Annotated in this window: 54 protein-coding genes, 4 tRNA genes and 1 pseudogene (1 of these 59 running past the window's edge); 31 read left to right on the plus strand and 28 right to left on the minus strand. The window is 60.5% G+C overall.

Translation table 11 applies throughout. The features are described 5' to 3' along the window. The 6 genes from msrQ to M5B44_RS21350 form a co-directional block, all read right to left on the minus strand. A partial coding sequence (msrQ, locus tag M5B44_RS21325; protein ID WP_248740415.1) for a protein-methionine-sulfoxide reductase heme-binding subunit MsrQ occupies positions 1-617 on the minus strand: 617 nt, incomplete at its 3' end. After that, the gene (msrP, locus tag M5B44_RS21330) at positions 617-1,630 is read right to left on the minus strand and encodes a protein-methionine-sulfoxide reductase catalytic subunit MsrP (protein ID WP_248740416.1); all 1,014 of its coding nucleotides are present in this window, start codon (positions 1,628-1,630) and stop codon (positions 617-619) included. The genes msrQ and msrP, both read right to left, overlap by 1 nt. 63 nt (positions 1,631-1,693) lie before the next feature. Then, positions 1,694-2,551 (minus strand): CDP-diacylglycerol--serine O-phosphatidyltransferase, encoded by an 858-nt coding sequence (gene pssA, locus M5B44_RS21335; protein WP_085712132.1) that lies wholly within the window; start codon positions 2,549-2,551, stop codon positions 1,694-1,696. A 147-nt stretch (positions 2,552-2,698) separates the two neighbouring features. Further along, on the minus strand, positions 2,699-3,715 hold the full coding sequence (gene ilvC, locus M5B44_RS21340) for a ketol-acid reductoisomerase (RefSeq protein ID WP_007959661.1): 1,017 nt from the start codon (positions 3,713-3,715) through the stop codon (positions 2,699-2,701). A gap of 48 nt (positions 3,716-3,763) precedes the next feature. Next, positions 3,764-4,255, minus strand: coding sequence for an acetolactate synthase small subunit (gene ilvN, locus M5B44_RS21345; protein WP_003205610.1), 492 nt, complete (start codon positions 4,253-4,255; stop codon positions 3,764-3,766). Positions 4,256-4,257: 2 nt separating this feature from the next. Next, a complete protein-coding gene (locus M5B44_RS21350; protein ID WP_085712358.1) occupies positions 4,258-5,982 on the minus strand; it encodes an acetolactate synthase 3 large subunit in 1,725 nt (574 codons plus the stop codon). 401 nt (positions 5,983-6,383) lie between these two features. On the opposite strand from M5B44_RS21350, the gene M5B44_RS21355 reads away from it, so the two are divergent. Continuing rightward, on the plus strand, positions 6,384-6,800 hold the full coding sequence (locus M5B44_RS21355; protein WP_134828123.1) for a DUF4124 domain-containing protein: 417 nt from the start codon (positions 6,384-6,386) through the stop codon (positions 6,798-6,800). An 18-nt stretch (positions 6,801-6,818) separates the two neighbouring features. On the opposite strand, the gene M5B44_RS21360 is transcribed toward M5B44_RS21355, so the two are convergent. From M5B44_RS21360 to mrcB, 3 genes are read right to left on the minus strand one after another with little or no spacing between them, the layout of a single operon-like run. Further along, the gene (locus tag M5B44_RS21360; protein ID WP_096820921.1) at positions 6,819-7,154 is read right to left on the minus strand and encodes a YqcC family protein; all 336 of its coding nucleotides are present in this window, start codon (positions 7,152-7,154) and stop codon (positions 6,819-6,821) included. Beyond that, positions 7,154-7,906 (minus strand): tetratricopeptide repeat protein, encoded by a 753-nt coding sequence (locus M5B44_RS21365; RefSeq protein WP_085712135.1) that lies wholly within the window; start codon positions 7,904-7,906, stop codon positions 7,154-7,156. The genes M5B44_RS21360 and M5B44_RS21365 overlap by 1 nt, the downstream gene beginning before the upstream one ends. 16 nt (positions 7,907-7,922) lie before the next feature. After that, positions 7,923-10,247, minus strand: coding sequence for a penicillin-binding protein 1B (gene mrcB, locus M5B44_RS21370; RefSeq protein WP_248740417.1), 2,325 nt, complete (start codon positions 10,245-10,247; stop codon positions 7,923-7,925). Positions 10,248-10,364: 117 nt separating this feature from the next. Between mrcB and M5B44_RS21375 the strand changes: the two genes are divergently transcribed. The 4 genes from M5B44_RS21375 to M5B44_RS21390 all read left to right on the plus strand — a co-directional run bounded on the left by M5B44_RS21375 (position 10,365) and on the right by M5B44_RS21390 (position 13,656). After that, complete coding sequence (locus tag M5B44_RS21375; protein ID WP_248740418.1) at positions 10,365-11,921, plus strand: AAA family ATPase; 1,557 nt, start codon at positions 10,365-10,367, stop codon at positions 11,919-11,921. A 91-nt stretch (positions 11,922-12,012) separates the two neighbouring features. Continuing rightward, positions 12,013-12,357 (plus strand): pentapeptide repeat-containing protein, encoded by a 345-nt coding sequence (locus M5B44_RS21380; protein WP_085712138.1) that lies wholly within the window; start codon positions 12,013-12,015, stop codon positions 12,355-12,357. A gap of 219 nt (positions 12,358-12,576) precedes the next feature. Next, complete coding sequence (locus M5B44_RS21385) at positions 12,577-12,849, plus strand: TfoX/Sxy family protein (RefSeq protein ID WP_003228231.1); 273 nt, start codon at positions 12,577-12,579, stop codon at positions 12,847-12,849. A gap of 15 nt (positions 12,850-12,864) precedes the next feature. Next, the gene (locus M5B44_RS21390) at positions 12,865-13,656 is read left to right on the plus strand and encodes a Crp/Fnr family transcriptional regulator (protein ID WP_248740419.1); all 792 of its coding nucleotides are present in this window, start codon (positions 12,865-12,867) and stop codon (positions 13,654-13,656) included. Positions 13,657-13,882: 226 nt separating this feature from the next. On the opposite strand, the gene M5B44_RS21395 is transcribed toward M5B44_RS21390, so the two are convergent. From M5B44_RS21395 to M5B44_RS21410, 4 genes are read right to left on the minus strand one after another with little or no spacing between them, the layout of a single operon-like run. Beyond that, on the minus strand, positions 13,883-14,731 hold the full coding sequence (locus M5B44_RS21395) for a ChaN family lipoprotein (protein WP_248740420.1): 849 nt from the start codon (positions 14,729-14,731) through the stop codon (positions 13,883-13,885). 21 nt (positions 14,732-14,752) lie between these two features. Beyond that, positions 14,753-15,520, minus strand: a complete 768-nt coding sequence (locus M5B44_RS21400) for a heme ABC transporter ATP-binding protein (RefSeq protein ID WP_248740421.1) — start codon at positions 15,518-15,520, stop codon at positions 14,753-14,755. Then, positions 15,520-16,503 carry a FecCD family ABC transporter permease gene (locus M5B44_RS21405; RefSeq protein ID WP_248740558.1) on the minus strand — a complete coding sequence of 328 codons (984 nt, stop codon included), beginning with the start codon at positions 16,501-16,503 and terminating at the stop codon, positions 15,520-15,522. Before M5B44_RS21405 ends, M5B44_RS21400 begins: the two co-directional genes overlap by 1 nt. A gap of 50 nt (positions 16,504-16,553) precedes the next feature. Next, the gene (locus tag M5B44_RS21410; protein WP_248740422.1) at positions 16,554-17,426 is read right to left on the minus strand and encodes a heme/hemin ABC transporter substrate-binding protein; all 873 of its coding nucleotides are present in this window, start codon (positions 17,424-17,426) and stop codon (positions 16,554-16,556) included. A 163-nt stretch (positions 17,427-17,589) separates the two neighbouring features. Here M5B44_RS21410 and M5B44_RS21415 point away from each other — a divergent pair, with 163 nt between their 5' ends. Next, a complete protein-coding gene (locus M5B44_RS21415) occupies positions 17,590-17,907 on the plus strand; it encodes a Rieske (2Fe-2S) protein (protein ID WP_248740423.1) in 318 nt (105 codons plus the stop codon). Here the strand turns inward: M5B44_RS21415 and sfsA are convergent. Continuing rightward, positions 17,904-18,617 carry a DNA/RNA nuclease SfsA gene (gene sfsA, locus M5B44_RS21420; RefSeq protein ID WP_248740424.1) on the minus strand — a complete coding sequence of 238 codons (714 nt, stop codon included), beginning with the start codon at positions 18,615-18,617 and terminating at the stop codon, positions 17,904-17,906. The genes M5B44_RS21415 and sfsA overlap by 4 nt on opposite strands. After that, complete coding sequence (locus tag M5B44_RS21425; protein ID WP_085712146.1) at positions 18,617-19,789, minus strand: pyridoxal phosphate-dependent aminotransferase; 1,173 nt, start codon at positions 19,787-19,789, stop codon at positions 18,617-18,619. The genes sfsA and M5B44_RS21425 overlap by 1 nt, the downstream gene beginning before the upstream one ends. Positions 19,790-20,122: 333 nt before the next feature. On the opposite strand from M5B44_RS21425, the gene dksA reads away from it, so the two are divergent. From dksA to M5B44_RS21500, 15 genes are all read left to right on the plus strand, one after another. Continuing rightward, entirely contained in the window at positions 20,123-20,566 is a 444-nt protein-coding gene (dksA, locus tag M5B44_RS21430) for an RNA polymerase-binding protein DksA (RefSeq protein ID WP_085712147.1), read from the plus strand. A gap of 83 nt (positions 20,567-20,649) precedes the next feature. Continuing rightward, entirely contained in the window at positions 20,650-21,546 is an 897-nt protein-coding gene (gluQRS, locus tag M5B44_RS21435; protein ID WP_248740425.1) for a tRNA glutamyl-Q(34) synthetase GluQRS, read from the plus strand. Between the two features lie 77 nt (positions 21,547-21,623). After that, a complete protein-coding gene (locus M5B44_RS21440) occupies positions 21,624-21,800 on the plus strand; it encodes a hypothetical protein (RefSeq protein WP_003176118.1) in 177 nt (58 codons plus the stop codon). Further along, positions 21,784-24,738, plus strand: a complete 2,955-nt coding sequence (locus tag M5B44_RS21445; protein WP_248740426.1) for a sensor histidine kinase — start codon at positions 21,784-21,786, stop codon at positions 24,736-24,738. Before M5B44_RS21440 ends, M5B44_RS21445 begins: the two co-directional genes overlap by 17 nt. 22 nt (positions 24,739-24,760) lie before the next feature. Beyond that, the gene (locus M5B44_RS21450; protein ID WP_248740427.1) at positions 24,761-26,197 is read left to right on the plus strand and encodes a sigma-54-dependent transcriptional regulator; all 1,437 of its coding nucleotides are present in this window, start codon (positions 24,761-24,763) and stop codon (positions 26,195-26,197) included. 734 nt (positions 26,198-26,931) lie between these two features. Further along, positions 26,932-28,332 (plus strand): polynucleotide adenylyltransferase PcnB, encoded by a 1,401-nt coding sequence (locus tag M5B44_RS21455; protein ID WP_248740428.1) that lies wholly within the window; start codon positions 26,932-26,934, stop codon positions 28,330-28,332. A gap of 3 nt (positions 28,333-28,335) precedes the next feature. Next, entirely contained in the window at positions 28,336-28,821 is a 486-nt protein-coding gene (gene folK, locus M5B44_RS21460; protein WP_248740429.1) for a 2-amino-4-hydroxy-6-hydroxymethyldihydropteridine diphosphokinase, read from the plus strand. A 320-nt stretch (positions 28,822-29,141) separates the two neighbouring features. After that, entirely contained in the window at positions 29,142-29,942 is an 801-nt protein-coding gene (panB, locus tag M5B44_RS21465) for a 3-methyl-2-oxobutanoate hydroxymethyltransferase (protein ID WP_085712154.1), read from the plus strand. Continuing rightward, complete coding sequence (panC, locus tag M5B44_RS21470) at positions 29,939-30,799, plus strand: pantoate--beta-alanine ligase (protein ID WP_248740430.1); 861 nt, start codon at positions 29,939-29,941, stop codon at positions 30,797-30,799. The genes panB and panC overlap by 4 nt, the downstream gene beginning before the upstream one ends. Before the next feature lie 358 nt (positions 30,800-31,157). Next, positions 31,158-32,822 carry a glucose-6-phosphate isomerase gene (gene pgi, locus M5B44_RS21475; protein WP_085712156.1) on the plus strand — a complete coding sequence of 555 codons (1,665 nt, stop codon included), beginning with the start codon at positions 31,158-31,160 and terminating at the stop codon, positions 32,820-32,822. A gap of 114 nt (positions 32,823-32,936) precedes the next feature. Then, positions 32,937-34,874, plus strand: a complete 1,938-nt coding sequence (gene acs / locus M5B44_RS21480; protein WP_248740431.1) for an acetate--CoA ligase — start codon at positions 32,937-32,939, stop codon at positions 34,872-34,874. A gap of 50 nt (positions 34,875-34,924) precedes the next feature. Next, positions 34,925-35,794, plus strand: a complete 870-nt coding sequence (locus tag M5B44_RS21485; protein ID WP_248740432.1) for an oxygenase MpaB family protein — start codon at positions 34,925-34,927, stop codon at positions 35,792-35,794. Positions 35,795-35,848: 54 nt separating this feature from the next. Then, complete coding sequence (locus tag M5B44_RS21490) at positions 35,849-36,865, plus strand: class I SAM-dependent rRNA methyltransferase (protein WP_248740433.1); 1,017 nt, start codon at positions 35,849-35,851, stop codon at positions 36,863-36,865. 133 nt (positions 36,866-36,998) lie between these two features. Then, positions 36,999-39,950, plus strand: a complete 2,952-nt coding sequence (locus tag M5B44_RS21495) for a DUF748 domain-containing protein (protein WP_248740434.1) — start codon at positions 36,999-37,001, stop codon at positions 39,948-39,950. Continuing rightward, a complete protein-coding gene (locus M5B44_RS21500) occupies positions 39,950-40,246 on the plus strand; it encodes a DUF2845 domain-containing protein (protein ID WP_248740435.1) in 297 nt (98 codons plus the stop codon). Before M5B44_RS21495 ends, M5B44_RS21500 begins: the two co-directional genes overlap by 1 nt. Positions 40,247-40,414: 168 nt before the next feature. Here the strand turns inward: M5B44_RS21500 and M5B44_RS21505 are convergent, their stop codons facing one another. After that, on the minus strand, positions 40,415-40,771 hold the full coding sequence (locus M5B44_RS21505; protein WP_065261581.1) for a BON domain-containing protein: 357 nt from the start codon (positions 40,769-40,771) through the stop codon (positions 40,415-40,417). A gap of 299 nt (positions 40,772-41,070) precedes the next feature. Continuing rightward, positions 41,071-41,514, minus strand: a complete 444-nt coding sequence (locus M5B44_RS21510; RefSeq protein ID WP_114885593.1) for a pilin — start codon at positions 41,512-41,514, stop codon at positions 41,071-41,073. A gap of 226 nt (positions 41,515-41,740) precedes the next feature. Here M5B44_RS21510 and pilB point away from each other — a divergent pair, with 226 nt between their 5' ends. The 5 genes from pilB to yacG are packed head-to-tail and all read left to right on the plus strand — an operon-like array spanning position 41,741 to position 46,352. Beyond that, entirely contained in the window at positions 41,741-43,441 is a 1,701-nt protein-coding gene (gene pilB / locus M5B44_RS21515; RefSeq protein ID WP_248740436.1) for a type IV-A pilus assembly ATPase PilB, read from the plus strand. A 2-nt stretch (positions 43,442-43,443) separates the two neighbouring features. Then, positions 43,444-44,661, plus strand: a complete 1,218-nt coding sequence (locus M5B44_RS21520; RefSeq protein WP_248740437.1) for a type II secretion system F family protein — start codon at positions 43,444-43,446, stop codon at positions 44,659-44,661. A gap of 1 nt (position 44,662) precedes the next feature. Then, positions 44,663-45,535 carry a prepilin peptidase gene (locus M5B44_RS21525; RefSeq protein ID WP_248740438.1) on the plus strand — a complete coding sequence of 291 codons (873 nt, stop codon included), beginning with the start codon at positions 44,663-44,665 and terminating at the stop codon, positions 45,533-45,535. After that, entirely contained in the window at positions 45,532-46,155 is a 624-nt protein-coding gene (coaE, locus tag M5B44_RS21530; protein WP_248740439.1) for a dephospho-CoA kinase, read from the plus strand. Before M5B44_RS21525 ends, coaE begins: the two co-directional genes overlap by 4 nt. After that, a complete protein-coding gene (gene yacG / locus M5B44_RS21535; RefSeq protein ID WP_085712167.1) occupies positions 46,152-46,352 on the plus strand; it encodes a DNA gyrase inhibitor YacG in 201 nt (66 codons plus the stop codon). Before coaE ends, yacG begins: the two co-directional genes overlap by 4 nt. Before the next feature lie 5 nt (positions 46,353-46,357). Here the strand turns inward: yacG and M5B44_RS21540 are convergent, their stop codons facing one another. Beyond that, a complete protein-coding gene (locus M5B44_RS21540) occupies positions 46,358-46,573 on the minus strand; it encodes a hypothetical protein (protein WP_007959584.1) in 216 nt (71 codons plus the stop codon). Between the two features lie 65 nt (positions 46,574-46,638). After that, complete coding sequence (locus M5B44_RS21545) at positions 46,639-47,328, minus strand: energy-coupling factor ABC transporter permease (RefSeq protein WP_248740440.1); 690 nt, start codon at positions 47,326-47,328, stop codon at positions 46,639-46,641. 133 nt (positions 47,329-47,461) lie between these two features. Between M5B44_RS21545 and M5B44_RS21550 the strand changes: the two genes are divergently transcribed. The 5 genes from M5B44_RS21550 (at position 47,462) to M5B44_RS21570 (ending at position 50,820) form a co-directional block, all read left to right on the plus strand. Beyond that, the gene (locus M5B44_RS21550) at positions 47,462-48,088 is read left to right on the plus strand and encodes a DUF1780 domain-containing protein (protein WP_003228301.1); all 627 of its coding nucleotides are present in this window, start codon (positions 47,462-47,464) and stop codon (positions 48,086-48,088) included. Next, entirely contained in the window at positions 48,085-48,612 is a 528-nt protein-coding gene (locus M5B44_RS21555) for an MOSC domain-containing protein (RefSeq protein WP_102686306.1), read from the plus strand. The genes M5B44_RS21550 and M5B44_RS21555 overlap by 4 nt, the downstream gene beginning before the upstream one ends. Positions 48,613-48,663: 51 nt before the next feature. Then, positions 48,664-48,837, plus strand: coding sequence for a DUF3094 domain-containing protein (locus M5B44_RS21560; RefSeq protein WP_096820886.1), 174 nt, complete (start codon positions 48,664-48,666; stop codon positions 48,835-48,837). Positions 48,838-48,903: 66 nt separating this feature from the next. After that, positions 48,904-50,202: an NAD(P)/FAD-dependent oxidoreductase gene (locus tag M5B44_RS21565; RefSeq protein WP_248740441.1), complete on the plus strand. Its 1,299-nt coding sequence runs from the start codon at positions 48,904-48,906 to the stop codon at positions 50,200-50,202. Between the two features lie 210 nt (positions 50,203-50,412). Further along, positions 50,413-50,820, plus strand: coding sequence for an EF-hand domain-containing protein (locus M5B44_RS21570; RefSeq protein WP_114885602.1), 408 nt, complete (start codon positions 50,413-50,415; stop codon positions 50,818-50,820). A 76-nt stretch (positions 50,821-50,896) separates the two neighbouring features. On the opposite strand, the gene M5B44_RS29100 is transcribed toward M5B44_RS21570, so the two are convergent. The 9 genes and pseudogenes from M5B44_RS29100 to rluD all read right to left on the minus strand — a co-directional run. Continuing rightward, complete coding sequence (locus tag M5B44_RS29100) at positions 50,897-51,760, minus strand: methyl-accepting chemotaxis protein (RefSeq protein ID WP_412546978.1); 864 nt, start codon at positions 51,758-51,760, stop codon at positions 50,897-50,899. Next, positions 51,752-52,522 (minus strand): annotated as a pseudogene (locus M5B44_RS29105) (MCP four helix bundle domain-containing protein); the annotation flags it as partial. The pseudogene M5B44_RS29105 and the gene M5B44_RS29100, both read right to left, overlap by 9 nt. A 148-nt stretch (positions 52,523-52,670) precedes the next feature. Beyond that, positions 52,671-52,747 (minus strand) — tRNA-Pro (locus M5B44_RS21580). Between the two features lie 97 nt (positions 52,748-52,844). After that, positions 52,845-52,920: transfer RNA gene (locus M5B44_RS21585), tRNA-Lys, on the minus strand. Between the two features lie 5 nt (positions 52,921-52,925). Next, positions 52,926-53,002: transfer RNA gene (locus M5B44_RS21590), tRNA-Pro, on the minus strand. Positions 53,003-53,011: 9 nt separating this feature from the next. Beyond that, positions 53,012-53,087, minus strand: a tRNA-Asn gene (locus M5B44_RS21595). A gap of 298 nt (positions 53,088-53,385) precedes the next feature. Beyond that, positions 53,386-55,950, minus strand: coding sequence for an ATP-dependent chaperone ClpB (gene clpB, locus M5B44_RS21600; RefSeq protein ID WP_114885605.1), 2,565 nt, complete (start codon positions 55,948-55,950; stop codon positions 53,386-53,388). Positions 55,951-56,080: 130 nt separating this feature from the next. Further along, positions 56,081-56,803, minus strand: coding sequence for a peptidoglycan editing factor PgeF (gene pgeF, locus M5B44_RS21605; RefSeq protein WP_248740443.1), 723 nt, complete (start codon positions 56,801-56,803; stop codon positions 56,081-56,083). After that, positions 56,800-57,671, minus strand: partial view of a 23S rRNA pseudouridine(1911/1915/1917) synthase RluD gene (rluD, locus tag M5B44_RS21610; protein WP_085712174.1) — the 3' portion only. It continues 91 nt past the right edge of the window; 872 of the gene's 963 nt are visible here — the last part of the coding sequence; its start codon lies off the right edge, out of view; its stop codon occupies positions 56,800-56,802. Before rluD ends, pgeF begins: the two co-directional genes overlap by 4 nt.

The following is a 57,671-nucleotide window of genomic DNA, read 5'->3' on the forward strand; positions in this document are numbered from 1 at the left end:
CGTTTTTCTTGCAGAACCTGTCGTTTACCCAGCAAACGCGGGATACGACGAGCCACCAAAGGCACACGCAGTATTAAAAGCGCTACACCTATAAAGGCATAAACCGCCCACTCCTTAAGATCGGCACGCACAATCCACAGCATATGCAGCAATCCAAACCCAAGTATCACATACGCCAGGCGATGCAATTTCTTCCAGCGCCCACCCAATCGACGCTGACTATAACGATTGGACGTCACCGCCAATGCCAGCAACCCCAGAAACCCCAGCGTGCCGACAATAATGTACGGACGTTTGCGTAACTCAACGCCCAGTTGCGACCAGTCGAAACCCAAGATGAATGCCATATAGCTGCATAAATGCAGAACCACATACGCAAAACACCAGAGCCCCAACTGCCGGCGCACAGCGATCCACCCTGCCCACCCCGTAAGCTTCTGCAGGGGCGTCATGCTCAAAGTAATCAACAGCAATACCAGCGTGCCAAGCCCAAGCCGATCGACCAGCACTTTTCCGGGATCCGGCCCAAGCAGATCCTCAAAGGCCTGATAGAACCACCACAACGGCCAGATAGCCGCCGCAATAAAAACGCTCACACGCCAGAACGGATATCGCATCAGTAATTCTTCCGCAGATCGAGCCCTGTATATAAAGAAGCGACTTCGTCCGAGTAGCCGTTGAACATCTGCGTATCACGCACATTCGGCTTGAACAGACTATTGGGAAGACGCCGCTCCCGAGCCTGAGTCCAGCGAGGATGATCAACCGTCGGGTTCACGTTCGCATAGAAGCCGTATTCATCCGCCGCAATGCTCTGCCAGGTCGTCTTCGGCTGTTCACTGACCAGACTGATACGCACGATGGATTTGACACTCTTGAAGCCATACTTCCACGGCACCACCAGACGCAACGGCGCGCCGTTCTGATTCGGCAATTCCCGGCCGTACATCCCGACGGCCAGGATCGCCAACGGATTCATTGCCTCATCCAGACGCAGGCCTTCTACATAAGGCCAGTCGATCAGGGCAAATCCTGAACGCTGTCCCGGCATGCTCTTGGGATCCTGCAATGTTTCAAAACGGATGTATTTGGCGTTGGACGTTGGCTCGACCTGCTTGAGCAGCGCCGAAACGGGAAAGCCGATCCAGGGAATGACCATCGACCACGCTTCAACGCAACGCAGGCGATAGATGCGCTCCTCCAACTGGTAAGGTTTCATGAAGTCTTCCAGTGCATAGCGCCCCGGCTTACCCACCTCCCCGTCCACCACCACACTCCACGGTTCGGTCTTCAGCGATCCGGCATTTGCCGCCGGGTCACCCTTGTCGGTACCGAACTCATAGAAGTTGTTGTAGTGGGTCGCGTCCTTATAGGGCGTGATCGCCTCATCCTTGACGTTCACGGCCCCCCATTTAATAGAAGTATGCTTCTCGGCAAACCAGGCGGGCGCATTTCCGGGCTCGACATCGGCATAACGAGCGGCCTCTTCGGCACTAGCCCAACGCGGCAGACTGCTCATGGCCAGACCGGCCGCCGTAGCACCGAGCAATTGCCGGCGAGAGAGATAAATGGATTCAGGCGTGACGTCCGACTCGTGGCAGTCGGACGCTTTGGGGATTTTGATCAGCATGACAACTCCGCAGTTTTGGAGGACAGATGCACCCATAGACTGCGGAGTATGAGGGAAATTACATCACTCGACGTTTTTGTGGCGACGAAGATGCAACAGGTACTGCACCGGGCCCGAAGCCGCATAGGCGAGGAACACCAGCAGCAGGATACGTGGAGGATCACTGAACACCACGGCGAACACCAGCACCACCGCCAGGATCGCAACAAATGGCACGCGCCCCTTCAGATCCAGCTCCTTGAAGCTGTTGTACTTGATGTTGCTGACCATCAGCATGCCGGCAGCCGCCACCATCAGCGCAACCAGGAACGACATCTTCGAACCCTGGATTCCGTAGTCGCTGAATGCCCAGACAATCCCCGCCACCACACCGGCAGCAGCCGGGCTGGCCAGGCCGATGAAGTAGCGCTTGTCGGCAGTGCCGACCTGAGTGTTGAAGCGCGCCAGACGCAACGCCGCACCCGCCACATAGATGAAGGCGACCATCCAGCCGACCTTGCCCATGTCACCCAGGGCCCAACCGAATGCCAGCAATGCCGGCGCGACGCCAAAGGCAACCATGTCCGACAGCGAGTCGTACTCGGCACCGAATGCACTTTGCGTGTTGGTCATGCGTGCCACGCGGCCGTCGAGACCATCGAGCACCATGGCGACGAAGATCGCGATGGCCGCGAAGGCGAAGTACTTGCTCGCATTCGCCGAGTCACCGGCGCTCAAGGCAGCCTGGGCACTCATCGAATTGATGATGGAATAGAACCCCGCGAACAGGTTCGCAGTGGTGAACAGATTCGGCAGCAGATAGATACCACGATGCCGGACTTTACGACCTTCTGCGTCATGCCCTTCTTCGACATGTTCATCGATGGGCAGCAGGCTTTCGGCGTCTGAAGCCTGGTTCGGCTCTTCGGGACGTTCGCTCATGGACATTACCTTGCAACGGATTGGACATTTTCGACAGGTGTCTGGGACGACGGTTCGGCCACAAACGATGCAGCTTTATACCAGAACCGCCCGCCCATACGAAAAAACGCGGCCGAGGCCGCGTTTTTTCTTACAAGAGTCGAAGACTTAGTTTTTGGCTTTGTCGACGATCTTGTTGGCACCGATCCACGGCATCATGGAGCGCAGTTGCTCGCCGATGATTTCGATACCGTGAGCGGCGTTGTTACGACGCTTGGCGGTCATCGAAGGGTAGCCGGTTGCGCCTTCGCTGATGAACATTTTGGCGTATTCGCCGTCCTGAATACGTTTCAGGGCGTTGCGCATGGCCTGACGGGATTCGGCGTTGATCACTTCCGGACCGGTCACGTACTCGCCGTATTCAGCGTTGTTGGAGATCGAGTAGTTCATGTTGGCGATACCGCCTTCGTACATGAGGTCAACGATCAGTTTCAGTTCGTGCAGGCACTCGAAGTAGGCCATTTCCGGCGCGTAGCCAGCTTCAACCAGAGTTTCGAAACCGGCTTTTACCAGTTCAACGGTACCGCCGCACAGAACGGCTTGTTCGCCGAACAGGTCGGTTTCGGTCTCGTCCTTGAAGGTGGTTTCGATGATGCCGGTACGACCGCCACCCACGCCGGCGGCGTAGGACAGCGCAACGTTCTTGGCGTTGCCCGAAGCGTCCTGATAGATCGCGATCAGGTCAGGGATACCGCCGCCTTTCACGAATTCGGAACGTACGGTGTGGCCCGGTGCTTTCGGCGCGATCATGATCACGTCGAGGTCGGCACGCGGAACAACCTGGTTGTAGTGGATCGCGAAGCCGTGGGAGAAGGCCAGAGTGGCGCCTTTCTTGATGTTCGGCTCGATTTCGTTCTTGTACAGCTGGGACTGGAACTCGTCCGGGGTCAGGATCATGACCAGGTCGGCGCCGGCAACAGCGGCAGCCACGTCGGTCACTTTCAGGCCGTGGGCTTCTGCCTTGGCAACGGTGGCCGAACCTTTACGCAGACCAACGGTAACGTCGACACCGGAGTCTTTCAGGTTGCACGCTTGAGCGTGGCCCTGGGAGCCGTAACCGATGATGGCAACTTTCTTGCCCTGGATGATCGACAGGTCGCAGTCTTTATCGTAGAAAACTTTCATGAATTTCCCCTTTATATCCAGGCCGTTCAGGCCAATCGCTAATTTGGTTTAGATGCTGAGTACTTTGTCGCCGCGGGCAATACCGGTGACGCCACTACGGACGGTTTCCAGAATCGATGCGGTGCCGATGGACTGAATGAAGCTGTCGAGCTTGTCGCTGGTACCGGTCAGTTGAACGGTATACACGCTGGCGCTGACGTCGACGATCTGTCCACGGTAGATATCGGTGGTGCGTTTGATCTCGGCGCGCTGGGCACCAGTGGCCTTGACCTTGACCAGCATCAGTTCGCGCTCGATGTGAGCACTTTCCGACAGGTCCACCAGCTTGACCACTTCGATCAGCTTGTTCAGGTTTTTGGTGATCTGCTCGATGATTTCATCGTGGCCGACAGTGGTCAGCGTCAGACGCGACAGGGTCGGGTCTTCGGTTGGCGCCACGGTCAGGCTTTCGATGTTGTAGTTGCGCTGCGAGAACAGGCCGACTACGCGAGACAAAGCACCGGGTTCGTTTTCCAGAAGCAAGGAAATAATGTGCCGCATGATTAGGTACGCTCCGTCTTGCTCAGCCACATATCGCGCATCGAGCCGTCTTTGATCTGCATCGGGTAGACGTGCTCGCTGGTGTCGACCGAAATATCGATCACGACCAGGCGATCCTTCAGGGCGAACGCTTCTTCCATCTTCGACTTCAAATCTTTCGATTCGGTGATGCGCACGCCGACGTGGCCATAGGCCTCGGCCAGCTTGACGAAATCAGGCAGCGATTCCATGTACGAATGCGAGTGACGGCTGCCGTAGCTCATGTCCTGCCACTGACGAACCATGCCCAATACACCGTTGTTCAAGATCACGATCTTGACCGGCAAACCGTATTGCAGGCAGGTCGACAGCTCCTGGATGTTCATCTGGATGCTGCCTTCACCGGTGACGCACGCAACGTCCGACTCAGGGAAGCTCAAGGCGATACCCATCGCGGCCGGCAGACCAAAGCCCATCGTGCCCAGGCCACCGGAGTTGATCCAGCGGTTCGGCTTGTTGAACTTGTAGTACTGCGCAGCAAACATCTGGTGCTGGCCCACGTCGGAGGTCACAAAGGCGTCGCCCTTGGTCACTTCACACAGGGTTTCGATTACGGTCTGTGGCTTGATCTTGCTGCCATCGCCCTTGTCATAAGGGAACAGACCGCGATCACCGCGCCATTCATCAACCTGCTTCCACCAGCTGGTGACCGCTTCCTTGTTCGGGGTTTCGCCGATTTCCTTGAGGATCGCGACCATTTCGGTCAGGACGCTTTCCACCGGACCAACGATTGGCACGTCGGCCTTGATGGTCTTGGAAATCGACGCCGGGTCGATGTCGATGTGGATGATCTTGGCGTTCGGGCAGAACTTCGGCGCGCCGTTGATCACACGATCGTCGAAACGCGCACCGACCGCCAGGATCACGTCGGCATGGTGCATCGCCAGGTTGGCGGTGTAGCTGCCGTGCATGCCGAGCATGCCGATGAACTGACGATCAGTGCCAGGGTAGCCACCCAGGCCCATCAAGGTGTTGGTAACCGGCAGGTTGAGCATTTGCGCCAGTTCGGTCAGCGGCGCGGAGCCGTTGCCGAGGATCACGCCACCGCCGGAGTACAGCACGGGACGCTTGGCCGCCAGGAGCATTTCTGCCGCCTTGCGGATTTGCCCGGAATGACCGCGAACGGCCGGGCTGTAGGAACGCAGTTTGGCTTTCTTCGGGAAGATGTATTCGAACTTCTCGGCCGGGTTGGTCATGTCTTTCGGGATATCGACCACGACCGGGCCCGGACGACCGGATTGCGCCAGGTAGAAGGCCTTCTTCATGACTTCCGGGATTTCCGAAGCGTGCTTGATCATGAAGCTGTGCTTCACGATCGGCCGGGAGATACCGATCATGTCGGTTTCCTGGAACGCGTCGGTGCCGACCATGGTGCTTGGCACCTGACCGGAAATGATCACCATTGGAATCGAGTCCATGTAGGCTGTGGCAATACCGGTGATGGCGTTTGTGGCGCCTGGACCGGAAGTCACCAATACCACGCCGGCTTTACCGGTGGCACGGGCGTAGCCGTCAGCCATATGGGTAGCCGCTTGTTCGTGACGAACCAGGATGTGGGTCACTTCCGGTTCTTTGAACAGGGCATCGTAAACATGAAGGAGAGCACCACCCGGGTACCCGTAGATATATTTGACGCCTTCGTCACGCAAGAAGCGGACGAGCATCTCACCGCCAGATAAAAGCTCCACGTTGTTCACCTCTAAAACGCCAGAATACCGTCCACAAAAAAGGCGAACGGGTCTTAATAGGTTTACTTCTCGGCAGAGCATGAGCGACGGTGGTCGCCGACTACGTCAGCACTGACTGAGCAAGTATTGGGATCGTCCCAAGTGTTGCGGGCCTTTCCCACCCAGCGCGAGGTAACGCGTTGCGGGTGTAACAGGTCGACGCGGATATGCGCCTCATGATCTGCCGAGAGGGTCTGCTTCTGGCAGTCCCTGTACAGCGGACTTTGGATTCTTCTGTTTCGCCCTCTCCAAGTCAAGCCGTCAATGTGCTTAATTGTGGGTAAGCACATGAGAACGCAAGAAAAAACCTGAAAAGCGCTACTCTGTTAGCGTCAATTGCGCAATTTTGCCAAGGAATCAGCATGCGAACGCTCCTCGTCATACTGCTGATCGGCCTCAGCCCCTGGTGCATGGCCGGTCAGATCTACAAATGGGTCGATGCCCAAGGCGTCACACACTTCGATGCGCAGCCGCCGCAGGGGCAATCGGCGACCACCCTGCAAACGCCGCCCTCGCCCTCTCCGCGCCCGACTGCGATGCCCGGCAGCGGCGCGCTGGGCGATCAGAAAGCCATCGACGACAAGGTCAGGAAACAGGTCGCCGAGCAACAGGCTCAGCTCAAGACCTTCTGTGAACAGGCACGCACGAACCTGGCGCAGCTGCAGAACAATCCGCGCCTGAGGGAAGAGACCGAGGGGGAGTTGCGTCGACTGAGCGATACGCAACGTCAGGAGCGTATCGCAGAGACGCAGAAACAGATTGCCGAAAACTGCCAGTGATCACTGGCAGTCGGCTGTTCAGCGCGAAGCAGTGATCAGCAGGTCGAACTCTTTGAGCAACACCTGCAACTGCCGGTCCTTGCCCTGCAGGTTGCGCTGGGCGAAGACCATTTCGGCCATTTCCTGAATGCCCGAGGCGTTGGGCAATGGCAGGTTCTGTTCGAGGATCATCTTCATCCGCGGCAGGAAGATCCATTGCAGCCACTGTTCGAAATCGAGGGTGTCGACCGAAAAAGGCTCGACACTGCTCAAGGCTTCAGCCGAAGGCTGGACATCATCCCACCATCCCTGGGCACGCAGTTCGCGCTCGATCAACAACAGTTGATCGGCGACTTTCGAGAAGCGCGCGTCCATCACAGCGAAACCTTGGCCTTCTGACGGGCCAGTGCGGCGCCGGCGGAATCACCTTGTTTCTCACGCGCCTGAGCGATCAGTTCCCACAGGCTTGCCTGCAAGTCCGGACGACCATTGGCCATGGTCAACGCGCGGCGGGCGGTTTGCTCGGCTTGCGGGGCATCGCCCTGGGCCATGCGCACTTGTGCCAGACGGTAAAGCACTTGCGGCTCACGCGGAGCTACGCGTTGAGCACGCTCAAGGCTGGAGGACGCGCCGTTGAGGTCGCCGCCGGCCTGCTGTTGCTGCGCCGTGCTCAGCAAGGCGAGCACCGGCCCGTCCAGTTGCTCGTCGGCAGACAGACCACCGCCGCTGCTGGCCGAAGGAATGCCGCTCGGCGTCGAAGGCATGCTGTAGCTGCCGGAGCTGATCGGTGCCGATTCGACCGGCGAAGGGTTGTACGGCCCTGCGGTGATACCGCCGGACGCCGGGCCCGGCACGATCGGTGAGCTGCTGATCGGTGTCGAAGCCGCAGCGCCACCAGGAACCATGACCACTACACCGGTATCGCCTTGCGGGATGGCCTGCGATTGCGCCTGACCCTGCACAGGTCGTTTCACCGTCGTCTTGCGGAAGCCGCCGTTGGCCGAAAGACGCTCGCTGTTGGACACGGTGGTGCCGGAATCCACAACCGGAATCGAACCACGCTGTACGGTGGAGCAGCCGCTGAGCAAAGCCACGGCGGTCACCGCTGGAATCAACCACTTGTTCACTTGAAACCCTCTTCGCTTAATTCATCCAGCCCTTGACCCAATCCATCACCGACTCGCTCGAGGCCGGGCTTTCGCCCGCGCAGGAGGCGCCGGGTGGCGGTTCGCTGCCGCGAATATACGGCATCTGCACGGCGCCCGGACAGTTGGCATCAGAGCCCTGGCCGGTACGCGAATCAACCCACGCCTGTACCACGTTGTCCGGCTGCGGCATTTCCAGTGGCAGCGGGTCGGCCTTGCGCATAAAGCTGGTCCAGACCTGCAACGCACCGGTTGCACCGGTGAACGGCGTCTTGCCGTTATCGTCGCGTCCGAGCCAGACCACGGCCAGCAGATCCTGGCTGAAACCGGCGAACCAGCTGTCGCGCGAATCGTTACTGGTACCGGTCTTGCCGGCCAGTGTCAGGGTCTTGGGCAATACGTTGTAAACCGAGCTGCCGGTACCTTCACGCATGACGCGCTGCATGGCGTTCTGGATCAGGTAGATCGAGGCCGGATCAAAACGTTGCTCGATCTGGAACGGATAACGCTTGAGCGGCTCGCCCTCGGCGGTCAGCACGCTGCGAATCCCGCGCATCGGCGTATTGAAGCCACCGTTGGCGAGGGTCTGGTACATGGTCGCGACTTCGATCGGCGTCATGCCACCGGCACCCAGCAACATCGACGGGAACGCCGGGAATTCACGGGTCACACCCAGGCGCCCGATGGTCTTGAGGACATTCGGAACACCCACCGCCAGCCCGAGACGCGAGGTCGACAGGTTGTAGGAATGCGCCAGCCCTTGATAGAGGAACACCGTACCGTGGGAGCGACGATCATAGTTCTGCGGTTTCCAGACCTGACCGTCCGCGCCCTTGATGGAAAGCGGATCATCCGACAGCCAACTGGTCAGCGTGTACTGGCTCGGTTTTTCCAGTGCGGTCAGATAAACCGCAGGCTTGACCAGAGAACCAATCGGTCGCACCGCATCCAGTGCCCGGTTGAACCCGGCGTAACTGGCCTGACGGCTGCCGATCATCGCCTGGACTTCACCGGTTTCCGGATTGGTCACGACCATCGCCGCTTCCACATCGTCGGCACCTTTGCGCCCGGACAGACGCTTGAAGGTGTCATTGACCGAAGCTTCGGCTTTCATCTGCAGGATCGGGTCGAAACTGGTGAAGATCCGCAGGCCTTCTTCAGTCAAGTCTTCGTCGCGGTAGTCTTCTCGTAACTGGCGTTTGACCAGATCGATGAAGCCCGGGAACGAACTGTCGGCCAGCTTGCCGCGCGAGGTCACGCCCAGCGGCATTTTCTTCGCGGCTTCGACCTGCTCGGCGGTGGCGACACCCTGTTGCTCAAGCACGTCGAGCACCAGGTTACGTCGCTCCAGCGCCCGCTCCGGGTTGCGTCGCGGATTGTAATAGGAAGGCCCTTTGACCATGCCGACCAATAGCGCGACCTGATGCAGTTTCAGCTCGGACAATGGCTGGCCGAAGAAGAACTGGCTGGCCAGACCGAAACCGTGCACCGCACGCTGGCCATCCTGACCGACGAAGACTTCATTGAGGTAAGCCTCAAGAATTTCCTTCTTGTCGTAATGCAGCTCAAGCAGCATCGCCATCATCGCTTCGGTGAGCTTGCGGGTCAGGCTGCGTTCGTTGGTGAGGTAGAAGTTCTTGACCAGTTGCTGGGTCAGCGTACTGCCGCCCTGGGTCATCTTGCCGCCGGATGTGTTGACCCAGATCGCCCGGGCAATCGACTTCGGCGACACGCCCCAGTGACTGTAGTAATCGCGGTCTTCCACGGCGACCAGGGTTTCCAGCAGGTACGGCGGCACCTGATCGAGCTTGATCAGAATCCGGTCTTCAAGGTTTTTCGGGTAGATCCCGCCGATCAGCAGCGGCTCCAGACGCACCACCGACAGCTTCGAACCGTTCGTCGCCGAGAGCTCGGCCACGTAGTCGCCAGAGAAGCGCACGCGCACCGGCTGCGGTTTCTCCAGGCCTTCATAGAACTGGAAACCACGGGTGTTCAGATCGACGGTATTGCCGTTGACGGCTGCAGCGCCGGGGCCGTTGCTCACGGCTTCGCGGCGATAACCCAGGGCATCGAGTTCGGTAAGGAAATCGTCCTTGCTCAGCTTCTGTCCGACGAACAGCTCGAGCGGCCGCGCGTATACCTTGGCCGGGATGGTCCAGCGCTTGCCGGAGAACTTCTCCTGCACCACGGCATCGAGGTAAACGGCGAATCCGGCCAGCACCACAAGGCCGACCAGACTGAGTTTCAGGGCCCAGCCCAACCATGGGCGCAGGCCCCGGGAAGGTGGTTTTTTAGGAGTGCGGGGGGATCGAGTACGAGTCATGGCGGCGGATTATACGCACTTTATTCATACTCAACAGGAGCGCTCCGAGGTTTGCGTCGGGCTGGCGAGCGGCCATAATGGCGGCCTCGAATTTCCCCAGTCTCTGAAGGATCGCCTGTGAGCCAGTCCCTGATCGCCGCCCTGCAAAACCCTGCCCTGTTTGCGCACCCTGTCGAAGGGTTTCAGGTCATCGAAACCCATATCTCGTGGGTCCTGCTCACCGGCCCTTACGCTTATAAAGTGAAGAAGCCGGTGAACTTCGGCTTTCTCGACTTCACCAGCCTCGAATCCCGCGAGCACTTCTGTGGTGAAGAGCTGCGCCTCAACCAGCGCCTGACCGAAGATTTGTATCTGGAAGTGATTCCGGTCACCGGCACTGTCGAAGCCCCGCAACTGGGTGGCGAAGGCCCGGCCATCGAATACGTGCTGAAAATGCGTCAGTTCCCGCAGACCGGTCTGCTGAGCACCCTGCAGGCCAACGGAGAGCTGACCACTACGCACATCGACGAAATGGCCGAGCAGATTGCCCGTTTCCACCTCAGCGCGCCGAAAGTCCCGGCCGAGCACGATGCCGGTACTCCGGAAAGCGTGATGGCGCCGGTTCGCCAGAACTTCGAACAGATCCTGCCGTTCCTCAGCGACAAAGCCGACCTGCTGCAACTGGATGCCCTGCAAGCCTGGGCCGAAAGCAGCTTCGAACGTTTGAAGCCGCTGTTCGCCCAGCGCAAGGCCGAAGGCTTCACCCGCGAATGCCACGGTGACATTCACCTGGGCAACGCCACGCTGATCGACGGCAAAGTGGTGATCTTCGACTGCATCGAATTCAACGAGCCGTTCCGCTTCACTGACGTCTGGGCCGACACCGGTTTCCTGGCGATGGACCTGGAAGACCGCGGTCTGAAATCCCTGGCCCGGCGTTTCATCAGCCAGTACCTGGAGCTGACCGGCGATTATCAGGGCCTGGAAGTGTTGAACTTCTACAAGGCTTACCGTGCACTGGTGCGTGCAAAGGTTGCACTGTTCAGCATGCCTGCCGACGCAACACCGGTGCAGCGCGCCACCACCCTGCGCCAGTACCGCAACTACGCCAACCTGGCAGAAAGCTACAGCACCATTCCTTCGCGTTTCATGGCGATCACCCACGGCGTATCCGCGGTAGGCAAAAGCCACGTGGCCATGCGTCTGGTCGAGGCGCTGGGCGCGATTCGCCTGCGTTCCGATGTCGAGCGCAAACGTCTGTTCGGCGAACAAACCGTCGCCAATGATGTTCAGGCCGGTATTTACAGCGCCGATGCCAGCACCGCCACCTATGCTCGCCTGCATGAAATCGCCGAAGTGATCCTGCACGCCGGCTTCCCGGTGGTGATCGATGCCACTTACCTCAAGCGCGAACAACGTGACAGTGCAGCCAAGGTTGCCGAGGCCACCGGCACGCCGTTCCTGATCCTCGACTGCAACGCGCCGCAAGCAGTGATCGAGAGCTGGCTGGCGATTCGTCAGGCAGACAAGAAGGATCCGTCCGACGCCACACTGGCCGTGATCGAAGCCCAGCAGGCCAATCGTGAAGCCCTGACCCCGGATGAAATCCTGCGCAGCAAACGCGTGCAGACCAACGAATCCGGCACCCTGGATACCGTCGTGGCGCAAATCCGCCAGCGCCTGCCAGGTCTGTAAGAAACTATTTCGGCCGTGAAGCCCTCGCTCGCTTCACGGCCGTCAAATAGTGGCACTATACTGGCGTCATAAAACCAACAGGTGATCTGACATGAGCCAGCCGAAACTTCTCGACACCCCGCTTTATGCCTTGCTGCACAAAGACGACATAACCGGTTTCAACAAAGAACGTCCGAAAGACGGCCCGATCGATATGGTCGGCGGTGATTTTCGCGGCCTCGACCTGCGTGAACTGAACGCCGATGGCGTGGATTTCCGGGACGCCTACTTCCGTTCCGCTGATCTGCGCGGCATCGACTTTCGCAATGCATCCCTGGAAGGCGCAAGCCTGGCCCACGCGCAGATTTCCGGTGCTTACTTCCCGCCGGAGCTGAGTGCAGACGAAATTCTGATGTCGATGAATTTCGGTACCCGCCTGCGCTATCGCACCCGCTGAGCCACCCAAAGGCTAACCCGTCCAGCGCCCCCGCTTTGCGCTGGACTGCGTGCTATTCGTGCTTTCCCGCGCCCTCCCCATCCTGATCCTTCAGTGAAAACCTGACCTTTCTTAGAAGCTTTTGCGTCGAATCCGACCAAACAACCACGCTTTTCCTACTGATGGCTACACTCCTGAGATGATCGCCCACGCACCATTCGGCCGTCGCAAGGAGGCTTGATGAATGATGAACTGCAACACCTGAAGAATCTTGGCAAGACGTCGGCGCAATGGCTGCATGCCGTGGGCATCCACAGCGCCTCGGATCTGCGTCGCCTGGGCGCCGTGGATGCCTATCGGGCCGTGCGCACGCGCGGGTTCCGGGCGTCGAAGGTGTTGTTGTATGCGATCGAAGGGGCGTTGATGGATGTGCACTGGAACGACATTCCCGCCGAACGCAAGGACGCTCTGAACAAACAGCTCGAAGCCATTTCCTCTCGCCACAAGAACTGACGGGCACCCACCTTCATGTATCTGCTCGGGGAACAATCGGCGCCGGCCGAAGCAATGATCAACCGTTTGCAGAACCTGCCCGGTCAATTTCTGCGGGACCTTGCACCGTGCGGGCCCGTGCTGGAGCTGGAAGCCACGGATGATCTGATGGCACGGTTGCCGGGCGATCAACTGTTTCTACTGATGGACGGCGTCATCAATGGCCGCTTCGGAGGTCGAGCGCTGTTCTATTGGCAAGAAGGTGATCTGATTGGCCTGCAGCAGGGTCCTGACTGGGCGGATTGCATTCTTTGCTCCGACGGTCCGTTGAGTCTGCTGCCCTTCCGTCGACACGATTTGTTCCAGCATGTGTATTCAGAGCCCGCGCGCTCGGAGCAGTTTCTGCACTATCTGTTGGGCCAGATGGCGCTGCTGGCCCATGCGATTGGCGAACTGAAGCCACGGGAGTTTCGCAGCACCAATGGCTTTAAACGGGTCGAGGCCGGAGAAGTGTTGATCCGCGAAGGCGATCCCGCCGATCACGTGTTCGTGATAATCGAAGGACATGCACAAGCGTTCGTCGACGGGCACAAGGTTGGTGAAGTGCCCAGGGACGAGATTTTCGGCGCCATGGCGATATTCACCGGTGAACCCCGCAACGCAACCGTCGTTACCTGCGAACCGAGCACAGTGATGCTGATTCCCGGCGATCAGTTTCTGAGCATGACCCGCAGCAACCCGAAAATCGCCCACAGCCTGATCGAAAGCATGGCGCGGCGCATCGACCAGCTCAACAAGCAGCTCACGGCACTTGACCGTCCAAGCTGAAGCCCAGTTTTTTCGGGGCTTTTCAGCCATTCCCCAAACAAAACCGAAGAAATGGAAAAACACTCGTTGACTTGTTAATGAGAATCGCTATGATTATCACAACTGGTCGCGAGATCAGTCGATATTCTGAAAAGCCCTTGGTTCGGACTCTCAGATTATCTCCTCATCAGGCTAATCACGGTTATTTGACCCGGTTTTTCCGGGTCTTTTTTTGCCTGCAAGAAAGTCATTGGCCGAACTGTTTGCGCATCTCGGCACAGTAATCCGGTTTCGGCGTAGCCGGTGTGAACCAGACATAATCGGCCATGGCCGCCGTAACCTCGCTGCCCTGCTCCGCAAGCATCAACACCGTCGGTGTTTCGGGTGCGCCCAGATCCAGCACATGCAGCGGCACACCCACATCCTTGCGCGCATGGAACGCACCAGCGAACAACAACGCCGGCGCAGGCGCCGCCAACAACCTTGTCGCCATCCGCCGATCCCGTTGCTGCTGCACCGCCAGCATCGCCGGCATCTGCGACTGAGGCAGCAAGCCACAGTGCGAATCACTGATCTGCCCGGCCAATTCGTTTTTCACCGACTGGGCGTTACTGCGTTCCCCTTGCAGAACCGGAGGCTGGCGATAGAACGCACGAATTTCACTGTTATCAACATTGGCCGCCAGCAGCGGATACGGTTGCGTGAAAGCAAACCGGACAATCGGCCCGTAGAGATTCCAGTCCCAACCCTCCTGCCACGCCAGCTCGACCGGAAGATCAGCGGGAGGCTTTGGTGCACGCCGCACACCATCAACCCGCGATTGTTGATCGGGGGTCAGCATTTCCAGCAAGAGGCTACCCTGAGGGCGCTTTTCGCCCAGACTCTGCAGCAGCCACAATTGCACGGCATGGTGATCGGCGTTGTCGTGCTGCTCACCCACGATCACCCGCGCCGGCTCACCCAGACGCGTCAGCAATTCTTGCGGGGTAATCAGCGTTCCGCTGCGCAGGTCGCGAATCTCGCCAGTGACCGGTGGCGGAGCGACATGTTGGCAACCGCCAAGCAACAACAACGCAAACAGCAAAATCCCACGCATGCTTTCACCTCGATGACGAAATCAGCGGGCGATGATCAGCGGATGCCCGCGCTCCGGGTGTGACTGCACCAAAACCTCCAGACCGAATACGGCCTGGAGCGATTCCGGCCGCAACACTTGCTGCGGCGTGTCCAGCGCCACCGGACGTCCACCCTCAAGCAACAAGATGCGATCACAATAGCGCGCCGCCAGGTTCAGATCATGCAGGATCACCATCACGGCAGCGCCGCGATCGGCAAACTCGCGCACGGCTTGCAGCGTAGTGTGTTGATGCAAAGGATCGAGCATCGAAGTCGGCTCATCCAGTAACAGGGTCTGCCCGGCCTGCCCCGGCCACAACTGAGCCAGCACGCGGGCCAGGTGTACCCGCTGGCGCTCGCCACCGGACAAGGCAAGATAACTGCGCCCGCTCAGGTGACCAGCATCCGCAGCCGATAACGCGGCGGCAACAATCTCGTCATCGCGCACGACGCCGGTCTGATAAGGCAAACGCCCCATTCCGACCACCTCTTCGACGCGAAAGGCGAAATCCAGCGTCGATACCTGCGGCAATACCGCCAGCCGCTGCGCACGCTGGGTGCCGCTCCAATGGCCAAGGTTTTCACCGTCGAGAAGAACACTGCCTTCGCTGGCGCTCAGTTCACCGCACAACGCCCCGAGCAACGTGCTCTTGCCGGCACCGTTGGGACCGAGCACGCCGAGCACCTCACCCGGTTCCAATTGCAGACTGACGTCCGCCAGTACCGTCTTGCGGCCACGACGGATGTGCAGATTGTGCGCACGCAACATCAGGCACGTCCTCGCAGCAGCAGATAAAGGAAGAACGGCGCACCGATGAATGCGGTGACGATACCGATCGGCAACTCCGCCGGTGCCAGCGCCAGCCGCGCTACCAGATCCGCCAGCAACAACAGACTGGCCCCAGCCAGCACCGACGCGGGCAACAATACTCGATGATCCGGCCCGGCGAGCAAACGCACCAGATGCGGCACCACCAGCCCGACGAAGCCGATCATCCCCGCTGCCGCCACTGCGGCACCGACACCCAGCGCCGTGCAGAACACCAGCTCACGCTTGAGCCGCTCGACATCGATCCCCAGATGCCCGGCTTCCGATTCCCCAAGCAACAACGCATTCAAAGCCTTCGCCCGGCGCGGAAGCCACAACGCGACGCCGGCGCTGATGATCAGCAGCGGCCACAACCGCGCATAACTCGCACCGTTGAGGCTGCCGAGGTTCCAGAAAGTCAGGGTTCGCAGGGTGGCGTCATCCGCCAGATAGGTAAAAAGTCCCACTGCCGAACTGGCCAGCGCAGTCAGGGCGATGCCCGCCAGCAACATGGTCGCGACATTGGTCTGCCCGTTGCGACGGCCGAGCCGATAGACCAGCGCCGTCACCCCAAGACCGCCGAGAAACGCACACACAGACAGCAGATACGGGCCGAACCACTCCGGCAAACCGCCGAAGAACGAACCGCCGACAATCGCCACCGCCGCGCCTAAAGCAGCGCCACTGGATACGCCAACCAATCCGGGATCGGCCAACGGGTTGCGAAACAGGCCCTGCATCGCCACACCGGATAACGCCAGCACGCCGCCAACGGCCAGCCCGAGCAAGGTCCGCGGCAGGCGAATCTGCCCGAGAATCAGCTCAGCCTGTTCCAGCCCGTCCGGCGCCAGCGGCACGCCGATCAGGCGCAATGCCGCGCGCAAAGTATCGAACAGCGGCAGGCTGACCGGCCCCAGAGCCAGCGACAACCAGATCGCCAACAGGCACAGCAGAATCAGGCCGATGAACAAGCCACGGGGTTTGACCAGCGTGGTCATTGGCCGCTCTGGGTCGGGTAGAAACCGTCAGACAGGGTTTTCAACGCAGCAGGTAAACGCGGCCCGAGACCGCCGACCAGCAGTGTCGGGTCCAGCTCCAGCACTCGTCCGGATTTGGCCGCACGACTGGAATTGAGGATCGGATTTTCCTTGAACAGTGCCGCTTTCGCCGCTTCGCCGGTCAGTGCGCGGTCAGCAAACACCAGCACTTCCGGGTCGAGCCCGGCCAGGGATTCCACGGAAAACGGCTTGTAGCCGGTGTGAGTGGCCAGGTTGTGTCCGCCCGCCTGTTGCAGCATCCAGTCGGCAGCGGTGTCCTTGCCGGCAATCAATGGTTTGCCGCCGGCATGTCCGAGCAGCAACAGCACACCCGGAGCTTTCTGTTTCGACTGCACCGCCACCACGCGCGCCTTCTGTGCATCGAGTTGCTGTTGATAACTTTGCAGCAGCTGAGTCGCCTGAGTCTCGGCGCCCAGCAACCGGCCCAGATGGGTGACGTTCTTTTCCAGCGTCGGAAGGTCCGGCTGAGCGGAGAACAACTCCACCTGCACCTTGGCACTGCGAACCTGTGAAATGACCGGCGGCGGGCCCATTTCTTCGGTGCCGATCAGGATGTCCGGGCGCAGGCTGAGAATGCCTTCCGCCGACAGGCTGCGCTGATAACCGATGCTCGGCAGCGACTTGAGGGACTCGGGATGCTGGCTGGTGGTGTCGACGCCCACCAGTTTCGCCTCGCCGCCCAACGCACTCACCCATTCCGACAACGCACCGCCGGCACTGACCCAGCGTTGCGGCAATTGGGCCGCTGCAGCCTGGTGGCTGACCAAAAGTCCGACACACAGCACGGCAACGCGGGTACTCAGGCGCATAGACAGCTTCCTTTATAGGATTTTCCCGGGCATCGGGGCGGCAGGCCAAGTATCCTCGGCAGCGGCCACCGCGCGGCGGACGAAGGCGGCCATTTGATAATTGTTTGCATTTAAACGTCAAGCTCGGACATATCCGGACACGAGCTGACACTTGAGGATAGCCATGAAGTTTCTGTGCACGGGCGCCGATTTGCTCGAAGCCACCAGCCGCGGGTTCGAGATCGACGGCAAAAAACTGTTCGCCGTGCGCCGGGCCGGCAAGGCGTACGTCTATCTCAACCGCTGCCCGCACCGCGGTGTCGGGCTCGAGTGGCAACCCGACCAGTTTCTCGACCCGAGCAACAGTCTGATTCAGTGCGCCACTCACGGCGCACTGTTTTTGATCGAGAACGGTGAATGCGTCGCTGGCCCTTGCGCCGGGCAATCGCTGACGGTCATCGATTGCCGTGAAGATGCACAAGGACTGTGGGTCGACGTTTAACCGTCGAGCAATACGTCCAGTCGACGATCGATCAACATTTCTTCGTGGTTCAAGCGCACGCCATAAGCCAGCACCTCGACACCGGACGCCACCGCCTCGCGCAAGGCATCGGCGTAGGCAGCATCGATCTCCACGGCCGGGCGTACTGCTTCGATACCCGTCAGATTCACGCAGTACAACTGCACCGCCCGAATCCCGTCGCGCGCCAGATGCGCCAGCTCACGCAAATGCTTGGCACCGCGCTCGGTCACCGCATCGGGAAAGGCCGCCACCGCCGTACCGTCAAAGCCCAGCGTGACGCTTTTCACTTCCACGTACGCCGGCCCTGTCGGGTATTCGAGGCGAAAGTCGATGCGGCTTTTTTCCTGTCCGTAGGCCACTTCGCGCTTCAGCGCGGTAAAACCGTTCAACTCGCTGATGACACCGGCCTGCAAGGCTTCTTCGACCAGCGAATTGGCGCGCCCGGTGTTCACACAGAACAGCCGCCCCTGCGGGGTTTCGCCGATTTCCCAGGTGCCGGGCAGCTTGCGCTTGGGGTCATTGGAGCGACTGAACCAGACCTGTCCGCCTTCGACCTGACAATTGAGCATCGAACCGGTATTCGGACAGTGAATCGTCAGCAGTTCGCCGCCAACGGTTTCGATGTCAGCGAGAAAGCGCTTGTAACGGCGGATCAACCGGCCTTCTTCAAGAGGAGGAAGAAAGCGCATCAGCCTTGCCAGCTCTTCAAGCCGCGACCAATGCGTTCCACTGCTTCCTGTAAGCGAGGGAGGTTTTGCGTGTAGGCAAAACGCACATGGTGACTGGCCTGATAACGACCGAAATCCAGCCCCGGGGTAAACGCTACGTGCTCGGTTTCAAGGAAGTGACGGCAGAACGCGAAGGCATCACCGCCGAACTGGCTGATATCGGCGTACAAATAGAACGCGCCTTCCGGCTCTACGGCGATATTGAAACCCAGCTCCCGCAATGCCGGCAGCAAGAAATCGCGGCGACGGCCGAATTCGGCGCGGCGCTCTTCGAGGATGGCGATGGTGTCCGGCTCGAAACAGGCCAGCGCCGCATGCTGAGCCATGCTCGGTGCGCTGATGTAGAGGTTCTGCGCGAGTTTTTCCAGCTCACTGACCGCCGCATCCGGCGCCACCAGCCAGCCGAGACGCCAACCGGTCATGCCGAAATATTTGGAGAAACTGTTGAGGACAAACGCGCTGTCGTCGACTTCCAGCACACTGGCGGCATCGGTGCCGTAAGTCAGGCCGTGGTAGATCTCGTCCACCACCAGATGCCCGTGCCGCGCCTTGATGGCTGTGGATAACCCCGCCAGCTCATCGCGGGTCAGAATCGTGCCGGTCGGGTTGGCCGGTGACGCGACCAGTGCGCCGACACTGTCGTGATCCCAGTGGCGCTCCACCAGATCAGGCGTCAGTTGATAGCGTACGTCCGGCCCGACAGGAACCAGTTGCGCAGCGCCTTCAACCAGTCGCAGAAAGTGCCGGTTGCACGGATAACCGGGGTCGGCCAGCAGCCAGTGCTTGCCCGGGTCCACCAGCAACGCACTGGCCAGCAACAGCGCCCCGGAGCCGCCCGGGGTGATCAGAATCCGCCGTGGATCGATATTCAGGCCATAACGGGTCTGATAGAAGCCGGAAATCGCTTCGCGCAACTCAGGAATGCCACGGGCGGCGGTGTAACGGGTTTTCCCCGCCGTCAGCGCAGCCTGGCCGGCGCGGATGATCGGCTCGGCGGTCGTGAAGTCCGGTTCGCCGATTTCCAGATGGATCACGTCATGGCCGGCGGCCTGCAATTCATTCGCCCGCGCCAGCAACGCCATCACATGGAACGGTTCGATCGCACGACTGCGCGCACTGTAGGGCTGAGCCATTGGCCTTCCTTCAACGAGTGAAAAGAAACGATTCTACCCATCTGCCGGAACGAGCGAGAACCCGCAGCGGTCACAGCCTCAAGAACGCTGGACTGTAACAAGGCAAACGTACGCTCCAGGATTGACTAAAATCAGTGATTGTCAGGTCTCCAGCACCACCAGACATGGCTTGGCAAACATTTGCAGGCACCACCGGCCGCGGGCTCGACATCCGGGAGTAGCGCGGGCCGAATTGATCTGGTAAGTTCGCCCGCTTGCAGCCGCAGGGCCGGCAGGTGTCGGTGATGGAGCAATCCTGCGCAATGGATTACAAGAGTAGAGGCGGTCCATTTCATGCCCACCCAAGCAAAGCAACAGCAGCAACAGGCGATCAGCGGTTTCGAACCTTACGTTCCGGCCGAAGGCGAAGAGTACATGGGCAAGCCCATGCGCGCGCACTTCACCAAGATCCTGACCAAGTGGAAACTGGACTTGATGCAGGAAGTCGACCGCACTGTTGATCACATGAAAGACGAAGCAGCCAACTTCCCTGATCCGGCCGACCGTGCCAGCCAGGAAGAAGAATTCGCCCTTGAGCTGCGTGCCCGCGACCGCGAGCGCAAACTGATCAAGAAGATCGACAAGACGCTGCAGTTGATCGAAGACGAAGAGTACGGCTGGTGTGATTCCTGCGGCATCGAGATCGGCGTCAAGCGCCTCGAGGCCCGCCCGACCGCCGACATGTGCGTCGACTGCAAGAACCTTGCGGAAATCAAGGAAAAGCAGGTCGGCAAGTAATCCCGACCTGAACGAGAAACGGAGCGTGCGAACGCTCCGTTTTTGTTTCTGCCGTTTTTTACTCTTCAAGTAACATCGCCCTCATGACTGCCAACACCTCCCCCGCCTACATCGGCCGCTTCGCCCCGACTCCCAGTGGACACCTGCACTTCGGCTCACTGGTGGCTGCGCTGGCTTCTTACCTGGATGCCCGCTCGGTGAACGGCCGCTGGCTGGTGCGCATGGAAGATCTCGATCCGCCCCGGGAAGAGCCGGGGGCGCAGGCAGCGATACTGAAGGCCCTGGAAAGCTATGGCTTCGAATGGGATGGCGAAATGATCCGCCAGAGCGACCGGCATGAGGCCTACGCCCAAGTGCTCGACAGCCTGTTCAATCATGGCCTCGCGTACGCCTGCACCTGCTCGCGCAAACAACTGGAGCCCTATCACGGCATTTATCCAGGACTGTGCCGCAATGCCGGCCATGGCCAGGAAGACGCCGCGATCCGCCTGCGCGTGCCGGAGCTGGAATATCACTTCATCGACCGGGTGCAGGGCGAGTACCGCCAGCACCTGGGCCGCGACGTGGGTGATTTCGTGATCCGCCGCCGCGACGGCCTCTACGCCTATCAACTGGCGGTGGTGCTGGACGACGCCTGGCAGGGCATCACCGACATCGTCCGCGGCGCCGATCTGCTCGACTCGACGCCGCGCCAGCTCTATCTGCAAGAACTGCTGGGCTTGCGCCAGCCGCGTTATCTGCATCTGCCGCTGATTACCCAGCCGGACGGCCACAAGCTCGGCAAGTCCTACCGCTCGCCACCGCTGGAGGCCGATCAGGCCACGCCATTGTTGCTGAGAGCCTTGCGCGCGTTGGGGCAAGAGCCGGGACCTGAGCTGGCCCACGCCTCACCGCAGGAGCTGCTGAAATGGGGCAGTGCCCACTGGGATGCCTCGAAAATCCCGCGCACACTGACCCTGCCCGAAGCGCAACTGCTGTGACGACACTTGCAGTGGCGCACCCATCCGTTACCATCGCCGCACGTTTTCGGGCACGCGCATAAAAAAGAGAGGCCGGGATGTACATCTATCGCTTGGTCCTGCTTCTGGTCGTGGGGATCTACCTGTTTTCTCCCGCCATCATGGATTGGTGGATCGACGCTACGGGCGCCTGGTATCGCCCTTATCTGCTCTGGCTGATCCTGATTGTCGTGACCTTCATCCTGCAGAGCCAAAAAGATGCCGATGAGCTTTAGTCTGACCCAGATGCTGCTGATCAGCGCCGCCTACCTGGCCGCGCTGTTCGGGGTGGCCTGGATCAGTGAACGGGGCATGATCCCGCGGGCGATCATTCGCCATCCGCTGACCTACACCCTGTCGCTGGGGGTCTACGCCAGTGCGTGGGCGTTCTACGGTACGGTCGGGCTGGCTTATCAGTATGGCTACGGCTTTCTGTCCAGCTATCTCGGGGTGTCCGGTGCATTTCTGCTGGCGCCGGTGCTGCTCTATCCGATCCTGAAGATCACCCGCACCTATCAACTGTCGTCGCTGGCAGACCTGTTCGCCTTCCGCTTCCGCAGCACCTGGGCCGGTGCGCTGACCACGATTTTCATGCTGATCGGCGTATTGCCGTTGCTGGCCCTGCAGATCCAGGCCGTGGCCGATTCCATCGGCATCCTCACCGGCGAGCCGGTGCAGAATCGCGTGGCCCTGGCGTTCTGTGCGCTGATCATCCTGTTCACGATCTTCTTCGGCTCCCGCCATATCGCCACCCGTGAAAAACACGAAGGACTGGTGTTCGCGATTGCCTTCGAATCGGTGATCAAACTGGCCGCCCTCGGCGGCGTCGGCCTCTACGCGCTGTACGGTGTGTTCGACGGCCCGCAACAGCTAGAACTTTGGCTGTTGCAGAACCAGACCGCTCTCGCCGCCCTGCACACGCCGCTGCAGGAAGGCCCGTGGCGCACGTTGCTGCTGGTGTTTTTCGCCTCGGCGATCGTAATGCCGCACATGTACCACATGACCTTCACCGAAAACCTCAACCCGCGCTCGCTGGTCAGCGCGAGCTGGGGCCTGCCGCTGTTCCTGCTGCTGATGAGTCTGGCGGTGCCGCTGATTTTGTGGGCCGGCCTGAAACTCGGCGCCACCACCAATCCGGAATACTTCACCCTCGGCATCGGCATCGCCGCCAACAGCAAGTCGCTGGCGTTGCTGGCGTATGTCGGCGGTCTGTCAGCGGCCAGCGGCCTGATCATCGTCACCACGCTGGCGCTGTCGGGCATGGCCCTGAACCACCTGGTGCTGCCGCTCTACCAGCCACCGGCCGAAGGCAACATCTACCGCTGGCTGAAATGGACCCGCCGGGCGCTGATCGTCGCGATCATCATGGCCGGTTTCTGCTTCTACCTGATGCTCGGCGCGGAACAGGATCTGGCCAACCTCGGCATCGTCGCCTTCGTCGCGACCCTGCAATTCCTGCCCGGCGTGCTGTCGGTGCTGTACTGGCCGACCGCCAACCGCCGTGGCTTCATCGCCGGGCTGCTGGCGGGGATTCTGGTGTGGGTGGTGACCATGCTGCTGCCGCTGGTCGGCAATCTGCAGGGTTTCTATATTCCGCTGCTGAACATGATCTACGTGCTGGACGACACCAGTTGGCACATGGCGGCCATCGCCTCGCTGGCGGCCAACGTCTTGATGTTCACTTTGATTTCGCTGTTCACCAATGCCAGCCCGGAAGAGGCCAGCGCCGCCGAAGCCTGCGCGGTGGATAACGTGCGTCGCCCGCAACGTCGGGAACTGCACGCCGCCTCGCCGCAGGAATTCGCCACGCAACTGGCCAAGCCATTGGGCGCCAAGGCTGCGCAAAAGGAAGTCGAACAGGCCCTGCGCGACCTCTATCTGCCGTTCGACGAGCGCCGCCCTTACGCCCTGCGTCGACTGCGCGACCGGATCGAAGCCAACCTGTCCGGCCTGATGGGCCCGAGCGTCGCCCAGGACATGGTGGAAACCTTCCTGCCGTACAAGGCCGGCGGCGAAAACTACGTCACCGAAGACATCCACTTCATCGAAAGCCGCCTCGAGGACTACCACTCGCGCCTCACCGGTCTGGCCGCCGAACTCGACGCCCTGCGCCGCTACCACCGCCAGACCCTGCAGGAACTGCCGATGGGCGTCTGCTCGCTGGCCAAGGATCAGGAGATCCTGATGTGGAACAAGGCCATGGAAGAGCTGACCGGGATTGCCGCGCAACGGGTGGTCGGATCGCGCCTGAGCACCATCGCCAATCCGTGGAAAGAATTGCTGCAAGGTTTCATCAACCTGCCCGACGAACATTTGCATAAGCAGCATCTTGCACTCGACGGCCAGACCCGCTGGCTGAACCTGCACAAAGCGGCGATCGACGAGCCTCTGGCACCGGGTAACAGCGGCCTCGTGCTGTTGGTGGAAGATCTGACCGAAACCCAGATGCTCGAAGACAAACTGGTGCACTCCGAACGGCTGGCCAGCATCGGTCGACTCGCGGCCGGCGTGGCCCATGAAATCGGCAACCCGATCACCGGCATTGCCTGTCTTGCGCAAAACCTTCGGGAAGAACGCGAAGAAGATGGCGAGCTGACGGAAATCAGCGGCCAGATCCTCGAACAGACCAAACGCGTGTCACGCATCGTGCAGTCGCTGATGAGTTTTGCCCACGCCGGCAGCCATCAGCACAGTGACGAGCCCGTCTGTCTGGCGGAAGTGGCTCAGGATGCCATTGGTCTGCTGGCCCTGAACCGGCGCAATTTCGAAGTCCAGTTCTACAACCTGTGCGACCCCGATCACTGGGTCGAAGGCGACCCGCAGCGGCTCGCCCAGGTGCTGATCAATCTGCTCTCCAACGCCCGTGACGCCTCGCCCGCCGGCAGTGCGGTACGGGTCAAGAGCGAAGCCGGCGAACACACGGTCGATCTGATCGTGGAGGACGAAGGCAGCGGCATTCCGTCGAGCATCATGGACCGATTGTTCGAACCTTTCTTTACCACCAAGGATCCTGGCGAAGGCACCGGTCTGGGCCTTGCACTGGTCTATTCCATCGTTGAAGAGCATTATGGACAAATCACCATCGACAGCCCGGCTGATGTTCAGAGCCAGCGCGGCACCCGTATCCGGGTGACATTGCCGCGTCATGTCGAAGCGACGTCCGCTGTGAACTGAGACCGTCGAGAGTATCGAATCAATGCCGCACATTTTGATCGTCGAAGACGAAACCATTATCCGCTCCGCCTTGCGCCGCCTGCTGGAACGCAACCAGTACCAGGTCAGCGAAGCCGGTTCAGTGCAGGAAGCACAAGAACGCTTCAGTATTCCCACATTCGATCTGATCGTCAGCGACCTGCGTCTGCCGGGTGCTCCGGGCACCGAGCTGATCAAGCTCGGCCAGGGCACGCCGGTGCTGATCATGACCAGCTACGCCAGCCTGCGTTCGGCGGTCGACTCGATGAAGATGGGCGCGGTGGATTACATCGCCAAGCCTTTCGACCACGATGAAATGCTTCAGGCCGTCGCGCGGATCCTGCGTGATCGCCAGTCAGCGCCGGCTGCCGGTGAAGTCGTTGCCGGCAAAACCGCCAACGGCAATGGCAAATCCGCCACAGACAACAGCAACGGCGAGATCGGCATCATCGGCTCCTGCCCACCGATGCAGGACCTTTACGGCAAGATCCGCAAAGTCGCCCCGACCGATTCCAATGTCCTGATCCAGGGCGAATCCGGCACCGGTAAAGAACTGGTGGCCCGGGCCCTGCACAATCTGTCGAAACGTGCCAAGGCGCCGATGATCTCGGTGAACTGCGCCGCCATTCCGGAAAGCCTGATCGAGTCCGAGCTGTTCGGTCACGAGAAAGGTGCGTTCACCGGTGCCAGCGCCGGTCGCGCCGGTCTGGTGGAAGCGGCGGACGGCGGCACGCTGTTCCTCGACGAGATCGGCGAATTGCCTCTTGAAGCCCAGGCCCGCCTGTTGCGCGTTTTGCAGGAAGGCGAAATTCGCCGGGTCGGCTCGGTGCAGTCGCAGAAAGTCGATGTCCGACTGATCGCCGCGACCCACCGCGACCTCAAGAGCCTGGCGAAAATCGGCCAGTTCCGCGAAGACTTGTATTACCGCCTCCATGTGATCGCGTTGAAACTGCCGGCCCTGCGCGAGCGTGGTGCCGACGTCAATGAAATCGCCAATGCGTTCCTTGCCCGCCAGAGCGCACGCATCAACCGCACCGACCTGAAATTTGCCGCCGATGCCGAACAGGCGATCCGGCACTATTCCTGGCCGGGTAACGTGCGGGAACTGGAAAACGCCGTCGAGCGCGCCGTCATCCTGAGCGAAAGCCCGGAAATTTCCGCCGACCTGCTGGGCATCGACATTGAGCTGGGGGATCTGGAGGACGACGAGTTCATCGGTCTGCCGGCGCAACCGGCCGGTAACGCCAGCAACAGCAGCCACGAGCCGACCGAAGACCTGTCGCTGGAAGACTACTTCCAGCATTTCGTTCTCGAGCATCAGGACCACATGACCGAGACCGAACTGGCGCGCAAACTGGGCGTCAGCCGCAAATGCCTGTGGGAACGCCGCCAGCGCCTGGGCATTCCACGGCGCAAGACCGGGGTCGCCAGCGAGAGCTGAACGTTACCTGTCGAGTGTGCGGGTAACCGTTGAATGTGTGAAAAAACTGTTACCTCAGTCTTTTCACGTAACAGAAGCCGGGGTTATCGGTAACGAAACCCCGGCTTTTTTTCGCCCCGCGAAAACGGTTATATCGACCTAACCCCTTGTTTTATTGGGGTTCGCAAAAGTTGGCACGCCCCCTGCTATATGTTTGGTACAAGAACAATAACAAGCAATGCACAAGACAATAAAAATAAGACGAATCGACTCACGCACAATAAAAACAAGACGGCGAGAGGCGCAGCTAACTGATTCTTTTGGAGAGGCGTTGTATTTGGGGCTTGCCCCACGACCAGGCCGAGAACAACAAAAACTGTCCTAAGACAGAGCCTGTACTGGTTGGATCGAGAGATCACTGCAATTCAGCGACCAAAGCAATCCGTTTGCTCTTGGCTCCCGATTGGGAGGGTCATGAAGGAAAAGCTTCATGGCGAGGGCACTCAACAAAAACAAGAAGCCCGAATCAATAATAAAAAGAGCACGCAACTACTTCTTGGGGAGCTTCGGCTCCCCTTGTAGTTTCTCCCTCCCGGAAAAACCTCCCCTCCTGACGCATCTTCACCCCTCTAGCCTGCGGCCTGCAGCGCAAATCGGCAGCGTCCTACACCATCCCTCGACTAAATGCTAGAATCCCCGCCCATCATGCGGTCATTCTCTGGTATGGCCGAACATTCCTTCAAACAGTGCATCCCATGCTGAAGAAGCTGTTCCAGTCATTCCGAACTCCCCTGCGTCGTACGCAACACATCCGTAGCACGCCTGAAGTCCTCAACAGCGGCCAACATTCGCTGCAAAAGGCGCAATTCAGCCGATACGCGGTCAACATCGTCGAACGTCTGCAGGGCGCCGGCTACCAGGCCTACCTGGTTGGCGGCTGCGTGCGAGACATGCTGCTGGGCATCACGCCCAAAGACTTCGACGTCGCCACCAGCGCCACGCCCGAGCAGGTTCGCGCCGAATTCCGCAATGCGCGGATCATCGGCCGCCGCTTCAAGCTGGTGCACATCCATTTCGGTCGCGAAATCATCGAGGTCGCGACCTTCCGCGCCAACCACCCGCAAAACGAAGACGACGAAGACAGCAACCAGTCCTCGCGCAACGAGAGCGGGCGCATTCTGCGCGACAACGTCTACGGCACCCTGGAAGAAGACGCGCAACGTCGCGACTTCACCATCAACGCCCTGTATTACGATCCGGTCAGCGAGCGCATCCTCGATTACGCCAATGGCGTGCACGACATCCGCAATCATCTGATCCGCCTGATCGGCGACCCCAAGCAGCGTTACCAGGAAGACCCGGTGCGGATGCTGCGGGCCGTGCGTTTCGCCGCCAAACTCAACTTCGGCATCGAAAAGCACACCGTCCAGCCGATCCGCGAGCTGGCACCGATGCTGCGCGAGATTCCGTCGGCCCGGCTGTTCGAGGAAGTGCTCAAGCTGTTCCTCTCCGGACATGGCGCCATCACCTTCGAGATGTTGGTCGACCTGCAACTGTTCGCGCCGTTGTTCCCGGCCAGCGCCGATGCGCTGGAATACAACCCGGAATACACTCACACGCTGATCAGCGAAGCGCTGACCAACACCGACCTGCGGATCAAGCAGAACAAACCGGTGACCCCGGCGTTCCTGTTTGCCGCCCTGTTGTGGCCTGCCCTGCCGGCTCGCGTGTTGCGTCTGCAGGAACGTGGCATGCCGCCGATTCCGGCGATGCAGGAAGCCGCCCACGAGCTGATCGCCGAACAGTGCCAGCGTATTGCGATTCCAAAACGCTTCACCATGCCGATCCGCGAGATCTGGGACATGCAGGAACGCCTGCCACGCCGCAGCGGCAAACGCGCCGACCTGTTGCTGGACAATCCGCGCTTCCGCGCTGGCTACGACTTCCTGCTGTTGCGTGAAAGCGCCGGCGAGCAGACCGATGGCCTGGGCGAATGGTGGACCGACTATCAGGACGCCAACGACAGCGAGCGCCGCGACATGATCCGCGACCTCAGCGGCAAGGAAGACGGCGCCAGCGGTGCTCCGCGCAAGCGTCGCCGCAGCAGCGGTTCCAAGCGCAAACGCGCCGGCGCACCGAGTGCTACGGGCGAATAAGGCATGGAACGCATCTACATCGGCATGGGCAGCAACCTGGCTGACCCGGCCGAACAACTGCGCAGCGCGGTCGACGCGCTGGGGCAATTGCCAGACAGCGCACTGGTCGGCGTCTCGGCCTTTTACCAGAGCGACTCGTTGCTGCCGGGCCAGCCGCGTTACACCAACGCGGTTGCGGCGCTCGACAGTACACTCGCCCCGCTGGAACTGCTCGACGCCCTGCAAGCCATCGAAAACGGTCAGGGCCGCGAACGCCTGGAGCGCTGGGGCCCGCGCACGCTGGACCTGGACATTCTGTTGTTCGGTGACCGTCTGATCGACGAGCCGCGCCTGAAAGTCCCGCATTACCACATGCAGGAACGCGCGTTCGTACTTTATCCCCTGGCCGAACTGGCCCCCGAAGATCTGCGCCTGGCCGACGGCCGCACCCTTGCCGATCTGCTCGCAGCCTGCCCGTTCGTCGGCCTCGAACGTCTCTCCCACGCCTGACCCAAACCGCCGATGCGGGAGCAAACCGGCTCCCGTATTTTGCGTTCTTGTAGGACAAAAACTCCGCAGATCAGGCCCGCCGGCCCGCTGAATCGCATCAGTAACGCCGGTAACACTCCCGTCGTAACAATGCGGTAACACATGCAATTGACTTCCTGAGGCCTCATCACGACTATAGGCGTCCCGCTGCCGCCAACCCGGCATACAAGGGCGCAATCCAGGCCTTATAAGCACGACAAAAGAGCGTGCGCCTGAATAGATGACGAATCACGCGCGTTACTCGCAGTAGTTTCCAAAGCGCCTGAACGAGGATTTCTTACATGCCAGCCATCACCCTGACCACGCTCCAGAGCCTCAAGCAGAAAGGTGAAAAGATCACCATGCTGACCTGCTATGACGCGACCTTCGCCCACGCCTGCAACGAGGCCGGTGTCGAAGTGCTGCTGGTGGGCGACTCCCTCGGCATGGTCCTGCAAGGTCACGACAGCACCCTGCCGGTGACCATTGCGGAAATGGCCTACCACACCGCCTGCGTCAAGCGCGGCAACACCGACGCCCTGATCCTGGCCGACCTGCCGTTCATGGCCAATGCCACCCTCGAACAAACCATGACCAACAGCGCCATGCTGATGCAGGCCGGCGCGCACATGGTCAAGGTCGAAGGTGCGCTGTGGCTGGCGGAATCGATCCGCCTGCTGGCCGAGCGCGGTGTACCGGTCTGTGCCCACATGGGCCTGACCCCGCAAGCCGTGAACATTCTCGGCGGCTATAAAGTGCAGGGTCGCAACGAAAACCAGGCACGCCAGATGCGCGCCGACGCAATCTCCCTGGAGCAGGCCGGCGCGGCCATGCTGCTGCTGGAATGCGTGCCGAGCGAACTGGCAGCCGAAATCACCCAGGCGGTGAAAATCCCGGTGATCGGCATCGGCGCCGGCACCGACACCGACGGTCAGGTCCTGGTGCTGCACGACATGCTCGGCCTGTCGATCAGCGGCCGCGTACCGAAATTCGTGAAGAATTTCATGCAGGGTCAGGACAGCATCCAGTCCGCACTGAAGGCTTATGTGAACGAAGTCAAAGCCGCCACTTTCCCTGGGATCGAACACGGATTCTCTGCATGAACACCGTCAAAACCGTACGTGAACTGCGCGCTGCCGTGGCGCGCGCCCGCAGTGAAGGCAAGCGCATCGGCTTCGTGCCGACCATGGGCAACCTGCACAGCGGCCACATCGCGTTGATCACTAAAGCCAAGCAGCGAGTGGACTTCGTGGTCGCGAGCATTTTCGTCAATCCGCTGCAGTTCGGCGCCGGCGAAGACCTCGACAAATACCCGCGCACCCTGGCAGCGGATCAGGAAAAACTGCTGGAAGCCGGTTGCTCCCTGCTGTTCGCCCCGACCGTCGAAGAAATGTACCCCGACGGCATGGCCGGGCAGACCCGGGTCAGCGTGCCACAGCTTTCCGAAGGGCTGTGCGGTGCCAGCCGCCCGGGGCACTTCGAAGGCGTGGCGACCGTGGTCAGCAAGCTGTTCAACATGGTCCAGCCGGATCTGGCGATCTTCGGTCAGAAGGACTACCAGCAACTGGCCGTGATCCGTGCGCTGGTGCATGACCTGAACATGCCGATCCAGATCATCGGCGAACCGACCGTACGTGCTGCCGATGGCCTGGCGCTGTCCTCGCGCAACGGTTTCCTCAGCGAGGAACAACGCGCCGTGGCGCCCGTCGTTTACCGTGCCCTGAGCAGCATTGCCGAGTCGATCAAACAGGGTGAGCGCGACTTCCCGGCCTTGATCCTGGCACAGCGGCAACAGCTGGAAGCCGCCGGCCTGCGCCCGGATTACCTGGAAATCCGCCACGCCATGACCCTGCGTCCGGCCACGGCGGAAGATCGTGACCTGGTGATTCTGGTTGCTGCGTTCCTCGGCACCACCCGGTTGATCGACAACCTGCACCTGAACCTCGATACCCCCGCCTGAACACCGCAACAGCAGAATGAGGGAGCGAGCCTGTTCGCTCCCGCATTCGTGCCACATCCCCTTCCAGATCGTATTGCCGGGCACCTGACCATCGGGCAAACTGCCCGCCGATCCACTGCGCGCGAAAAGCAGGGACTTGCTCGTATTACCCGCCGTCTGTCGGCGTCTGCTGTTATCGATGTTAAAAAAGTACAGGTAACAGGTCAGAAGAAGCCAAGACAGATCGCGGCGCTGGGTTTACTGTATTCGCCCTGCGCCAGTGTAATCGTGTCGACGCAGTTGCCCCCTCGCCCAAACATGGCGGGGAGGTCTTTTCAGTGTTCAAAAGGCCGTTCAAGTAAAAAGGAAAACCGCAGCGATGGCGTACTACCGCACTCCTCATGACGTTACCGCTCTGCCTGCCTGGCAGGCGTTGAAAGACCACCGCCAAGCCATGCAGGATTTCAGCATGCGCGAAGCCTTCAACGCCGATCCGCAGCGCTTCACTCAATTCACCCTCAGCAGCTGCGGACTGTTTCTCGATTATTCGAAGAATCTGATCAACGCCGAGACCCGCAACCTGCTGGTGGGTCTGGCCAACGAAGTCGATCTCAAGGGCGCGATCAAGGCGCTGTTCGACGGCGAAATCGTCAACTCCTCCGAAGGCCGCCCGGCGCTGCACACCGCCCTGCGTCGCCCGGTGGGCGACAAGCTGTCGGTCAATGGCGTCAACGTGATGCCTGAAGTCCACAAGGTGTTGAACCAGATCACCGATCTGGTCGGCAAGATCCATGACGGCCTGTGGCGCGGTTACACCGAAAAGCCGATCACTGACGTGGTCAACATCGGCATCGGTGGTTCGTTCCTCGGCCCGGAGCTGGTCTCCGAAGCCCTGCTGTCCTACGCCCAGAAAGGCGTGCGTTGCCATTACCTGGCGAACATCGACGGCAGCGAATTCCACGAGCTGACGCAAAAACTGCGCGCCGAGACCACGCTGTTCATCGTTTCGTCGAAATCGTTCAACACCCTCGAAACCCTGAAAAACGCCCAGGCCGCCCGCGCCTGGTATCTGGCCCAGGGCGGTTCGGAAGCCGAGCTGTATCGTCACTTCATCGCCGTATCGAGCAACAACGCGGCGGCCGTGGCCTTCGGTATCCGCGAAGAGAACATCTTCCCGATGTGGGACTGGGTCGGCGGTCGTTATTCGCTGTGGTCGGCCATCGGTCTGCCGATTGCCCTGGCCATCGGCATGTCCAACTTCAAGGAACTGCTGTCCGGTGCCTACACCATGGACCAGCATTTCCAGAGCGCGCCGTTCGAACAGAACATGCCGGTGCTGCTGGCCCTGCTCGGCGTGTGGTACGGCAACTTCTGGGGCGCGCAAAGCCACGCGATCCTGCCGTACGACCACTACCTGCGTAACATCACCAAGCACTTGCAGCAGCTGGACATGGAATCCAACGGCAAAAGCGTGCGTCAGGACGGCACTCCGGTGTCGACCGATACCGGCCCGGTGATCTGGGGCGGCGTCGGCTGCAACGGCCAGCACGCTTACCACCAGTTGCTGCACCAGGGCACCCAGCTGATTCCGGCCGACTTCATTGTGCCGATCGTCAGCTTCAACCCGGTGTCCGACCACCATCAGTGGCTGTACGCCAACTGCCTGTCCCAGAGCCAGGCGCTGATGCTCGGCAAGACCCTGCCGGAAGCCGAAGCCGAACTGCGCGACAAAGGCATGAGCGAAGAACAGGTGCAGAAACTCGCACCGCACAAAGTGATCCCGGGCAACCGTCCGAGCAACACCCTGGTGGTCGAGCGCATCAGCCCGCGTCGTCTCGGCGCACTGGTGGCGATGTACGAACACAAAGTCTTCGTGCAGAGCGTGGTCTGGGGCATCAACGCCTTCGACCAGTGGGGCGTGGAACTGGGCAAGGAACTGGGCAAGGGCGTCTACAACCGCCTGGTCGGCAGCGAGGAAACCGCGGCCGAAGATGCGTCCACTCAAGGCCTGATCAACTACTTCCGCGGCCGTCACCGCGGCTGATCCAGCCCTGAACACACCCCCTCGCCATGAGGGGGTGTTTGTTTACAGGTATTGAACCCTCCCCGCTCTCGGCGCATCTTTATCCTTGTCGCACAACAAGAATAAGGAACCGTCATGTTCGATATCAGCACGTTCCCCAAAGCCGATGCCGTCCGCCGGGCAGCCCAGTTGAGTCAGGACGACTACCATCGCCTGTACCGCGAATCCATTGAACACCCCAGCACCTTCTGGGCCGAACAGGCCACCCGCTTCCTCGACTGGAGCACCCCGTGGCAGACCGTCCAGCGCTATGACCTGAAGACCGGCGAGGCTTCCTGGTTCGCCGGGGCGAAACTGAATGTCAGCTACAACTGCATCGATCGCCACCTGGAGAAACGCGGCGACCAGACCGCCATTGTCTGGGAAGGCGACGATCCCGCCGAATCCACGCAAATCACCTACAACAAACTCCATCACCACGTCTGCCGCCTGGCCAACGTGCTGAAAAGCCGCGGCGTGAAGAAAGGCGACCGGGTGTGCATCTACATGCCGATGATCCCCGAAGCAGCCTACGCCATGCTCGCCTGCGCACGGATCGGCGCGATTCACTCGGTGGTGTTTGGCGGTTTTTCGCCGGACTCGTTGCGCGACCGCATTCTCGATGCCGATTGCCGCACGGTGATCACCGCCGACGAAGGCGTGCGCGGTGGCAAGTTCGTGCCGTTGAAACAGAACGTCGACAAGGCCCTGCAAAGCTGTCCGAAGGTCAGCACCGTCGTGGTCGTCGAACGCACCCAGAACAAAGTCGACTGGTTCGAAGGCCGCGACCTCTGGTATCACCAGGCCGTGCGCGATGTCAGCGACGATTGCCCGCCGGAACCGATGGACGCCGAAGACCCGCTGTTCATCCTCTACACCTCCGGCAGCACCGGCAAACCCAAAGGCGTGCTGCACACCACCGGCGGTTACCTGCTGCAAGCGGCGATGACCTTCAAGTACGTGCTCGACTACCGCGACGGCGAAGTATTCTGGTGCACCGCCGACGTCGGCTGGGTTACCGGCCACAGCTACATTGTCTACGGCCCGCTGGCCAACGGCGCGACCACCCTGATCTTCGAAGGCGTGCCGAGTTACCCGAGCACCTCGCGGTTCTGGCAGGTGATCGACAAACACAAGGTCAACATCTTCTACACCGCGCCGACCGCACTGCGCGCACTGATGCGTGAAGGCGCCGGCCCCTTGCAGGAAACTTCGCGACAGAGCCTCAGATTGCTCGGCAGCGTCGGCGAGCCGATCAACCCCGAAGCGTGGGAATGGTATTTCAACGTCGTAGGCGAACAGCGCTGCCCGATTGTCGATACCTGGTGGCAGACCGAGACCGGCGGCATCATGCTCAGCCCGCTGGTCAGCGCTCAACGGATCAAACCGGGCTGCGCCACCCAACCGATGTTCGGCGTGCAACCGGTGCTGCTCGACGAACACGGCAAGGAAATCAAGGGCGCCGGCAGCGGCGTGCTGGCGATCAAGTCGAGCTGGCCGGCGCAGATCCGCAGCGTCTACGGTGATCCGCAGCGCATGGTCGACACCTACTTCAAGCCCTACCCAGGCTACTACTTCACCGGCGACGGCGCCCGCCGCGACGAGGATGGCGACTACTGGATCACCGGTCGCATTGATGACGTGATCAATGTCTCCGGCCACCGCATCGGTACCGCCGAAGTCGAGAGCGCGCTGGTGCTGCATGACAGCATTGCCGAGGCCGCCGTGGTCGGTTACCCCCACGACGTCAAAGGCCAGGGCATCTACGCCTTCGTCACGCCCATGAACGGCGCCGAACCCAACGACGAACTGAAGAAGGAACTGCTGGCCCACGTCAGCAAAGAGATCGGCAGCTTCGCCAAACCGGACCTGATCCAGTGGGCCCCGGCCCTGCCGAAAACCCGCTCGGGCAAGATCATGCGGCGGATCCTGCGCAAGATCGCCTGCAACGAGCTCGACAGCCTCGGCGACACCTCGACCCTGGCCGACCCGAGCGTGGTGCAGGGGCTGATCGACAAGCGCCTTAACCAGTAGAATCACGGGCGCGGTCAACCGGCCGCGCCGCCCTTCACCACTGAGTTGCCATGGAATTCATCCGCAGCCGTATCGAAAACCAGCTCATGAGCCTGACCGGTCTGTCCCTCGGCCAGCTCGATCTGGAAAACCCCAAGGGCGATCCCGGCCTGTTCGGCCCGGACTCGATCAGTTGGCAAGTGCACGGCGACTTCAGCAGCATGTTGATCGGCGGCATCAGTGCCTTGCTACTGCAAGCCCTGCACCCACTGGCACTGGCCGGGGTCTGGGATCACTCGAACTTTCGTCAGGACATGCTCGGTCGCCTGCGTCGAACCAGTCAGTTTGTCTCCGGCACTACGTTCGGCTCCAAACGGGACGCCGAATGGCTGATCGAGAAAGTCCGCACCATTCACCTGCAAGTGGTCGGCACCGCGCCGGATGGCCGGCCCTATGCGGCCAGTGATCCGGATCTGCTTACATGGGTGCACGTGGCCGAAGTCAGCAATTTTCTCGCCGCCCATTTGCGTTACCGCAACCCGCAGTTGTCACCGCAGGATCAGGACCGTTACTACGCGGAAATCGCCGTGGTCGCTGAACGCCTGGGTGCTCGCGATGTGCCGAAATCGCGCCAGGCCGTGACCGATTACCTGCAACGGGTGCGCCCGCAGTTGCTGTGTGACGAACGCAGCCGCGAAGTCCTGCGCCTGCTGCTCGATGCCCCGGCACCCAGCGTGCTGGCGCGGCCGTTTGGCGACCTGATGATGAAGGCCGGCATCGACCTGCTGCCGGACTGGGCCAGCGACATGCTCGATGCCCGGCAGAATCCGCTGCAACGCCAGCTGATCCGCGCCAGTGTCAAGCGCAGCGCACCGATGCTGCGCTGGGCGATGCGCAATGGTTCGGTGCAACGGGCCCAAAGGCGGATGGGGCTGAGATGAAGCTCAGTAGCTGCTAAACTCCCGCGCCCCGATTCCCTACAGCAAGGCGCAAGCATGTCTTCCCTGAATCAGGCGCTGCGCGCCGCCCTCGATCAACGCCAGGATCTGCTCGCCGAGCTGCACCGCCAGGGCACCGACTGCTATCGCCTGTTCCATGGCAGCCAGGAAGGCGCCGGCGGCCTGACCGTCGACCGTTATGGGCCGCAGCTGATGGTGCAGAGTTTCCACCAGACGCTGGAACTCGCCGACCTGCTGCAACTGCACGCCACGGTGAACGAAACGCTGGGCTTGCAAACCTTGCTGGTCTACAACGACCGCTCCCGTGGCAACTCGCGCATCGACCGCGAAGACAGCGTGTACCGCGCCGAAGAAGCAGCGCTGGTCGATCTGGTCGGCCACGAGTGGGGCCTGAACTACCGCGTGCGCGGACGCCATGCCGGCCAGGATCCGCTGCTGTTCCTCGACCTGCGCAACACCCGCGGCTGGGTCAAGGATCACGCCAAGGGCAAAAGCGTACTCAACCTGTTTGCCTACACCTGCGGCGTCGGTCTCAGCGCGGCTGCCGGCGGTGCTCGCGAGGTGTGCAACCTGGATTTCGCCGAGGGCAATCTGGCAGTCGGCCGCGAGAACGGCCTCCTCAATCCGCAACTGCCGACCATGGAATTCATCCAGTCCGACTACTTCCCGGCGATCCGCCAGTTGGCCGGTCTGCCGATCAGCCAGCGTCGCGGGCAGAAACTGCCTAGCTATCAGCGCCTTGAACAACGCCAGTACGATCTGGTGCTGCTCGACCCGCCGGCCTGGGCCAAAAGCGCGTTCGGCACTGTTGACCTGCTGCGCGATTATCAGAGCCTGCTCAAGCCCGCCCTGCTGACCACCGCCGAAAACGGCGTGCTGATCTGCTGCAACAACCTGGCAAAAGTCAGCATGGACGACTGGCGCGAACAGGTGCTGCGTTGCGCCGAGAAGGCCGGGCGCCCGGTGCGCGAATGGAGCGTGATGACCCCGGGCCGGGATTTCCCTTCACTGGACGGGCAACCGCCGCTCAAGACCCTGATTCTCCAGCTCTGAAATTTCTCCCGGCAGGAGCCGTCTTCGGCAACTCCTACAGACATTGCAGACAAATCTGAACAATCCTGTCTCGTGCGATGTACTTCGGAACCGGAATCGCGTGCCATACTCCAAGGCACTCCGATTCAGACAGATGAAGCCGCACATGCCCAAAGGATTGATTCGCGCGATTGGCGCCCTGTTGACTGCTCTGGCCCTCTACAGCCTGCTGGGGTTTCTGATTTTGCCGGGCATCGCGCTCCGAGTGGCCAACCAGCAACTGGCCAACTACGCCACGGTGCCTGCGCACCTCCAGCGTATCGAACTCAATCCGTTCAGCCTCGAAGTCACGCTTTGGGGGCTGGTCATCGGCGAGCCGGGCAAGGAACAGGTCGGTTTCGAACGCCTGTACGCCAACCTGCAACTCGACAGCCTGTGGACAAAAGCCCTGCACCTGTCCGACATCGAACTGGACAAACCCAAGACCGAAATCCTGTTCGCCAAGGACGGCAAACTCAATCTGCTCGGTCTGTTCAAACTGCCGGCCAGCGAACCGACGCCGGCCGATCCGAATGCCAAGCCGTTTCCGCTGCGTATCGACCGGATCAAACTGGCCGGTGGCAACGTGCATTTCGAGGATGCACGCCCGAGCGAGCCGATCGAATTCCTCTACGACAAACTCGATTTCGAACTGAACAACCTCAGCACCCTGCCTGAAGACAACGCCGACATGACCCTGGTCGCCATCGGCCCGGCTGGCGGGCAGATCGACTGGAAAGGCAACTTCAGCCTGATCCCGATTGCCTCCGAAGGCACCCTCAAGGTCACCGATGGCCAGATGAAAGCGTTCTGGCCCTACGTGCGCGACGCCGTGCCACTGGTGCTGGAAAACGGCGTGGTCAGCCTCAGCACCGATTACAAGCTCAACCTGTCCAAGGAAACCGAACTGCTGCTGAACAACGTCTCAGTCAGCGTCGCGCCGTTTGCGATCAAGGCACCGGACGGACGTCCGCTGGCAAAGCTCGACCGCCTCGACGTCAGCGAAACCACCGTGGACCTGGCCAAGCAACAAGTGGTGGTCGGCAAGATCCGCAGCCAGAAACTCGAAACCTGGGCTGCCCTCGAAGCGGACGGGCAACTGGACTGGCAGAAACTGTTCGCCAGCCAGCCATCCAAACCTGCCGCCAAAGTAGCGGCTGAACCGAAAAGCACTCCGGCCGCCGCCGACTCGCCGAAAACGGAACCGACCGCGCCGGGCAAGCCATGGCAGGTGCTGCTCAAGGACGTGCAACTGCGTGACTACAAAGTACATCTGGCGGATCGCTCGGCGAAGCCCGAGGTCACGCTGGATGTCACGCCGCTTAATGTCGACCTGCAGAATTTCGACAGCCTCAATGGCTCACCCTTCAACGTCAAACTCGACGCTGGCCTGGGCAAGCAAGGCAAGATCAACGCCGACGGCGTGGTCAATCTGGCCCCGGTCACCGCCCAGCTCAACGTGAAAACCCAGGACATCGATCTGCGCGTCGCCCAGTCCTACATCAACCCGTTCATTCGTCTGGAACTGCGCAGCGGCATGCTCGGCAGCGACCTGAAAGTGAACCTGAAAAGCACCGAGCCGCTGGCACTCAGCGTCACCGGTCGCGCTCAGGTCGATCAGTTGCACACCCTCGATACCCTGAAGACCCGGGACTTCCTCAAGTGGCAGCAAGTGGTGGTCGAAGGCCTGAATTATCAGCACGGTGACAGCCTGTCGATCGACAGGATCAATCTGTTCCAGCCGTATGCGCGCTTCATGATCAACGATGACCGCACCACCAACATCGATGATTTGCTGATCCCGCAACCTGCCGACTCCGGGACAAAACCCGCAGCGGCCAAACCAGCCAGTAACTCGAAACCGCTGGGCATTCACATCGGCGGCATCGTGATCAATGACGGCTCGGCCAACTTCGCCGACTTCAGCCTGACGCCAAACTTCGCCACCGCGATCCAGCAGCTCAACGGGCAGATCGGCACCATCGACAGTCGTCAGGCGAAACCCGCCAGCGTCGACGTCAAGGGCAAGGTCGATCGTTATGCGCCGGTGACCATCAAAGGCGCGGTCAACCCGTTCGACCCGATGGCCAGCCTCGACATCGCCACCAGTTTCAAACGGGTCGAACTGACCACCCTGACCCCCTACTCCGGCAAGTTCGCCGGTTACCGGATCCGCAAGGGCCGGCTCAATCTCGACCTGCATTACCTGATCACCAAGGGTCAGCTCAAGGCCGAGAACAAAGTGGTGGTCGAACAACTGCAACTGGGCGAGAAGGTCGACAGCCCGGATGCCGTGAGCCTGCCGCTGAAACTGGCGATTGCGCTGCTCAAGGACGTGGACGGCAAGATTTCCATCGAACTGCCGGTCACCGGCGACCTCAACAACCCGCAATTCAGCGTGATGCCGATTGTCTGGCAGACCCTGCGCAACCTGATCGTCAAAGCCGCCGCCGCACCGTTCAAGCTGATTGGCGGTCTGGTCAGCGGTGGCGGATCGGAAGATCTGGGCACCGTGTCCTTCGCACCGGGCTCCAGCGAACTGAACAAGGATGCCGAAGCGGCTCTGGTCAAATTGTCCCAGGCCTTGAAGGAGCGTCCGGCCCTGCGTCTGGAAATCGAAGGCACCGCTGCACAGAGCAGCGACGGCCCGTTGCTTGCCGAACAGCGCCTGGAACGCGAATACCAGTACAACTACTACAAGATGCTCCAGCGTCGTGGCGACAAGGTGCCGGCCCAGGCCTCGCTGATCCAGGTGCCGGACAATGAAAAAGGTCCGCTGCTCGAAGGCATCTACCGCACCCGTCTGAAAACCCAGCCGCCGGCTGAATGGAAGGATCTGGGCAAGGAAGAACGCACGGCGAAAATGCGCGCCGACGTGATCAAGTTCTGGAGTTCCAGCGATGTGCTGTTGCGCCAGCTCGGCCAGGACCGTGCCAGCAGCATCAAGGATTACCTGGTGGACAAGGGCCAGTTGGCCGACGACCGCGTGTACTTCATCGACGCCAATCTTGGCGAAGCCGAAAGCGACGGTCGCGTGGTGACACAAATGCATCTGGACGCCGAGTGATGAACAGTCGATGGCTGGCCGCAATGGCGCTGGCGCTCGTCGCCAGCCTGGCTTCGGCATCCGATACCCTGCGCTGTGGCAGCCAGCTGGTGAGCCTCGGTGATCGCGCCAGCGAAGTGCTGCAGAAATGCGGTGAACCGGTCAGCCGCGACGTGCTGGGTTACAAGCGCAGCGCCAATCGTCGTGAAGAGTTTCAGGTCGAGGAGTGGACCTACGGCCCGAGCAACGGCATGTATCAATACCTGCGCTTCGAAGGCAATCGCCTGCGGCAGATCAACAGCAAGCGCGGCGACTGACTTCTCTCCACTTTTCCATTCCCTGAAATAGAACAGGCCCCGACACGAATGCCGGGGCCTGTAATGGCCACATTCCGTGTGGCCGGTCGCATGAACTCTAAAGGGCGGCAGACGTATTGCTCGGCCCGCCTGTCGCGTCTTCTCCCGGTCCAGGCGAGAAGTCTTGCCTTACTCGGCTTTCAGGCCGTCAGCGGAGACCGCTTTGACGCCTTTGATTTTCTTGGTGATGTCTACGGCCATTTTTTTCTGTGCTTCTGTCACTGCAACAGTGGAGGACAGAGACACGACGCCTTTGTTGGTTTCTACTTTGATGTCAGTGCCTGGAATGCCTTTTTCGGTCACCAGGTCGCTTTTGACTTTGGTGGTGATCCAGGTGTCGGAAGTGGCTTCTTTCGCCTTGGTCATTTCACCGGCAGCCAGAGTCATTGGAGCCTGGGTCGCCTGGGTGGATTGTGCGAATGCGCCGGTGGCCATGGTCAGGGTCAGCGCGGTAGCAGCAGCGGCAGTGATAGCGAACTTCTTCATACGAGTAACTCCTGTTTTTCTGGAAAGTCTGCTGCGTGTCTTGTCAGCAGGGTTACCGTAGATATTGCGAACGCTGTGCCAACTTTCAAAAATGCAATAAAACCTTATAAATCAATAAGTTAATAAAATTGAAAATTCTCGGAATCATGCAAATTGCATGACCCCTGAATTATCTACATGCAACTTGCGGCTTTTTGGAAAGTTCCTAACACGCTGAAAAGATTGAAGCTTTTTGTGAAGCACCGCGCAAAAGAAAATGCCCCGCAAAGCGGGGCATTTGATGAGCAGGGATCAAGCAATCAAGTACCGCTGCCTGGGCAACCTTTAGGGGCGTAGTCAGGGTTGACTGTCGAAGCACAGCTCCAGACCCCGGCCACGTTACCGGTGGCGCCGCCGGTACGGGTCAGCGTAATGGTTTTGCCCAGCACAGGCGCCGGTGCATTCGCGATGGTGCAAACGATGGTGCCTGCCCCGGTATTCGCCGTACCCGACACGCTGACAGTACCGCAGTTGGTCGTTACATAAGTTGCGGAACCGGTCACCAGCGTACTGTTCGGGTCGGTACCTTGATTGATGGTGTCCTCGAACGGCACTTTCAGCGCGCTGATTTCCGCCAGCCCCGCCGTCACTTTCGACCGTGCCTGGTACTTCGTGTATTGCGGCAGGGCGATGGTGGCCAGGATGCCGATGATCGCCACGACGATCAGCAGCTCGATCAGAGTGAAACCTTGTTGTTTTTTCATAGACACGCTCCATGCATGAGTCGGAATCTCATGATCTGAGATGAACCGAGCATAGCCCGTGCCAAGTGCTTCGCCAGCCCGAGGATTGGGCGAGAGATCGGGGCAATGCCGTTTCCTACAACCTGTAACCGCACTATCTGACACTTTTTGTCACCTGCACCGAGGCGGTTTGGCGCTGTCACTTGACTAGGCTATAAGTCATGAACTGTCTGCATCCGGGATTCCCATGAATGACATCGCTCTGAGCGGTCTGGCCAAGCAATTGGTCCAGGCCGAACTGCTCACGGAAAAAAGCGCCCAGCAAGCCTGGCAGCAAGCCCAGCGCAATCGCCTGTCGCTGGTCAGCTATCTGGTACAGAACAAACTGGTGAAGAGTTCGCAGGTCGCCGAAATCGCCTCGGAGCACTTCGGCATGGCGTTCCTCGACCTCAACTGCCTGGACAAGGAAACCCAGCCCAAGGGCCTGGTCAGCGAAAAACTGGTTCGCCAGCACCATGCCCTGCCCCTGTGGCGACGCGGCAACAAACTGTTCGTGGGCATTTCCGACCCGAGCAATCACCAGGCGATCAACGACATTCAGTTCAGCACCGGGCTAACCACCGAAGCGATTCTGGTGGAAGACGACAAGCTCACCGACGCCATCGAGAAGTTCTTCGACACCCACGCCTCAGGCCTGGAAGACATGGCCGATGTCGACCTCGACGGGCTGGACGTCGAATCCGTCGATGACAGCAAACAGGACGCCATCGGTGGAATGGACGCCGACGACGCGCCGGTGGTGCGCTTCGTCCACAAGATGCTGCTGGATGCAATCAAGAGCGGCTCTTCCGACCTGCACTTCGAGCCTTACGAGAAAAACTACCGGGTGCGGGTGCGTACCGACGGCATCCTGCGTGAGGTGGCCAAACCGCCGATTCAACTGGCCGGGCGCATCGCCGCCCGGCTGAAGGTCATGGCCAGCCTCGACATCTCGGAACGGCGCAAACCCCAGGACGGGCGTCTGAAAATGCGCCTGTCGAAAACCAAGTCGATCGACTTCCGGGTCAACACCCTGCCGACGCTGTGGGGCGAGAAAGTGGTGATCCGGATTCTCGACCCGTCCAGCGCGCAGATCGGCATCGACGCCCTCGGCTACGAGCCGGAGCAGAAAGAACTGTACCTGGCCGCCCTGAAGCAGCCGCAAGGCATGATTCTGGTCACCGGCCCCACCGGGTCGGGCAAGACCGTGTCGCTGTACACCGGACTGAACATCCTCAATACCGTCGACATAAACATCTCCACCGCGGAAGATCCGGTGGAGATCAACATGGAAGGCATCAACCAGGTCAACGTCAATCCGAAGCAGGGGCTGGATTTCGCCCAGGCCCTGCGCTCGTTCCTGCGTCAGGACCCGGACGTGATCATGGTCGGCGAGATCCGCGACCTCGAAACAGCGGAGATTGCGATCAAGGCGGCACAGACCGGTCACCTTGTACTGTCCACACTACATACCAACAGCGCCGCGGAAACGCTGATCCGCCTGCACAACATGGGCATCCCCGGCTTCAACATCGCCACCTCGGTCAGCCTGATCATCGCCCAGCGACTGGCGCGAAAACTCTGCAGCCACTGCAAGAAGCCCATCGAAATTCCCCGCGAAACCCTGCTCAAGGAAGGCTTTCCCGAGGAACGCATCGGCAGTTTCACGATCTATGAGCCCGTCGGTTGCGATCAATGCAACGGCGGCTACAAGGGCCGCACCGGCATCTATGAAGTGGTCAGGAACACGCCCGAACTGCAACGGCTGATCATGGCCGAGGGCAACTCACTGGAAATCGACAGCCAGATGCGCCTGGACGGCTTCAACGACCTGCGCACCTCGGGACTGATCAAGGCCATGCAAGGCATCACCAGCCTTGAAGAAATCAACCGGGTCACCAAGGACTGAACATGGCCGTCAAGGCAGCGAAAATCAGCGTCTACGCCTGGGAAGGCACCGACAAGAAAGGCAGCCGGATCAGCGGCGAACTGAGCGGGCAAAACCCCGCGCTGATCAAGGCCCAGTTGCGCAAGCAGGGCATCAACCCCGGCAAGGTGCGCAAGAAATCCGCGTCGTTGCTGAACTTCGGCAAACGCATCAAGCCGCTGGACATCGCCCTGTTCACCCGGCAGATGGCGACCATGATGAAGGCCGGCGTGCCGTTGTTGCAGTCGTTCGACATCATCGGCGAAGGCTTCGAGAACCCGGCGATGCGCAAACTGGTGGACGAGGTGAAACAGGAAGTCGCCGCCGGTAACAGCTTCGCCGCGGCCCTGCGCAAGAAGCCGCAATACTTCGACGAGTTGTATTGCAACCTGGTCGATGCCGGCGAGCAGTCCGGTGCTCTCGACACCTTGCTCGAACGCGTGGCGACCTACAAGGAGAAGAGCGAAAGCCTCAAGGCCAAGATCAAGAAGGCCATGACCTACCCCACCGCCGTGATTCTGGTAGCGGCGGTCGTCACCGGTATTCTGCTGGTGAAAGTGGTGCCGCAGTTCCAGTCGGTGTTTTCCGGCTTCGGTGCCGAACTGCCGGCGTTCACCCTGTTGGTCATCGGCCTGTCGGAGTTCATGCAGCAATGGTGGTGGGCGATTCTGGGGGTGTTGATCGTGGCGTTTTTCGGCACCCGCCATGCTTTGAAAAAGTCCCAGGCCCTGCGTGACCGCCGAGATGCCTGGCTGCTGAAACTGCCACTCGTAGGCACCATGATGTACAAGTCCGCCGTCGCCCGTTTTGCCCGGACCCTGTCGACCACATTTGCCGCCGGCGTGCCGCTGGTCGAAGCGCTGGACTCGGTCGCCGGAGCCACCGGCAACGTGGTGTTCAAACGCGCGGTGCTGCGCATTCGCCAGGACGTGGCCACCGGCATGCAGTTGAATTTCTCGATGCGCACCAGCGGAATCTTTCCGAACATGGCCGTGCAGATGACCGCCATCGGCGAAGAATCCGGCGCCCTGGACGACATGCTCGACAAGGTGGCCGGCTTCTACGAGGAAGAAGTGGATAACATGGTCGATAACCTCACCAGCCTGATGGAGCCTTTCGTCATGGTGGTACTCGGGGTGATCGTCGGCGGGCTGGTCGTGGCCATGTACCTGCCGATCTTCCAACTCGGCTCAGCGATCTGACATGCACATCGACGAACTTTTCGCCCTCTATCCGCTGGCCTTTGTCTTCACCGCTCTGATCCTCGGGCTGGTGGTCGGCAGCTTCCTCAATGTGGTGATCTGGCGTCTGCCGAAGATGCTCGAGCGCGAATGGCGCCAGCAGGCCCACGACGTGCTCGGGCTGCCCGTCGAAACGCCATTGCCGGTCTACAACCTGATGTTGCCGCACTCGCAATGCCCGCATTGCGCCCACCGCATTCGTGCGTGGGAAAACATCCCGCTGCTCAGCTACCTGTTTTTGCGCGGGCGCTGCTCGTCATGCGCGGCGCCGATCAGCAAGCGTTATCCACTGACCGAACTGGCCTGCGGCCTGCTCTCGGCGTTCATCGCCTGGCACCTGGGCTTCGGCTGGCCGGCATGCCTGCTGATCGTGCTGACCTGGGGCTTGCTGGCGATGAGCCTGATCGACACCGAGCATCAGCTGTTGCCCGACGTGCTGGTGCTGCCGCTGCTGTGGCTGGGGTTGATCGTCAACAGCTTCGGCCTGTTCGTCTCGCTGCACGATGCGATGTGGGGCGCGGTGGCCGGTTACATGGCGCTGTGGTCGGTGTTCTGGCTGTTCAAGCTGCTCACCGGCAAGGACGGCATCGGTCACGGCGATTTCAAGCTGCTCGCACTGCTGGGGGCCTGGGGAGGCTGGCAGATTCTGCCGCTGACCATTCTCCTGTCATCGCTGGTGGGAGCCGTACTGGGGGTGATTCTGCTCAAGCTGCGCGACCGGAAAACCTCGACGCCAATCCCCTTCGGGCCCTATCTGGCAATTGCCGGCTGGATTGCCTTGCTCTGGGGTGGTCAAATAACCGACTTCTATTGGCAGTTTGTCGGTTTGAAATGAATACCCTTGTGGAAAAACCCTGGATTCTCGGCCTGACCGGCGGCATCGGCAGCGGCAAAAGCGCTGCCGCCCAGCACTTCATCGATCTTGGTGTCCATGTGGTGGACGCCGATCATGCAGCGCGCTGGGTGGTTGAACCGGGGCGCCCGGCGCTGGCGAAAATTGCCGAGCACTTCGGCCCCGATGTCCTGCAGGCCGACGGCACGCTGGATCGCGCGGCGCTACGCAAGCTGATCTTCGAAGTGCCGGAGCAACGCCGCTGGCTCGAAGCGCTGCTGCATCCGCTGATCGCCGAGGAAATCGCCCATCACCTGGCGCTGGCAAAATCACCTTACGCGATTCTGGTTTCACCGCTGTTGATCGAGTCCGGACAGTACTCGATGACCCAGCGAATCCTGGTGATCGATGCGCCGCAGCAACTGCAGATCGAACGTACCCTGCAGCGTGACCAGACCAGCGAACAGCAGGTCCAGGCGATCCTCAAGGCCCAATCCAGCCGCGAAGACCGCGTGAGCCGTGCCGATGATGTGGTGGTCAACGACCGCGACCTCGCCTGGCTGCACAGCGAAGTCGAGCGCCTGCATCACTTTTACCTGACTTTATCCGGAGGCCAGTCATGAGCCAGACCCCAACCGTTAATTGCCCGACCTGTGGCGCCCCGGTGGAATTCACCCCCGCAAACAAATTCCGGCCGTTTTGCTCGGACCGCTGCAAACTGATCGACCTCGGCGCCTGGGCATCGGAAGAACACAAGATTCCGGTAGCCCCGGATGCCGAGGACGAACTGTTTTCCGGCGACTTCGACCCGCGTCACTGACCCCGTCAAGGCCGCATGAAGCCGTAGTCCTGATCGTCGTCGAGGTTTTCCGCCAGAAAGCGCAACTCGTCGGCCAGGTCTTCGGCGTTGCGCACCGCCTTGCTCTGCTGCACCACCGCACTGAGCAAGGCGCGCAGGCTCAGGCCTGGATCGAATCCCACCTCCTGCGCCATTTCCAGACTCTGCCGGGTTTCCTGCCTCGCCCACTCGTAAACGCTCATGCCGCTGCTCCTGAAGGGATTTGGCCGAGCATGAAATGCCGCGCGCGGGGTGGATTTGATGTGGATCAAGACTTGGGATCGTCGTCCTTCCAGGGTGCCGAAAGGTAGCGGGTGCGGTTGAAGGTCTCCAGCCATTCCGGGCAGAACACCACCAGCGCGCTGATCACCATGCCGTTGATGAACGCCTCCGGAAATATCAGCAGCCACAGGTAACCGATGAAATCTTCCAGCCATTCGGGCATGGCGAACAGGCCGTCGTACCACAGCAAGGTCAGGCTCAGAATCAGACATGACAGCGCCGACAAGGCCGCCGCGAAGAAACCCGAGCAGAAGATATACACAAACGGATTACGCGGTTGCGCCCGTTCGACCAGAATCGCCACTCCCTCGGTGATCAGCACCGGCAGCAGGATCAGCAACGCGCCGTTGACCCCGACCGCCACCAGATCCTGGCGTCCCAGCAGAACCAGCCCGATCTGCGCCACCAGCCCGCCGACAATCGCCAGCGGCCAGTCGAGCAGTAAGGTCACGGCGGTCATGCCGATGAAGTGATATGACACGCCCGTGTCGAAGTCCCTGCGCACCATCCACAACAGAAACAGCGCGAACACGGTGCCGAACAGCAAGTGCTGACGACGGCTGTCGCTGAATAACTCGACCCACGGCGCGCGGCAGATCGCCCAGAGCAGCACCGGCAAGTAAATCAGCCAGCCGAGGGTCAGACTCGTCGATGACAGCAGTTCTGCACCGATCATGATCCCATCACCTTCATTCGCACCGCAGACTCCCTTGATTGGCGCTCCTGTATCGAAGTCTACACCGCCACCCGGGTGAATCTGCCGATGCAAAGCTTTCTGCTTGTCGCAATTGAACGCTAAGCTTGGGCCTATGGATGACTCAGATTATTTACGCCTGCTGACCATCGCGGCCGAGCAGGCCAACGCGTTCCTGTCCAATGCCCGCAAATGGGAGCGTGAGCGTTGGGTCTGCCAGCGCCTGCTGCAAGGCTTGAATATTCCGTATCGCGCCGACGAATTCGCCCCGGCCGGTGAGCCGCCGGACGTGTTGTTTCGCGATGCCAACTTCGAGGTGTTTTTCGTCCTCGACGAAGGCCGCCGGCTCAACGATGAATGGCGCGACGAGCTGCAACGTCGGCGCAGTGCGTTTTCCCTGAGCCAACTGGTGCGTCGCGAAGCCAAGCCACGACGAATTCCGGCCAACGAATTCCTGCTCAGGCTGGCGCCGACCCTGCGCAAGAAAGCGCACAACTACAAGGAACGCGGCATGGACCTCGGTGAGTTGGACATCATCGCCTTCGCCAGCCTCAAGCGAGAGGTGCTCGACCTCAACAGCCACTTTCCACCGCCCACCGAATACCTGCGTCAAGGCTGGCGCTCGCTGTCACTGGTCGGGCCGACGTTCGCCCGAGTGCTGTTCGCCCACCCCGATGCACCGGATTTCCTGCGCAGCAATCTGGGCCGCAGCATCGTGTTCGATGTCGGGATCAGCCTGTGACGCCGCTTCAACAATTGATTGCCGATGTCCCACAGACCGGGTGTGTGCGCTGGATTGGCGTGCGCCCCGAATCCCGGGGGCCGATGCTCGCGCTCGATGCGGTTGAGGCGCGGCTTGAAGCCGGGCTCACCGGCGATCACGCTCGGCCCGGTGTGCGCAATGCGCGGCAGGTGACGCTGATTCAGTGGGAACATCTGGCCGTCATCAGTGCCCTGATGGGCCGGTCGGCAGAACAACCGGTCACGCCTGAAGATCTGCGGCGCAATCTCGTTATAAGCGGGATCAACCTGTTCAGCCTCAAGGGGCGGCGCTTTCGCATTGGTCAGGCGATTTTCGAAACCACGGGCTGGTGTCAGCCGTGCGCGCGCCTGCAGAACAACCTCGGCCCCGGAACATTCCAGGCGGTGCGCGGGCATGGCGGAATCACCGCGCGAGTGTTACAAAGCGGGATCATTCGCCTCGGGGACAGTGTGTCTGTCGAACCGGTCCCGGACAGTGGCTATGCTGCATTCAATCCCGGTTGAAAACCGCTGTAGCTTGTTCACTTTCAGTAACGTCTACCTGACGAGGCCTTTATGACCAGCCGCCTGAACCCTGATGACCAGAAGCATGTCGAAGAGTACCTGCAGTTGTCACAACACCGTGTCGAGCGCCGGCCATTCCGGCCGTGGATGCTCCTGGTGGTGGTGCTGGCAGTGACCATCGGTCTGGGCCTGTTGAGCCGATTTATCAGTTACCTGACGCTATGAGCTGCATCGCGCTCGCTCGGGTTACGACGACAACGATTTCCTTTAAAAACCTTGCGAGCTATCCCCATGTCCCATCGTATTGTCATTGTCGGCGGCGGCGCCGGCGGTCTGGAGCTGGCTACCCGTCTGGGTAAGACTCTGGGCAAGCGCGGCACCGCCAGCATCATGCTGGTCGACGCGAACCTGACGCACATCTGGAAACCGCTGTTGCACGAAGTGGCCGCCGGATCGCTGAACTCCTCCGAAGACGAACTCAACTATGTCGCCCAGGCCAAATGGAACCACTTCGAGTTCCAGCTGGGGCGCATGAGCGGGCTCGATCGTGAGCAGAAGAAGATCCAGCTCGCCGCCACCTACGACGAAAACGGCGTGGAACTGGTGCCGGCGCGGGAAGTGCCTTACGACTCGCTGGTGATCGCGGTCGGCAGCACCACTAACGATTTCGGCACCCAGGGCGCAGCGCAGCACTGCCTGTTCCTCGACACCCGCAAACAGGCCGAGCGTTTCCATCAGCAACTGCTCAATCACTACCTGCGTGCTCACGCCGGGCAGACCGACGTGGTTCAGCAGATCAGCGTGGCCATCGTCGGCGCCGGCGCCACGGGCGTTGAACTGGCGGCCGAGCTGCACAACGCCGCCCATGAACTGGCGGCCTATGGTCTGGACCGGATCAAACCGGAAAACATGCACATCACCCTGATCGAAGCCGGACCACGGGTGCTGCCGGCACTGCCGGAACGCATCAGCGGGCCGGTGCACAAGACCCTGGAGAAACTCGGGGTCAACGTGATGACCAACGCCTCGGTCAGCCAGGTTACTGCCGACAGCCTGATCACCGCCGATGGCAACGAGATCAAGGCCAGCCTGAAAGTCTGGGCCGCCGGGATCCGCGCACCGGGTTTCCTCAAGGACATCGATGGCCTGGAAACCAACCGCATCAACCAGCTGCAAGTGCTGCCGACGCTGCAGACCACCCGCGACGAAAACATCTTCGCCTTCGGCGATTGCGCCGCCTGCCCGCAACCGGGTTCGGATCGCAACGTGCCGCCACGGGCCCAAGCTGCACACCAGCAGGCATCGTTGCTGGCCAAGTCGCTGAAACTGCGGATCGAAGGCAAGAGCCTGCCGGAGTACAAGTACACCGACTACGGCTCGTTGATTTCGCTGTCGCGTTTTTCGGCTGTGGGTAACTTGATGGGCAACCTGACCGGCAGCGTGATGCTCGAAGGCTGGCTGGCGCGGATGTTCTACGTTTCGTTGTACCGCATGCACCAGATGGCGCTGTACGGCCCATTCCGCACGGCGATGCTGATGCTGGGCAGCAAGATCGGACGCGGCACCGAGCCACGTCTGAAGCTGCACTGATGTAAAAACCGCGGGGGCGGGCCTGCTCGCCCCCACGGTTTTTGTCTTCTACTGTATCTGCCCCCCGCTTTCCCACCTTCGCTTACAAACGCCCCGCTCCTCGACACAGACGCGATACACCGTCACCGCTTAATGGCCACACCCGAGCGCACCTGCTCCGGCTGATCGCCCTTAACGTGTGGTTGCGCAGCGCAACCGAAGGAGAATGAAATGACCCGCACTTCGAAAATCGGCAAAACCTCCCTTGGCCTGGTCGGTGCCGTACTGGCCGGCGGCCTGATGCTGTCCGGCTCGGTGTTCGCCGCACAACCGCTAGCCCAGGGCTACATGGTCGCCTCGGCCGAAACCTCGGTGAAAACCCCGGAAGGCAAATGCGGTGAAGGCAAATGCGGCGACGCGTCGATGGCCAAGACCGACACCGATGGTGATGGCAAAGTCTCCCGCGCCGAATTCCTGAAGGTCGCACCGCACTCCGACTTCGACAAGATCGACACCAACCACGATGGCTTCATCGACGAGCAAGAGGCTTACGACAACGTCAAAGCCAACTACGAAGCCAACGGCAAGAAAATGCCCAAAGGCTTGTTCGAACACCTGAAAGAGCGTGACGGTGCCTGATATTCAGTTCGTCCCGGCAAAAACAAAGCCGCGCATTCTCTGAGGAGAAGCGCGGTTTTTTTTGCGGCCTGAGAAATTACAGCTGGAAGCGCCGCACCATGCCCTGCAATGCATTGGCGAGTTTCGACAGCTCATGGCTGGACGCGCTGGTCTGATCGGCGCCGGCCGCCGAACGTACCGACAGGTCGCGAATGTTCACCAGATTACGATCCACTTCCCGCGCCACCTGCGCCTGCTCTTCGGCGGCGCTGGCGATCACCAGATTGCGTTCATGGATCTCATGCACCGACGCGGTGATGGTTTGCAGCGCCTCACCGGCCCGCTCGGCCAGCACCAACGTGGTGGACGCGCGGGAGGCACTGGCCTGCATCGACTCCAGCGCGAGGCTTGAACCGTTGCGCATGCCCTGCACCATCTGCTCGATTTCCTGGGTCGATTGCTGCGTGCGATAAGCCAGCGCCCGGACTTCGTCGGCGACCACGGCAAACCCGCGCCCACTCTCCCCGGCCCGCGCCGCTTCGATGGCGGCGTTGAGCGCCAGCAGGTTGGTCTGTTCGGCAATCGCGCGGATCACGTCCAGCACCTTGCCGATGTCTTGTGACTGGTCGGCCAGTGATTGCACCAGTTCGCCAGTGTGCTGCACTTCACCGGCCAGGGCGTTGATGGCGCTGGCGGTTTCACTGACCCGTTCTTGCCCCAGATGCGCCGATTCGCTGGACTGGCGCGTCGCGTCGGAGGTCGACACCGCGTTGCGTGCGACTTCTTCGACCGCCGTGGTCATCTCGTTGACGGCGGTGGCGGCCTGTTCGATTTCGTTGTTCTGTTGTTGCAGGCCCTGGGTGCTGTCGAGCGTGACGGCATTGAGTTCGTCGGCGGCGGTCGCCAGTTGCGTCGCAGAACCGTTGATGCCTTGCAGGGTTTCGCGCAGGTTCTGTTGCATGGTCGCCAGCGCCTTGAGCAAACGGCTGACTTCGTCGTTGCCCTGGGTCTCGATCGGTCGGGTCAAATCCCCTTTCGCAACACTTTCTGCTGCGCTGACGGCGGTGCTCAACGGGCGAACGATACTGCGGGTGAGCAACATCGCCAGAGCCACGGTCGCCAATGCCGCCAGTGCGATGAACAGGCTGACGATGGTGCGCGAGGTTTCGTAGTGGGCGGCGGAGTTGCTGCTTTCTGCCGCGACCTGTTTGGCGAACAGGTCCGCCAGGTCGTTGAGTTGCTTGCCGGAGCCGTCGACCACGGTTTTCATGTCGACCAGCAGCAGCTTGGTCAGCTCGTCGCGTTTGCCCTGCTGTGCAAGGACGAACGATTGCGCGATGCCGGCGCGGTAGGCCGCGAAGGTTTTCTTGAACTGATCGTACAACTGCTGGCCTTCCGGAGTAGTCACCAGTCGGTCGTACGCGGCGATCTTCTCGCTCAGTTCCTTGTCGCGGATGTCCATCTGGCTGCGGTAAGTCGCAACGTTGTTCGGATCAGGATCCAGCGCCATGCGCAAAGAAATGGTGCGGATGCGCAGCATGATCTCGCGAATCTCGTCGCCGCCACGAATGCTCGGCAGCCACTGGTTCTCCACCGCGACCTCGCTTTCGCGGATGCTCGACATCTGCCCCAGGGCAAACACGCCAAGCAACGCCACCAGCACCGCGATCAGGGCGAAGCCCAAAGCGGCACGGGGAGCAATATTCAACTGACGAAGCAACATGACGAACGCCCTTTTTCTTGTATTGGCCGGATTCAAGGGGCGATCGATGGCAGGCCCCTTTCGTTAGCGGGCTATCGGCAAGTTGTACGATGACTTGAGCAAAGGGCAAAAAAAATCCCCGTATCTTTCGATACGAGGATTTTTAATATGGTCGGGGTAAGGGGATTCGAACTCCTGACATCCTGCTCCCAAAGCAGGCGCGCTACCGGACTGCGCTATACCCCGGTAAAAAAAAGGCGACCTTTCAAAGATCGCCTTCTTCGATCAGCGCTTTTGGCCTCTGATCTTAAGATTCGATCCCAGCGCTAACTGGTTTCAAAAATGGTGGGTCGTGTGGGATTCGAACCTACGACCAATTGGTTAAAAGCCAACTGCTCTACCAACTGAGCTAACGACCCAAAAATGGTCGGGGTAAGGGGATTCGAACTCCTGACATCCTGCTCCCAAAGCAGGCGCGCTACCGGACTGCGCTATACCCCGGTTTGAAATTGGCTCCGTGACCAGGACTCGAACCTGGGACCCAATGATTAACAGTCATTTGCTCTACCGACTGAGCTATCACGGAACTACACATTTCAATTTACTACGGTGAAACTTGCAGCTTCTCGACATCGTTTTCGCATCGCTGCGTTCGTGTGTCTGAGGCGCGCTATTCTACAACCTAGAACACCTCTGTCAACCCCCTAAATTGCTTTCAAGTTAATGATTTGCAACTTATTTCAGATTTCTGCCCAGTGAGCTGAAACCGTGTTGGTGACTGACTGCGGGGCGCACTTTACAAGCCTTTTCCTTTGAGTTCAACAGCCTAACGAAAAAAAAGGCCTCGCATTGCGAGGCCTTCCTTACTTCACCACCCAAAGCTGTCAGTTGAACGTGATCTCGTCGTTCTCCACGACACCGGTCGCGGTCTCGCCCGGCAGGAAGCGTCCCGACAGGATCAACTGCGCCAACGGGTTCTCGATCCAGCGCTGGATCGCCCGCTTCAGCGGCCGTGCACCGTATACCGGGTCGTAACCGACGGCAATCAGCTTGTCCATCGCCTCCGGGCTCAGTTCCAGCTTCAGCTCGCGCTCGGCCAGACGGCTGCGCAGACGACCCAGCTGGATCTCGGTAATGCCCGCGATCTGATCCCGCGCCAGAGGCTCGAAGATCACCACTTCGTCGACCCGGTTGATGAACTCCGGACGGAAGTGGGTGGAAATCGCATCCATCACCGCCGCACGTTGTGCTTCACGGTCACCCACCAGTTCCTGGATCTGCATCGAACCGAGGTTGGAGGTCATGACGATCACGGTATTGCGGAAATCCACCGTACGACCGTGGCTGTCCGTCAGGCGACCATCCTCCAGCACTTGCAGCAGGATGTTGAACACATCCGGGTGCGCCTTCTCGACTTCGTCCAGCAGGATCACCGAGTAAGGCTTGCGCCGTACCGCTTCGGTCAGGTAACCGCCCTCTTCGTAACCGACGTAGCCTGGCGGTGCACCGATCAGCCGAGCCACGGAGTGTTTCTCCATGAACTCGGACATGTCGATCCGCACCATCGCCTCTTCAGTATCAAAGAGGAATTCGGCCAGCGCCTTGCACAGCTCCGTTTTACCGACACCGGTCGGGCCGAGGAACATGAACGAGCCGCTCGGACGATTCGGGTCAGACAACCCGGCACGGGAACGCCGCACCGCGTTGGCCACCGCCACCACCGCCTCGTCCTGGCCGATCACGCGCTGGTGCAACAGGCTTTCCATCTTCATCAGCTTGTCGCGCTCGCCTTCGAGCATTTTCGACACGGGAATGCCGGTCCACTTCGAGACGACTTCGGCGATTTCCTCTTCGGTCACCTTGCTGCGCAGCAACTGGTTCTCGCTCTTGCCGTGCTGGTCGACCATTTGCAGGCTGCGTTCCAGATCCGGGATCACCCCGTACTGCAACTCGGCCATGCGGTTCAGGTCGCCTTTGCGGCGCGCGGCTTCCAGTTCCTGACGGGACTGTTCGATCTTCTGCTGAATCTGCGCAGAGCCCTGTACCTCGGCTTTTTCCGAGTTCCAGATTTCTTCCAGATCCGAGTACTCACGCTCGTGACGGTCGATTTCTTCCTGGAGTTTCTCCAGGCGTTTCTTCGCCGCGTCGTCGCTTTCTTTCTTCAGTGCCTGGGATTCCACCTTCAACTGAATCAGGCGCCGTTCCAGACGATCCAGCACTTCCGGCTTGGAGTCGATCTCCATGCGAATGCGGCTGGCGGCTTCGTCGATCAGGTCGATCGCCTTGTCCGGCAACTGCCGGTCAGTGATATAGCGATGGCTGAGCTTGGCTGCCGCGATGATCGCACCATCGGTGATCGCCACTTTGTGGTGAACCTCGTAACGCTCCTTGAGGCCACGCAGGATCGCGATGGTGTCTTCTTCGCTCGGCTCGTCCACCAGCACCTTCTGGAAGCGCCGCTCGAGGGCCGCGTCCTTCTCTATATATTGGCGGTACTCGTTGAGCGTGGTCGCACCGACGCAATGCAGCTCGCCACGGGCCAGGGCCGGTTTGAGCATGTTGCCGGCGTCCATCGAGCCTTCGCCCTTGCCGGCGCCGACCATGGTGTGCAGTTCGTCGATGAACAGAATGATCTGCCCTTCCTGCTTCGACAGCTCGTTGAGCAGCGCTTTCAGGCGCTCTTCGAACTCACCGCGATACTTGGCACCGGCAATCAGCGCCCCCATATCGAGGGACAGCAGACGCTTGCCGCGCAGGCCATCCGGCACTTCGCCGTTGATGATGCGCTGGGCCAGACCTTCGGCAATCGCGGTTTTACCCACGCCAGGCTCGCCGATCAGCACCGGGTTGTTCTTGGTCCGGCGCTGCAGGACCTGAATGGTGCGACGAATTTCATCGTCACGGCCGATCACCGGGTCGAGCTTGCCGTCTTCGGCACGCTTGGTCAGGTCGACGGTGTATTTATCCAGCGCCTGACGCGACTCTTCGTGGTTGGCGTCGTTGACGGCCTCGCCACCGCGCAGGTTGTTGATGGCGTTTTCCAGCGCCTTTTTGCTCACGCCCTGGCCGAGCAGCAACTTGCCGAGCTTGCTGTTCTCGTCCATCGCCGCGAGCAGTACCAGCTCGCTGGAAATGAACTGGTCGCCCTTCTGCTGGGCCAGACGGTCGGCCTGATTGAGCAGACGCGCCAGATCCTGCGACATGTTCACGTCGCCGGTCGGGTTCTGGATTTTCGGTAATTGATCGAGCTCTTTGGTCAGCTCTTTGCGCAGGCTGTTGACGTCAAAGCCCACCTGCATCAACAGGGGCTTGATCGAACCACCCTGCTGTTCAAGCATCGCTTGCATCAAATGCGCCGGCTCGATGGCCGGATGATCGTGGCCGACAGCCAGGGATTGGGCATCGGACAACGCCAACTGTAATTTGCTGGTTAAACGGTCTATACGCATGGGTCACCTTCCTCTTGAGCAGGCCGGACCTAAAAAACCATCCTGAATAAAGAAACCTGCCAGATACCGCTATAGATGCGGTCGATTCTGGAAGATTCAAGCGTGGGACAGTTGATGCAGATCAGACAGTTTAGCGGGTGAGCCAAACCAGGGAGGCGAAGCGACCGGTGCGCGATGCACGGCGATAGGAAAAGAAACGAGGGTCACTGACAGTGCAGAAACCGCCGCCATAAACAGCCGTGACACCGCGAACCGCCAGACGCAGTCGCGCCAGCTTATAGATGTCGGCCATGAACTTGCCCGCGTTGTGACTCGGGACAAAGGCTGTCGCGGCCTCGGGCAATTGATTGATGAAGACTTCCCGGACTTCCGGGCCGACTTCGAAGGCTTGCGGACCGATGGCCGGGCCGAGCCAGACCAGAATGTCTTCGGCAGGTACATTCAGGCTGTCGAGGGTGGCTTCCAGAACGCCGGCCGCCAATCCACGCCAACCGGCATGCGCCGCTGCCACGCGAGTACCGGCACGGTCGCAGAACAGCGCCGGCAGGCAATCGGCGGTCATTGCCGCACAAGCGATACCCGGTGTTGCCGTCCAGCTGGCATCTGCCGTGGCTACAACCGACGGATCAGCATGCGCCACGGCAATCCCGTGCACTTGCTGCAGCCAGGCAGGCTTGAAAGAGAAGTGATCGGTCAGTCGCCGACGGTTTTCGGCGACGGCCTCAGGACGATCATCGACATGATCGCCCAGATTGAGGCTGTCGAACGGCGCCTCGCTGACGCCGCCCTCGCGGGTGGTGACGCAGGCCTTGACGCTGGCCGGCGCAGGCCAGTCCGGCGTCAGCCAGTTCATCCTACGAATGCCTCGCGATCCTGCTTGAGCAGGGTCAGCAGCCACACCAGATCTTCCGGCAACGGCGATTCCCAGCTCATGCGCTCACCGGTGGTCGGATGATCCAGCTCGAGGAACCGTGCGTGCAGGGCCTGACGCGGGAAGTGTTTCAGCGACTCGACCATGGTCTGGCTCGCCGCCGGCGGAATGCGGAAACGACCGCCGTACGCTGGGTCGCCGACCAACGGAAAGTTGATGTGCGCCATGTGTACGCGGATCTGGTGGGTACGACCGGTTTCCAGCTTAACCCGGACATGAGTGTGGGAACGGAAACGCTCCAGTACGCGATAGTGGCTGACCGCAGGCTTGCCACCTTCCATCACCGCCATGCGCTGGCGCTGCTGGCCGTGGCGACCGATCGGGGCATTGATCTTGCCACCGGCCGTCACCACGCCGATCACGATGCACTCGTAGATCCGGCTCACGCTGCGGCTTTGCAGCTGGGCAACCAGCTTGGTCTGCGCCTGGATGGTCTTGGCCACCACCATCAGACCGGTGGTGTCCTTGTCCAGACGATGCACGATACCGGCACGCGGGACATTGATGATGTCCGGCACGTGGTGCAGCAAGGCATTGAGCAAGGTGCCATCGGCATGGCCGGCAGCCGGGTGCACCACCAGGCCCGCAGGCTTGTTGATCACCAGGATATCGTCGTCTTCATAGACGATATCGAGCTCGATGTCCTGGGCGACCCATTCACCCTGGGCCTCCTGCTCGGCGGTCAGCTCAAGGACGGCACCGCCATGAACGATGTCGCGCGGGCGGATGACCGCCCCGTCCACAGTCAGGCGACCTTCTTTGATCCAGGCGGAAAGGCGCGAGCGGGAGT

This window comes from Pseudomonas sp. MWU12-2029 (assembly GCF_023242425.1).
GTDB lineage: Bacteria > Pseudomonadota > Gammaproteobacteria > Pseudomonadales > Pseudomonadaceae > Aquipseudomonas > Aquipseudomonas kribbensis.

Coding starts and splice junctions, on each gene's coding strand:
- msrP (WP_248740416.1), bottom strand. CDS start 1,630: ATGCTGATCAAAATCCCCAAAGCGTCCGACTGCCACGAGTCGGACGTC.
- pssA (WP_085712132.1), bottom strand. CDS start 2,551: ATGAGCGAACGTCCCGAAGAGCCGAACCAGGCTTCAGACGCCGAAAGC.
- ilvC (WP_007959661.1), bottom strand. CDS start 3,715: ATGAAAGTTTTCTACGATAAAGACTGCGACCTGTCGATCATCCAGGGC.
- ilvN (WP_003205610.1), bottom strand. CDS start 4,255: ATGCGGCACATTATTTCCTTGCTTCTGGAAAACGAACCCGGTGCTTTG.
- M5B44_RS21355 (WP_134828123.1), top strand. CDS start 6,384: ATGCGAACGCTCCTCGTCATACTGCTGATCGGCCTCAGCCCCTGGTGC.
- M5B44_RS21360 (WP_096820921.1), bottom strand. CDS start 7,154: ATGGACGCGCGCTTCTCGAAAGTCGCCGATCAACTGTTGTTGATCGAG.
- mrcB (WP_248740417.1), bottom strand. CDS start 10,247: ATGACTCGTACTCGATCCCCCCGCACTCCTAAAAAACCACCTTCCCGG.
- M5B44_RS21380 (WP_085712138.1), top strand. CDS start 12,013: ATGAGCCAGCCGAAACTTCTCGACACCCCGCTTTATGCCTTGCTGCAC.
- M5B44_RS21385 (WP_003228231.1), top strand. CDS start 12,577: ATGAATGATGAACTGCAACACCTGAAGAATCTTGGCAAGACGTCGGCG.
- M5B44_RS21390 (WP_248740419.1), top strand. CDS start 12,865: ATGTATCTGCTCGGGGAACAATCGGCGCCGGCCGAAGCAATGATCAAC.
- M5B44_RS21395 (WP_248740420.1), bottom strand. CDS start 14,731: ATGCGTGGGATTTTGCTGTTTGCGTTGTTGTTGCTTGGCGGTTGCCAA.
- M5B44_RS21400 (WP_248740421.1), bottom strand. CDS start 15,520: ATGTTGCGTGCGCACAATCTGCACATCCGTCGTGGCCGCAAGACGGTA.
- M5B44_RS21410 (WP_248740422.1), bottom strand. CDS start 17,426: ATGCGCCTGAGTACCCGCGTTGCCGTGCTGTGTGTCGGACTTTTGGTC.
- M5B44_RS21415 (WP_248740423.1), top strand. CDS start 17,590: ATGAAGTTTCTGTGCACGGGCGCCGATTTGCTCGAAGCCACCAGCCGC.
- sfsA (WP_248740424.1), bottom strand. CDS start 18,617: ATGCGCTTTCTTCCTCCTCTTGAAGAAGGCCGGTTGATCCGCCGTTAC.
- M5B44_RS21425 (WP_085712146.1), bottom strand. CDS start 19,789: ATGGCTCAGCCCTACAGTGCGCGCAGTCGTGCGATCGAACCGTTCCAT.
- dksA (WP_085712147.1), top strand. CDS start 20,123: ATGCCCACCCAAGCAAAGCAACAGCAGCAACAGGCGATCAGCGGTTTC.
- gluQRS (WP_248740425.1), top strand. CDS start 20,650: ATGACTGCCAACACCTCCCCCGCCTACATCGGCCGCTTCGCCCCGACT.
- M5B44_RS21440 (WP_003176118.1), top strand. CDS start 21,624: ATGTACATCTATCGCTTGGTCCTGCTTCTGGTCGTGGGGATCTACCTG.
- M5B44_RS21445 (WP_248740426.1), top strand. CDS start 21,784: ATGCCGATGAGCTTTAGTCTGACCCAGATGCTGCTGATCAGCGCCGCC.
- M5B44_RS21450 (WP_248740427.1), top strand. CDS start 24,761: ATGCCGCACATTTTGATCGTCGAAGACGAAACCATTATCCGCTCCGCC.
- M5B44_RS21455 (WP_248740428.1), top strand. CDS start 26,932: ATGCTGAAGAAGCTGTTCCAGTCATTCCGAACTCCCCTGCGTCGTACG.
- folK (WP_248740429.1), top strand. CDS start 28,336: ATGGAACGCATCTACATCGGCATGGGCAGCAACCTGGCTGACCCGGCC.
- panB (WP_085712154.1), top strand. CDS start 29,142: ATGCCAGCCATCACCCTGACCACGCTCCAGAGCCTCAAGCAGAAAGGT.
- panC (WP_248740430.1), top strand. CDS start 29,939: ATGAACACCGTCAAAACCGTACGTGAACTGCGCGCTGCCGTGGCGCGC.
- pgi (WP_085712156.1), top strand. CDS start 31,158: ATGGCGTACTACCGCACTCCTCATGACGTTACCGCTCTGCCTGCCTGG.
- acs (WP_248740431.1), top strand. CDS start 32,937: ATGTTCGATATCAGCACGTTCCCCAAAGCCGATGCCGTCCGCCGGGCA.
- M5B44_RS21485 (WP_248740432.1), top strand. CDS start 34,925: ATGGAATTCATCCGCAGCCGTATCGAAAACCAGCTCATGAGCCTGACC.
- M5B44_RS21490 (WP_248740433.1), top strand. CDS start 35,849: ATGTCTTCCCTGAATCAGGCGCTGCGCGCCGCCCTCGATCAACGCCAG.
- M5B44_RS21495 (WP_248740434.1), top strand. CDS start 36,999: ATGAAGCCGCACATGCCCAAAGGATTGATTCGCGCGATTGGCGCCCTG.
- M5B44_RS21500 (WP_248740435.1), top strand. CDS start 39,950: ATGAACAGTCGATGGCTGGCCGCAATGGCGCTGGCGCTCGTCGCCAGC.
- M5B44_RS21505 (WP_065261581.1), bottom strand. CDS start 40,771: ATGAAGAAGTTCGCTATCACTGCCGCTGCTGCTACCGCGCTGACCCTG.
- M5B44_RS21510 (WP_114885593.1), bottom strand. CDS start 41,514: ATGAAAAAACAACAAGGTTTCACTCTGATCGAGCTGCTGATCGTCGTG.
- pilB (WP_248740436.1), top strand. CDS start 41,741: ATGAATGACATCGCTCTGAGCGGTCTGGCCAAGCAATTGGTCCAGGCC.
- M5B44_RS21520 (WP_248740437.1), top strand. CDS start 43,444: ATGGCCGTCAAGGCAGCGAAAATCAGCGTCTACGCCTGGGAAGGCACC.
- M5B44_RS21525 (WP_248740438.1), top strand. CDS start 44,663: ATGCACATCGACGAACTTTTCGCCCTCTATCCGCTGGCCTTTGTCTTC.
- coaE (WP_248740439.1), top strand. CDS start 45,532: ATGAATACCCTTGTGGAAAAACCCTGGATTCTCGGCCTGACCGGCGGC.
- yacG (WP_085712167.1), top strand. CDS start 46,152: ATGAGCCAGACCCCAACCGTTAATTGCCCGACCTGTGGCGCCCCGGTG.
- M5B44_RS21540 (WP_007959584.1), bottom strand. CDS start 46,573: ATGAGCGTTTACGAGTGGGCGAGGCAGGAAACCCGGCAGAGTCTGGAA.
- M5B44_RS21545 (WP_248740440.1), bottom strand. CDS start 47,328: ATGATCGGTGCAGAACTGCTGTCATCGACGAGTCTGACCCTCGGCTGG.
- M5B44_RS21550 (WP_003228301.1), top strand. CDS start 47,462: ATGGATGACTCAGATTATTTACGCCTGCTGACCATCGCGGCCGAGCAG.
- M5B44_RS21560 (WP_096820886.1), top strand. CDS start 48,664: ATGACCAGCCGCCTGAACCCTGATGACCAGAAGCATGTCGAAGAGTAC.
- M5B44_RS21565 (WP_248740441.1), top strand. CDS start 48,904: ATGTCCCATCGTATTGTCATTGTCGGCGGCGGCGCCGGCGGTCTGGAG.
- M5B44_RS21570 (WP_114885602.1), top strand. CDS start 50,413: ATGACCCGCACTTCGAAAATCGGCAAAACCTCCCTTGGCCTGGTCGGT.
- M5B44_RS29100 (WP_412546978.1), bottom strand. CDS start 51,760: ATGCAACAGAACCTGCGCGAAACCCTGCAAGGCATCAACGGTTCTGCG.
- clpB (WP_114885605.1), bottom strand. CDS start 55,950: ATGCGTATAGACCGTTTAACCAGCAAATTACAGTTGGCGTTGTCCGAT.
- pgeF (WP_248740443.1), bottom strand. CDS start 56,803: ATGAACTGGCTGACGCCGGACTGGCCTGCGCCGGCCAGCGTCAAGGCC.